This is a genomic window from Erythrobacter sp. WG, assembly GCF_026586795.1.
Taxonomy (GTDB): domain Bacteria; phylum Pseudomonadota; class Alphaproteobacteria; order Sphingomonadales; family Sphingomonadaceae; genus Erythrobacter.
On sequence record NZ_JAPFGY010000020.1, the window covers coordinates 1 to 56,744 of the forward strand.

The 56,744-nt window shown below is 68.4% G+C and carries 49 protein-coding genes, 3 tRNA genes and 1 pseudogene (1 of these 53 running past the window's edge); 38 read left to right on the forward strand and 15 right to left on the reverse strand.

From position 1 onward, the window contains the following. The 6 genes and pseudogenes from OPU67_RS10960 to OPU67_RS10985 all read left to right on the forward strand — a co-directional run. Positions 1 to 361: pseudogene (locus tag OPU67_RS10960) on the forward strand (type VI secretion protein); the annotation flags it as partial. Then, positions 358 to 1,179: a TrbG/VirB9 family P-type conjugative transfer protein gene (locus tag OPU67_RS10965; RefSeq protein WP_267619578.1), complete on the forward strand. Its 822-nt coding sequence runs from the start codon at positions 358 to 360 to the stop codon at positions 1,177 to 1,179. The pseudogene OPU67_RS10960 and the gene OPU67_RS10965, both read left to right, overlap by 4 nt. Positions 1,180 to 1,210: 31 nt before the next feature. After that, the gene (locus tag OPU67_RS10970) at positions 1,211 to 2,365 is read left to right on the forward strand and encodes a TrbI/VirB10 family protein (RefSeq protein ID WP_267619579.1); all 1,155 of its coding nucleotides are present in this window, start codon (positions 1,211 to 1,213) and stop codon (positions 2,363 to 2,365) included. Positions 2,366 to 2,372: 7 nt separating this feature from the next. Further along, positions 2,373 to 3,410, forward strand: coding sequence for a P-type DNA transfer ATPase VirB11 (gene virB11, locus OPU67_RS10975; protein ID WP_267619580.1), 1,038 nt, complete (start codon positions 2,373 to 2,375; stop codon positions 3,408 to 3,410). A gap of 157 nt (positions 3,411 to 3,567) precedes the next feature. Next, on the forward strand, positions 3,568 to 4,620 hold the full coding sequence (locus OPU67_RS10980) for a fatty acid desaturase (RefSeq protein WP_267619581.1): 1,053 nt from the start codon (positions 3,568 to 3,570) through the stop codon (positions 4,618 to 4,620). 77 nt (positions 4,621 to 4,697) lie between these two features. Then, positions 4,698 to 6,563, forward strand: coding sequence for an ABC-F family ATP-binding cassette domain-containing protein (locus tag OPU67_RS10985; RefSeq protein ID WP_267619582.1), 1,866 nt, complete (start codon positions 4,698 to 4,700; stop codon positions 6,561 to 6,563). 110 nt (positions 6,564 to 6,673) lie between these two features. Here OPU67_RS10985 and OPU67_RS10990 read toward each other — a convergent pair. Next, a tRNA-Pro gene (locus tag OPU67_RS10990) sits at positions 6,674 to 6,750 on the reverse strand. 111 nt (positions 6,751 to 6,861) lie between these two features. Here OPU67_RS10990 and thyA point away from each other — a divergent pair. From thyA to OPU67_RS11015, 5 genes are all read left to right on the forward strand, one after another. After that, positions 6,862 to 7,830 carry a thymidylate synthase gene (thyA, locus tag OPU67_RS10995; RefSeq protein WP_267619583.1) on the forward strand — a complete coding sequence of 323 codons (969 nt, stop codon included), beginning with the start codon at positions 6,862 to 6,864 and terminating at the stop codon, positions 7,828 to 7,830. 114 nt (positions 7,831 to 7,944) lie between these two features. After that, positions 7,945 to 9,240 carry a thiamine pyrophosphate-dependent enzyme gene (locus tag OPU67_RS11000; protein WP_267619584.1) on the forward strand — a complete coding sequence of 432 codons (1,296 nt, stop codon included), beginning with the start codon at positions 7,945 to 7,947 and terminating at the stop codon, positions 9,238 to 9,240. After that, complete coding sequence (locus OPU67_RS11005) at positions 9,237 to 10,292, forward strand: alpha-ketoacid dehydrogenase subunit beta (RefSeq protein ID WP_267619585.1); 1,056 nt, start codon at positions 9,237 to 9,239, stop codon at positions 10,290 to 10,292. Before OPU67_RS11000 ends, OPU67_RS11005 begins: the two co-directional genes overlap by 4 nt. A 7-nt stretch (positions 10,293 to 10,299) precedes the next feature. After that, positions 10,300 to 11,670, forward strand: coding sequence for a dihydrolipoamide acetyltransferase family protein (locus OPU67_RS11010; RefSeq protein ID WP_267619586.1), 1,371 nt, complete (start codon positions 10,300 to 10,302; stop codon positions 11,668 to 11,670). 118 nt (positions 11,671 to 11,788) lie between these two features. Beyond that, a tRNA-Asp gene (locus tag OPU67_RS11015) sits at positions 11,789 to 11,865 on the forward strand. A 46-nt stretch (positions 11,866 to 11,911) separates the two neighbouring features. On the opposite strand, the gene OPU67_RS11020 is transcribed toward OPU67_RS11015, so the two are convergent. From OPU67_RS11020 to OPU67_RS11035, 4 genes are all read right to left on the reverse strand, one after another. Beyond that, a complete protein-coding gene (locus tag OPU67_RS11020; RefSeq protein WP_267619587.1) occupies positions 11,912 to 12,163 on the reverse strand; it encodes a DUF2842 domain-containing protein in 252 nt (83 codons plus the stop codon). Then, positions 12,163 to 12,741 (reverse strand): 5-formyltetrahydrofolate cyclo-ligase, encoded by a 579-nt coding sequence (locus tag OPU67_RS11025; RefSeq protein ID WP_267619588.1) that lies wholly within the window; start codon positions 12,739 to 12,741, stop codon positions 12,163 to 12,165. The genes OPU67_RS11020 and OPU67_RS11025 overlap by 1 nt, the downstream gene beginning before the upstream one ends. A gap of 390 nt (positions 12,742 to 13,131) precedes the next feature. Next, positions 13,132 to 13,641 (reverse strand): cell division protein ZapA, encoded by a 510-nt coding sequence (locus OPU67_RS11030; protein ID WP_267619589.1) that lies wholly within the window; start codon positions 13,639 to 13,641, stop codon positions 13,132 to 13,134. Further along, positions 13,638 to 13,862, reverse strand: coding sequence for a hypothetical protein (locus OPU67_RS11035; RefSeq protein WP_267619590.1), 225 nt, complete (start codon positions 13,860 to 13,862; stop codon positions 13,638 to 13,640). Before OPU67_RS11035 ends, OPU67_RS11030 begins: the two co-directional genes overlap by 4 nt. Positions 13,863 to 14,117: 255 nt before the next feature. On the opposite strand from OPU67_RS11035, the gene tkt reads away from it, so the two are divergent. From tkt to OPU67_RS11065, 6 genes are all read left to right on the forward strand, one after another. After that, positions 14,118 to 16,064 (forward strand): transketolase, encoded by a 1,947-nt coding sequence (gene tkt / locus OPU67_RS11040; protein ID WP_267619632.1) that lies wholly within the window; start codon positions 14,118 to 14,120, stop codon positions 16,062 to 16,064. 15 nt (positions 16,065 to 16,079) lie between these two features. After that, a complete protein-coding gene (gap, locus tag OPU67_RS11045; RefSeq protein ID WP_267619591.1) occupies positions 16,080 to 17,087 on the forward strand; it encodes a type I glyceraldehyde-3-phosphate dehydrogenase in 1,008 nt (335 codons plus the stop codon). Between the two features lie 148 nt (positions 17,088 to 17,235). Beyond that, the gene (locus OPU67_RS11050) at positions 17,236 to 18,438 is read left to right on the forward strand and encodes a phosphoglycerate kinase (RefSeq protein WP_267619592.1); all 1,203 of its coding nucleotides are present in this window, start codon (positions 17,236 to 17,238) and stop codon (positions 18,436 to 18,438) included. Positions 18,439 to 18,443: 5 nt separating this feature from the next. Beyond that, positions 18,444 to 18,890 (forward strand): DUF4440 domain-containing protein, encoded by a 447-nt coding sequence (locus tag OPU67_RS11055; RefSeq protein WP_267619593.1) that lies wholly within the window; start codon positions 18,444 to 18,446, stop codon positions 18,888 to 18,890. Next, a complete protein-coding gene (locus OPU67_RS11060) occupies positions 18,887 to 19,339 on the forward strand; it encodes a PaaI family thioesterase (protein WP_267619594.1) in 453 nt (150 codons plus the stop codon). The genes OPU67_RS11055 and OPU67_RS11060 overlap by 4 nt, the downstream gene beginning before the upstream one ends. A 138-nt stretch (positions 19,340 to 19,477) precedes the next feature. Then, positions 19,478 to 20,362 (forward strand): fructose bisphosphate aldolase, encoded by an 885-nt coding sequence (locus OPU67_RS11065; RefSeq protein WP_267619595.1) that lies wholly within the window; start codon positions 19,478 to 19,480, stop codon positions 20,360 to 20,362. 4 nt (positions 20,363 to 20,366) lie between these two features. Here OPU67_RS11065 and OPU67_RS11070 read toward each other — a convergent pair whose 3' ends face one another. After that, entirely contained in the window at positions 20,367 to 20,771 is a 405-nt protein-coding gene (locus tag OPU67_RS11070; protein WP_267619596.1) for a hypothetical protein, read from the reverse strand. A 79-nt stretch (positions 20,772 to 20,850) separates the two neighbouring features. Between OPU67_RS11070 and thiE the strand changes: the two genes are divergently transcribed. Both thiE and OPU67_RS11080 read left to right on the forward strand, forming a co-directional pair. Continuing rightward, positions 20,851 to 21,492: a thiamine phosphate synthase gene (gene thiE, locus OPU67_RS11075; RefSeq protein WP_267619597.1), complete on the forward strand. Its 642-nt coding sequence runs from the start codon at positions 20,851 to 20,853 to the stop codon at positions 21,490 to 21,492. 91 nt (positions 21,493 to 21,583) lie between these two features. Next, on the forward strand, positions 21,584 to 22,537 hold the full coding sequence (locus tag OPU67_RS11080) for an NAD(P)/FAD-dependent oxidoreductase (RefSeq protein ID WP_267619598.1): 954 nt from the start codon (positions 21,584 to 21,586) through the stop codon (positions 22,535 to 22,537). Positions 22,538 to 22,559: 22 nt separating this feature from the next. Here OPU67_RS11080 and OPU67_RS11085 read toward each other — a convergent pair whose 3' ends face one another. Next, positions 22,560 to 22,985 (reverse strand): elongation factor P, encoded by a 426-nt coding sequence (locus OPU67_RS11085; protein WP_267619599.1) that lies wholly within the window; start codon positions 22,983 to 22,985, stop codon positions 22,560 to 22,562. A 174-nt stretch (positions 22,986 to 23,159) separates the two neighbouring features. Here OPU67_RS11085 and efp point away from each other — a divergent pair, with 174 nt between their 5' ends. From efp to OPU67_RS11110, 5 genes are all read left to right on the forward strand, one after another. Continuing rightward, positions 23,160 to 23,723 carry an elongation factor P gene (efp, locus tag OPU67_RS11090; RefSeq protein WP_073974936.1) on the forward strand — a complete coding sequence of 188 codons (564 nt, stop codon included), beginning with the start codon at positions 23,160 to 23,162 and terminating at the stop codon, positions 23,721 to 23,723. Between the two features lie 171 nt (positions 23,724 to 23,894). After that, positions 23,895 to 24,713, forward strand: coding sequence for an inositol monophosphatase family protein (locus OPU67_RS11095; RefSeq protein ID WP_267619600.1), 819 nt, complete (start codon positions 23,895 to 23,897; stop codon positions 24,711 to 24,713). 180 nt (positions 24,714 to 24,893) lie between these two features. After that, positions 24,894 to 24,978 (forward strand) — tRNA-Leu (locus tag OPU67_RS11100). A 207-nt stretch (positions 24,979 to 25,185) separates the two neighbouring features. Next, on the forward strand, positions 25,186 to 26,952 hold the full coding sequence (locus OPU67_RS11105) for an SLC13 family permease (protein WP_267619601.1): 1,767 nt from the start codon (positions 25,186 to 25,188) through the stop codon (positions 26,950 to 26,952). A gap of 205 nt (positions 26,953 to 27,157) precedes the next feature. Further along, complete coding sequence (locus tag OPU67_RS11110; RefSeq protein ID WP_267619602.1) at positions 27,158 to 28,480, forward strand: amidohydrolase; 1,323 nt, start codon at positions 27,158 to 27,160, stop codon at positions 28,478 to 28,480. Positions 28,481 to 28,614: 134 nt separating this feature from the next. Here the strand turns inward: OPU67_RS11110 and OPU67_RS11115 are convergent, their stop codons facing one another. Beyond that, positions 28,615 to 28,800 (reverse strand): hypothetical protein, encoded by a 186-nt coding sequence (locus OPU67_RS11115; protein ID WP_267619603.1) that lies wholly within the window; start codon positions 28,798 to 28,800, stop codon positions 28,615 to 28,617. A gap of 110 nt (positions 28,801 to 28,910) precedes the next feature. Beyond that, entirely contained in the window at positions 28,911 to 30,509 is a 1,599-nt protein-coding gene (locus tag OPU67_RS11120) for an isocitrate lyase (RefSeq protein WP_267619604.1), read from the reverse strand. A gap of 177 nt (positions 30,510 to 30,686) precedes the next feature. Here OPU67_RS11120 and OPU67_RS11125 point away from each other — a divergent pair, with 177 nt between their 5' ends. The 6 genes from OPU67_RS11125 (at position 30,687) to OPU67_RS11150 (ending at position 39,630) form a co-directional block, all read left to right on the forward strand. Further along, entirely contained in the window at positions 30,687 to 32,054 is a 1,368-nt protein-coding gene (locus OPU67_RS11125; protein ID WP_267619605.1) for a helix-turn-helix domain-containing protein, read from the forward strand. A gap of 194 nt (positions 32,055 to 32,248) precedes the next feature. Then, positions 32,249 to 33,634 carry a TIGR03013 family XrtA/PEP-CTERM system glycosyltransferase gene (locus OPU67_RS11130; RefSeq protein ID WP_267619606.1) on the forward strand — a complete coding sequence of 462 codons (1,386 nt, stop codon included), beginning with the start codon at positions 32,249 to 32,251 and terminating at the stop codon, positions 33,632 to 33,634. Further along, on the forward strand, positions 33,631 to 35,757 hold the full coding sequence (gene prsK, locus OPU67_RS11135; protein ID WP_267619607.1) for an XrtA/PEP-CTERM system histidine kinase PrsK: 2,127 nt from the start codon (positions 33,631 to 33,633) through the stop codon (positions 35,755 to 35,757). Before OPU67_RS11130 ends, prsK begins: the two co-directional genes overlap by 4 nt. Further along, positions 35,757 to 37,124 (forward strand): PEP-CTERM-box response regulator transcription factor, encoded by a 1,368-nt coding sequence (gene prsR / locus OPU67_RS11140; protein WP_267619608.1) that lies wholly within the window; start codon positions 35,757 to 35,759, stop codon positions 37,122 to 37,124. The genes prsK and prsR overlap by 1 nt, the downstream gene beginning before the upstream one ends. A gap of 97 nt (positions 37,125 to 37,221) precedes the next feature. Continuing rightward, a complete protein-coding gene (locus OPU67_RS11145) occupies positions 37,222 to 38,604 on the forward strand; it encodes a tetratricopeptide repeat protein (RefSeq protein WP_267619609.1) in 1,383 nt (460 codons plus the stop codon). Between the two features lie 45 nt (positions 38,605 to 38,649). Continuing rightward, complete coding sequence (locus OPU67_RS11150; RefSeq protein ID WP_267619610.1) at positions 38,650 to 39,630, forward strand: bile acid:sodium symporter family protein; 981 nt, start codon at positions 38,650 to 38,652, stop codon at positions 39,628 to 39,630. On the opposite strand, the gene panB is transcribed toward OPU67_RS11150, so the two are convergent. After that, positions 39,627 to 40,499 carry a 3-methyl-2-oxobutanoate hydroxymethyltransferase gene (panB, locus tag OPU67_RS11155; RefSeq protein ID WP_267619611.1) on the reverse strand — a complete coding sequence of 291 codons (873 nt, stop codon included), beginning with the start codon at positions 40,497 to 40,499 and terminating at the stop codon, positions 39,627 to 39,629. The two genes, OPU67_RS11150 and panB, sit on opposite strands and share 4 nt — an antisense overlap. 194 nt (positions 40,500 to 40,693) lie before the next feature. On the opposite strand from panB, the gene OPU67_RS11160 reads away from it, so the two are divergent. From OPU67_RS11160 to OPU67_RS11195, 8 genes are all read left to right on the forward strand, one after another. After that, positions 40,694 to 42,253: an amino acid permease gene (locus OPU67_RS11160; protein WP_267619612.1), complete on the forward strand. Its 1,560-nt coding sequence runs from the start codon at positions 40,694 to 40,696 to the stop codon at positions 42,251 to 42,253. Positions 42,254 to 42,354: 101 nt separating this feature from the next. Then, entirely contained in the window at positions 42,355 to 43,134 is a 780-nt protein-coding gene (locus OPU67_RS11165; protein ID WP_267619613.1) for a recA-like protein, read from the forward strand. Further along, positions 43,016 to 44,776 carry a DUF6504 family protein gene (locus tag OPU67_RS11170; protein ID WP_267619614.1) on the forward strand — a complete coding sequence of 587 codons (1,761 nt, stop codon included), beginning with the start codon at positions 43,016 to 43,018 and terminating at the stop codon, positions 44,774 to 44,776. Before OPU67_RS11165 ends, OPU67_RS11170 begins: the two co-directional genes overlap by 119 nt. A gap of 48 nt (positions 44,777 to 44,824) precedes the next feature. Continuing rightward, complete coding sequence (locus OPU67_RS11175) at positions 44,825 to 45,157, forward strand: PilZ domain-containing protein (protein ID WP_267619615.1); 333 nt, start codon at positions 44,825 to 44,827, stop codon at positions 45,155 to 45,157. A gap of 88 nt (positions 45,158 to 45,245) precedes the next feature. Continuing rightward, positions 45,246 to 46,484, forward strand: coding sequence for a putative DNA modification/repair radical SAM protein (locus OPU67_RS11180; protein ID WP_267619616.1), 1,239 nt, complete (start codon positions 45,246 to 45,248; stop codon positions 46,482 to 46,484). An 88-nt stretch (positions 46,485 to 46,572) separates the two neighbouring features. Further along, positions 46,573 to 48,021 carry a UdgX family uracil-DNA binding protein gene (locus OPU67_RS11185; RefSeq protein ID WP_267619617.1) on the forward strand — a complete coding sequence of 483 codons (1,449 nt, stop codon included), beginning with the start codon at positions 46,573 to 46,575 and terminating at the stop codon, positions 48,019 to 48,021. A 111-nt stretch (positions 48,022 to 48,132) separates the two neighbouring features. Continuing rightward, the gene (locus OPU67_RS11190) at positions 48,133 to 51,798 is read left to right on the forward strand and encodes an error-prone DNA polymerase (RefSeq protein WP_267619618.1); all 3,666 of its coding nucleotides are present in this window, start codon (positions 48,133 to 48,135) and stop codon (positions 51,796 to 51,798) included. Next, a complete protein-coding gene (locus OPU67_RS11195; RefSeq protein WP_267619619.1) occupies positions 51,798 to 52,523 on the forward strand; it encodes an extensin family protein in 726 nt (241 codons plus the stop codon). The genes OPU67_RS11190 and OPU67_RS11195 overlap by 1 nt, the downstream gene beginning before the upstream one ends. 28 nt (positions 52,524 to 52,551) lie before the next feature. Here the strand turns inward: OPU67_RS11195 and phoB are convergent, their stop codons facing one another. The 5 genes from phoB to pstC all read right to left on the reverse strand — a co-directional run. Then, the gene (gene phoB / locus OPU67_RS11200) at positions 52,552 to 53,241 is read right to left on the reverse strand and encodes a phosphate regulon transcriptional regulator PhoB (RefSeq protein WP_267619620.1); all 690 of its coding nucleotides are present in this window, start codon (positions 53,239 to 53,241) and stop codon (positions 52,552 to 52,554) included. A gap of 256 nt (positions 53,242 to 53,497) precedes the next feature. Next, positions 53,498 to 54,166: a phosphate signaling complex protein PhoU gene (gene phoU, locus OPU67_RS11205; protein ID WP_267619621.1), complete on the reverse strand. Its 669-nt coding sequence runs from the start codon at positions 54,164 to 54,166 to the stop codon at positions 53,498 to 53,500. Then, entirely contained in the window at positions 54,166 to 54,933 is a 768-nt protein-coding gene (pstB, locus tag OPU67_RS11210) for a phosphate ABC transporter ATP-binding protein PstB (RefSeq protein WP_267619633.1), read from the reverse strand. Before pstB ends, phoU begins: the two co-directional genes overlap by 1 nt. Positions 54,934 to 54,950: 17 nt before the next feature. Then, entirely contained in the window at positions 54,951 to 56,240 is a 1,290-nt protein-coding gene (pstA, locus tag OPU67_RS11215) for a phosphate ABC transporter permease PstA (RefSeq protein ID WP_267619622.1), read from the reverse strand. Continuing rightward, positions 56,237 to 56,744: the 3' portion of a phosphate ABC transporter permease subunit PstC gene (gene pstC / locus OPU67_RS11220; RefSeq protein ID WP_267619623.1), read on the reverse strand. Its footprint extends 878 nt past the window's final position; only the last 508 of its 1,386 coding nucleotides appear in the window; its start codon lies beyond the right edge, outside the window; its stop codon occupies positions 56,237 to 56,239. Before pstC ends, pstA begins: the two co-directional genes overlap by 4 nt.

Sequence of the window (56,744 nt, forward strand, 5' to 3'; positions counted from 1 at the left end):
GGCGGTGCCGGTGGCGGCGGCGGCGCCGGCGGCAGCACCGGTGCTGGCGGCGCGTGGGGGCCTCGAGGCCCCGTTTGGTCCGGCCTTGACCCCTCGCAGCCCCGGCGCAGCCCCGCTTCAGGGGGTGGTTGCGGCCAATGACACGGGGAGCGCGGGCAATGTTCCACGTGAAACACGCGTGATCCTGCGCGGGCTGCAAGGGGGCGCGGCGGGCCCGCTGGCCGGCCCCGCGGCCTCGCGCACCCGGGGCCTCGGCACCCGCTTCCGCAGCGCCTCTTCGGGTGCGTCTTCCTCCTCTTCCGCCGCCGCCGGGGCGGTGCCCGCAGCGCCCGCCGGGCCGCCTCCGGAGACCTATCGATGACCCGCGCCCTGTGGCTTGCCGGCCTTGCCCTGTGCCTCGCGCCTGTATCAGGAGCGGCGGACAACCGGTTGCAAACGCTCGCCTATGATGCGGGCGCGGTGGTCCGAGTGGAGGGCCGGGTGAAGGTCCAGACGACGATCATGTTCGGCCCTGACGAGGTGATCGAGAATGTCGCGATCGGCGACAGCGCGGCCTGGCAGGTGCAGCCCAACAAGGCGCAGACGATCCTCTTCGTGAAGCCGCTGGAGGTGGCGGCGCGGACCAACATGACGGTGGTGACCGACAAGCGCACCTATCTCTTCGATCTGGTGGCAAGCCCGAGGAATACGGCGCTGTACGTGCTCAAGTTCCGCTATCCCGAGCTCGAGAAGGCTGCCGAGGAGGCGCGCCTCGCGGCGCTCGCCGAGGCCGAGGCGCAGGCCGCGCGGGCGGCCGCCGGGTCGGCGGCGGGGGAGGGCGCGCCCGGTGCGTCGGGCGGTGCGGCGTCCGGCACCGATCCGGCCAAGCTCAACTTCGCCTGGGCGAGCGCGGGGACCGCCGACCTGTTGCCGGTGCGCGCCTATGACGACGGGCAGGCGGTGTTCCTGACCTGGCCCGAGGGGGTGGCGGTGCCGGCGATCCTGGTCACCAACGAGGATGGCGAGGAGGGGCCGGTGAACTTCACCGTGCGCGGGGAGACGATCGTGATCGAGGGGGTGCCGCCCAGGCTGATCCTGCGCTCGGGGCGGGCGACGGCGAGCCTCGTCAACACTGCGCTCGGGGCGCCCTCGCTGCACAGCGCAGGGCTTGCCGCGCCGCGCGGGAAGGGCCGGAAGTGATGCTGGGACAACGTCTTGTGGAGGAAAGCTGATGCGGCTCGCGATGCGCCTGCCGGCGAAGAAGGGTGAGGGCGGCGAGGCCGGTGAGGCCGGTGTCGACCCGCGCACGCGTGAGAGCGCGGAGATCATCGACCTGGCGAGCCGCGCCGCCTTCCCGGTGGTGACCGAGCGCCGGGCGCGGGGCGAGGGGCTGCAGCTCGCCGCCGGGGTGGCGGTGGTCGGCCTGCTCGGCGCGGTGACCTTCTGGGCGATGAACGCCGCGCGCGTGCCCGCGCCGCAGACGATCGGCAATCCGGCGGTGAGCGCGCCGCAGGCCGGGGCCGCCGTGCCGGTGCCGGCGGGGCCCGTGCCTGCGCCCGAGCCGACCGGCGTGCCCGTGCCGCTCGCGCCGCAGGCCGATCCGGCGCCCGCGGCGGTCTATGCGGTGAACCCTGGCAATGTGCCGGGCACGGCCGCCAATCCCTATGGCAGCCCGCAGTTGGTGTTCGATGCGAGCACCGCGCGCGGCATCCGCGCGGCCGAGGGTCCCGCGCCCGCGCCCGTGCCGGGTGCGCCGGGGGCGCCGGCCGGGAGCGGCGCGGCCGCGGCCTTCGCGAGCAGCATCGGCGGGGTCGGCGGCGCGCCCGCCCGGGCCCGCCCGATGCTCAATCCCGCCACCACCGTCACCGAGGGCACGCTGATCCCGGCGATCCTCGAGACCGCGATCAACACCGACGTGCCCGGGTATGTGCGCGCGGTGGTGAGCCAGGATGTCAGGAGCTTCGACGGCAAGCAGGTGCTGATCCCGCGCTCCTCGCGGCTCATCGGCCAGTACCAGGCGGGCGTGCAGCAGGGCCAGAAGCGCGCCTATGTGATCTGGACGCGGCTGATCCGCCCCGACGGCGTGTCGGTGGCGATCGCCTCGCCGGCGACCGCCTTCGACGGCACCACAGGGCTCGCGGGCGACGTGAACTCGCACTTCTTCCAGCGCTTCGGCTCGGGACTGCTGCTCTCGGTGGTGGGAGGGCTCGGGGCGGTGGCGACCGGCGGGATCGGCGGGGTGCTGGTCGCCGGCAGCGCGCAGAGCGCGGCCAATGCGGCGGTGCAGTCGAACGGCCAGATCAGCCCGACCATCCGGGTGCGCATGGGCGAGCCGATCCGGGTGTTCACCGCCCGCGACCTCGACTTCAGCGCGGCGGCGGGCTGAGCGGCGGATGAGCGCGGACATCCACCGCCTGGCGGCGGAGGAGGGCGGATCCGTGCCGCTCCCCTCCGAGCGCCCCGTGGAGCGTTCCGTCTATCTCGACGCCTACCTCGCGCCGTTCCGCCGCTGGCTCGAGCGCGACACGGTGACCGAGATCATGGTCAACCGCCCCGGCGAGGTGTGGATCGAGGATGCCGCCCAGCCGGGGATGCAGCGCATCCTCGCCCCCGAGATCGACGACCGCCTGGTGCAGCGCCTCGCCGAGCAGGTCGCACGGGTCAGCCACCAGGGCATCAACCGCGAACACCCGCTGCTCGGCGCGACGCTCCCCGATGCGGGCGGCAGCGGCACCGCGCGCGTGCAGTTCTGCGGCCCGCCCGCCGCGCGGCGGCACTGGGTGATGGCGATCCGCCGCCACCGCCGCCTCGACCTGCCGCTCGATGCCTACGACACCGGCCCGCTGGTCCCCGCCGCGCCGCTCGCCATGCCCGACCCGCACGAGGCGCCGATCGCCTTCCTGCGCGCCGCGATCCGCGCAAGGGCCACGATCCTCATCTCCGGCGGCACCAGCACCGGCAAGACCACCTTCTTGAATGCCATGCTCGGCGAGATCCCCGCCCACGAGCGCGTGGTGCTGGTCGAGGACACCCCCGAACTCAAGCTCCCCGGCGCCAACGGCCTCGGCCTCGTCGCGGTCAAGGGCGACCTGGGCGAGGCCCGGGTCACCGCCAACGAACTCCTCCAGGCCGCCCTGCGCCTGCGCCCCGACCGCATCGTATTGGGCGAACTGCGCGGAGCCGAAAGCGTCAGCTTCCTGCGCGCCATCAACACCGGTCACCCCGGCAGCTTCTCCACCATCCACGCCAACTCCCCCGAAAGCGCACTCGAACAACTCGCCCTCATGGTCATGCAAACCGGCATCGGCCTCACCAGACACGACACCATCCAATACGCCGCAAACGTCATCGACATCATCGTCCAACTCGGCCGAAACAACCAAGGACAACGATCCATCACCAACATCACTCAAACCAAAAATATCGCGTGAGACGAGCCAGGGCGACGTCGAGGCTCGGCCTGGTGCGGGACAACGCTGCCAAGGCCCGCAATCGGAGCAGGCTTTGCGCCGCCCCCTGCAATCGCAGGCTTGCGCTTTGCGGTGACACGTCAGATGCAGGCGCCATCTCCAACGGGAATCAGACAGTTTGACGATTCATGTAAGGCCTGACCGGCAGCGCGCCGCGGCTGCCGACGCTGCGGTGCTCGACCCGCGCAGCCTCGTGTCTGCGCTGCGTCCCTTCACCAAGGTGAACACCGGGAGAAGCATCGGCGAGCTGGCAGTGACGCTTGTCCCGTTCTTCGCGCTCGTCCTCGCGATGCTCGTTGCGGTCAGTTCGGGATACGTCCTTGCTCTGGTGCTCGTGCCGGTTGCCGGGCTGCTGTTGCTGCGGACCTTCATCATCCAGCACGATTGCGGTCACGGCGCGTTCCTTGGCACGCGCACCGGCAACGATGCGCTCGGCCGCGCTCTGGGTGTCCTGACTTTCACCCCCTACGACTGCTGGCGCCGATCGCATGCGCTGCATCATGCGACCACCGGCAATCTCGACGCACGCGGCTTCGGCGATGTCGACACCCTGACGGTCCGCGAGTTCCGATCGCGTGGGCCGGTGCGGCGCGTGCTGTACCGCATCTATCGCCACCCGATCTTCCTTTTCGGGTTCGGCCCAGCCTACCTGTTCGTGCTGCGGCACCGGCTGCCGATCGGGCTGATGCGCGAAGGCAAGCGCTACTGGATCAGCGCGCTGGCGACCAATCTGGCGACGGGCGGCGTCCTGGCCGGGCTGATGGTCCTGTTCGGCATCGCTGCCACTGTGCTGGTTGTCGTCCCCACCCTGCTGTTTGCGGCGACGACCGGGGTGTGGCTGTTCTACGTCCAGCACCAGTTCGAACGCGCCCATTGGAACGGCGGCGAGGAATGGTCGTTCCACGAGGCCGCCTTGCATGGCAGCTCGCACCTCGACCTGCCGCAACCGCTGCGCTGGTTCACCGGGAACATCGGCATCCACCATGTGCACCACCTCGCCAGCCGCATCCCGTTCTACCGCCTGCCGGATGTCCTGGCGGCCTACCCGCAGCTGCGCGATCTCAATCGCCTGACGATCGGCGCGACCTTCAAGCCGATGACCCTCGCCCTGTGGGACGAGGACCAGCGCAGGCTGGTCTCCTTCCGGAAGGCCATCGGCACGTCATCCTGACCCGGCCGCGGCTTCTTCGGCCCTGGGGGAAGGGATTTCCTTTGGGGACGAGGGCATAGGATGCTACGGGCGCGCCCATGCTCACCATCGACAACGTCACGGTCCGGCTCGGCGGCCGGCCCATCCTCGAGCGCGCCAGCGCGACCGTGCCGGTGGGCGCCCGCGTCGGCCTGATCGGCCGCAACGGCGCGGGCAAGTCGACGCTGATGAAGGCGCTGATCGGCGAGATCGAGCCCGACGACGGGGAGATTTCCAAGCCCTCGCGCGCGCGCATCGGCTATATCGCGCAGGAAGCCCCGCATGGCTCGATGACCCCCGAGGAGGTCGTGCTCGCCTCCGCGACCGAACGTGCGGCGCTGCTCGCGGAGCTCGAGACCTGCACCGACATGGACCGGATGGGCGACGTTCACGAGCGCCTGCTCGCGATCGACGCCTACTCCGCCCCGGCACGCGCGGCGAAGATCCTCTCCGGTCTCGGCTTCGACGAAGCCATGCAGCAGCGCCCCGTCGACAGCTTCTCGGGCGGATGGAAGATGCGCATCGCCCTGGCCGCCCTGCTGTTTTCCGAGCCCGACATCCTGCTGCTCGACGAGCCTTCGAACCACCTCGACCTCGAAGCGACGCTATGGCTCGAGAACTTCCTCAAGTCCTACCCCGCCACGCTGGTCGTCATCAGCCACGAACGCGATCTGCTCAACAAGGTGGTGGATCACATCCTGCACCTGCAGGGCGGGCAGCTGACGCTTTATCCGGGCGGCTACGATGCCTTCGAGAAGCAGCGTGCGGAACGTGCCGCGCAGCTGGCCGCGGCCAAGGCCTCGCAGGAGGCGCAGGCCGCGCGGCTCAGGGATTACATCGCCCGCAACTCCGCCCGCGCCTCGACCGCCAAGCAGGCGCAGTCGCGCGCCAAGATGCTCGCCAGGATGCAGCCGATCGCGGCGCTGATGGAAGACCCGTCGCTCAGCTTCGATTTCCCCGATCCGGCCGCGATGAAATCGCCGATGATCACGCTCGAACAGGCGGCGGTCGGTTATGGCGCGGCGCCGCCGATCCTCAAGCGGCTGAACTTCCGCATCGAGGCCGACGACCGCATCGCCTTGCTGGGGCGCAATGGCAACGGCAAGACCACGCTCGCCCGCCTCCTCGCTGCGCAACTCTCCCCCGCCGAGGGCGCGGTGAACGCGCCGGGCAAGCTGAAGGTCGGCTACTTTACCCAGTACCAGGTGGAGGAGCTGGCGGGGGAGGACACCCCGCTCGATCTCATGAACCGCGCGATGGAGGGGCTTTCGCAGAGTGCGGTGCGCGCGCAGCTGGGGCGCTTCGGCTTTTCGGGCCCGCGCGCCCAGCAGCGGGTCGACAAGCTGTCGGGCGGCGAGCGCGCGCGGCTCGCGCTGGCGCTCATCACCCGCGACGCGCCGCATCTCCTGATCCTCGACGAGCCGACCAACCACCTCGACGTCGACGCGCGCGAGGCGCTGATCCAGGCGCTCAACAGCTACACCGGGGCGGTGATCCTGATCAGCCACGATCGCCACATGGTCGAACTGACCGCGGACCGCCTGTTCCTCGTCGATGGCGGGACGGCGCGCGAATATGACGGCAGCATGGATGACTACATCGACTTCATTCTCGGGCGGAGCCCGTCGAAGGGCCAGCGCGGTGGCGATGCGCGAGGCGGCAGCAAGGCCGGTGCCGCTGGCGCTGGCGACTGGCGCGCAGCGCAGGCCGCTTTCGGCAAGGCGGAAAGCGCCATCGCCCGGCTGACGTCCGAACTGGAGCGTCTGGATCAGGCGATCCTCGCCTGCGGAAGCGCGGCGGGCGACAAGGGAACGAAGATGCAAAGCTTGCTTACCGAGCGCGCCGCGGCCGCTGCCGCCCTCGCCGAGGCGGAGGAGACGTGGCTCGCCGCCGGAGCGCTCCTGGAGGCCGAACAGGCCGCCTGAGCATGAAAGGCCCGGCATGGATGCCAGGTTCGTGCCGCAGTCGTCCGCAGATCAGTCTCCGTCCCGCCGGTCAGGACCGGAGAGGACGGCGCGGCGCCAAGAACCGAAATTGGTCGGGGAGAGAGGATTCGAACCTCCGGCCCCTGCCTCCCGAAGACAGTGCTCTACCAGGCTGAGCTACTCCCCGACCGTGTCGGCTCCGCGGGGTCAGATGTCCCTGCGGATCGAGGCAAGGCGCGCCCTATAGGCAGACCCGCAGCGGGTGGCAAGCGGGCAAATGCGCGCTATGGTCGAAGCCATGAACCCCCGCACGAATCCGCTTGCCGCCGCCACGCCTCCCCACCCCGAACAGCAATATCTCGACCTGATGCGGCAGGTCTGGGAGACGGGCTCCGAGCGGATCGACCGCACCGGCGTGGGCACGCGCTCGATCGCGGGCGCGATGCTGCGATTCGACCTTGGCGGCGGGGCCATGCCGCTGCTCACCACCAAGCGCGTCTACTGGAAGACCGCGACGCGCGAGCTGCTGTGGTTCCTGACCGGCGAGACCAATATCCGCCCGCTGGTGCTGCAGGGGGTGAAGATCTGGAACGAATGGCCCCACGCGCGCTACGTGCGCGAGACGAGCGATGCGATCAGCCTCGATGATTTCGTCGCCCGCATCGCCCAGGACGAAGCCTTCGCGCGGCGCTGGGGCGATCTGGGGCCGGTCTATGGCAAGCAGTGGACCAGCTGGCCGACCTACCGCTATCGCCCCGACGGGCTCTACGAGAAAGGCGAGGGGATCAACCAGGTCGCCGCTGTCGTTGAATCGCTGCGCACTAGCCCCGGCAGCCGCCGCCACATCATCGAGGGCTGGAATGTCGCCGAGCTCGACCGGATGGCCCTGCCGCCGTGCCACAAGACCTACCAGTTCCATGTCGCGGGCGAGGGTGAGGAGGCGCGCCTCAACTGCCTCCTCTACCAGCGCAGCTGCGACGTCGCGCTCGGCCTTCCGTTCAACCTGTGGTCGGCGGCGCTTCTCACCCGGATGATCGCGCAGCAGGTGGGGATGGAGCCGGGCGAGCTGGTGTGGATGGGCGGGGACGTCCACCTCTACCTCAACCATGCCCATCTGATCGAGGAACAGCTGCGCCGGCAGCCGCAGGGCCATCCGCGGCTCGCCATCACGAGGCTGCCCGAAACAATTTTCGGATATACGATCGAGGATTTCGTGGTGCATGATTACGCACCGCAGCCCCCGATCAGCGCCCCCGTTGCGGTATGATGGCTTGGCCCTCACCGTGCTTGACCGCTTTCGGGCGGTGAAATAAAAATACGTATACAAGCAATGATCGCACCCGCACCTCGCGGCCCTGCGAGCACGGGAGAGCGCGAGCCCATGGCCGATCCGGCACAACCGTCCGACAGCAACCGACCGGCGCTCGCGCTGCACGTGCCCGAGCCGAAATACCGGCCCGGCGACAAGGCCGACTTCTCGCATATCGATATCGGACAGCCCGGCGACCAGCCGCGACCCGACGAGGCGACGCACCCGAGCGCGATGGCGGACCTCGCTTACGGCCTCGTGCGGGTGCTCGGCGACGACAACCGGGCGCACGGCCCTTGGAACCCGCGCCTCTCGCCCGACACCCTGCGCGCGATGCTCGGCCACATGGCGATGGTGCGCGCCTTCGACGAACGGATGTTCCGCGGCCAGCGCCAGGGCAAGACCAGCTTCTACATGAAGTGCACCGGCGAGGAGGCAACCTCGATCGCGCCCGCCATGGCGCTCGCGCATGACGACATGATCTTCCCCTCCTACCGCCAGCAGGGGATCCTGATCGCGCGCGGCTATCCGCTGATCGAGATGATCAACCAGATCTATTCGAACAAGGCCGACAAGCTGAAGGGCCGCCAGCTGCCGATCATGTATTCGAGCCGCGAGCACTCCTTCTTCTCGATCTCGGGCAATCTCGCGACGCAGACCCCGCAGGCAGTGGGCTGGGCGATGGCGAGCGCGATTCGCGGCGACAGCCGGATCGCGGCGACCTGGGTGGGCGAGGGCTCGACCGCGGAGGGCGACTTCCACTCAGCCTGCACTTTCGCCGCGGTCTACAACGCGCCCGTCATCCTCAACGTCATCAACAACCAGTGGGCGATCTCGAGCTTCAGCGGCTTCGCGGGGGCCGAGCGCACGACCTTTGCGGCGCGCGGGCTCGGCTACGGGATCGCAGCGCTCAGGGTCGACGGCAACGATGCGCTCGCCTGCTATGCGGCGGCCGAATGGGCGGCGAACCGCGCGCGCGGCAACCACGGACCTAGCCTCATCGAATACTTCACCTACCGCGCGGAAGGCCACTCCACCTCGGACGATCCGAGCGGCTACCGCAGCGCGCAGGAGCGCGAGGAATGGCCGCTGGGCGATCCCGTGACGCGCCTCAAGAACCACCTCATCGCGATCGGCGAATGGGACGAGGAGCGCCACGCGGCGATGGACCTCAAGTGCGCCGAAGAGGTCAAGGCCACCACCAAGGAGGCCGAGAAGAACGGCATCCTCGGCCACGGCCTCCACCATCCCTTCCACACTATGTTCGAGGACGTCTACGAGGAGCTGCCCTGGCACCTCGAGGAGCAGGCCGCCCAGGCGATCCGCGAGCGCATCGCCAAGTTCGGCACCGAAAGGCCCTTCGGATGAGCGAGACCGTAGCAACCGTGGGCGAAGCCGTGCTCGCAGAACGCCGCCTCAACATGATCGAGGCGATCAACGAGGCGCTGGGCATCATGCTCGAGCGCGATCCTGACGTGATCATCATGGGCGAGGATGTGGGCTATTTCGGCGGCGTGTTCCGCGCGACCGCTGGCCTTCAGGCGAAATACGGCAAGACCCGAGTGTTCGATACGCCGATCAGCGAATGCGGGATCATCGGCGTGGCGGTGGGGATGGGCGCCTATGGCCTGCGCCCCGTGCCCGAAATCCAGTTCGCCGACTACATCTACCCCGGCCTCGACCAGCTGATCTCCGAGGCCGCGCGCCTGCGCTACCGGTCGGCGGGCGACTACATCGCGCCGCTCACCGTGCGCTCGCCCTTCGGCGGGGGCATCTTCGGCGGCCAGACCCACAGCCAGAGCCCGGAGGCGCTGTTCACCCACGTGGCGGGGCTGAAAACCGTGATCCCGGCGACTCCCCACGATGCCAAGGGCCTGCTGATCGCCGCCATCGAGGACAATGACCCCGTCATCTTCTTCGAGCCCAAGCGCATCTACAACGGGCCCTTTTCGGGCTTCTACGACAAGCCGGTCGAGCCGTGGAAGAAGCACCCCGATTCTGTCGTGCCCGAAGGCTACTACAAGATCCCGCTCGGCAAGGCGCGCACCGTGCGCGAGGGCGAGGCGCTGACCGTGCTTGCCTATGGCACGATGGTCCATGTCGCCGAGGCGGTGTGCCAGGCCAAGGGGGTCGATGCCGAGATCCTCGACCTGCGCACCCTCGTGCCGCTCGACATCGAAGCGATCGAGGCCTCGGTCGAGAAGACCGGCCGCTGCCTGATCGTCCACGAGGCGACCCGCACCTCCGGTTTCGGGGCGGAGCTTTCCGCGCTCGTCACCGAACGCTGCTTCTACCACCTCGAAGCGCCCGTGGAACGCGTCACCGGCTTCGACACGCCCTATCCCCACAGCCTCGAATGGGCCTATTTCCCCGGCCCGGTCCGCATCGGCGAGGCGATCGACAAGCTTCTGAAGGACTGACCTCACGATGGCCAAGTTCACATTCAACATGCCCGACGTGGGCGAGGGCGTCGCCGAGGCGGAGGTCGTCGAGTGGCACGTCAAGGTTGGCGACCGCGTGGAGGAGGACCAGCACCTCGTCGACGTGATGACCGACAAGGCGACGATCGATATCGAGAGCCCGGTTTCCGGCACCGTCACCGCGCTGGCCGGCGAGGTGGGCGACACCATCGCGATCGGCGCGATGCTGCTGGTGATCGAGACCGAGGGCGAGGTGTCCGGAGCGGAAGCCGAAGCCGCGGCCGAGCAGGTCGAGGACGAGATGTCGGATGCGCCCGTTCCTGCGGAGGTGGCCGAGCGGATCGAGGTGGAGACTTCGGACGCGGGCGACCAGGAAGATGCAGCGGCGCTGGTCCCATCAACCCCCGTTCGCCCTGAGCCTGTCGGAAGCGAAGCTGACCCGCAGGGGCAACGGCCGTCTTTCACTTCTGAAGAAAAGAACGGTGCATCGACTGGCTCGCCACGAACGGAAGTGAAGGTGCTGGCGAGCCCCGCCGTCCGCCAGCGCGCCAAGGACCTCGGCATCGACCTTGCCCAAGTGAAGCCCGCCGCCGACGGGCGCGTGCGTCATGCGGACCTCGACGCCTTCCTCGCCTACAACGGCGGCTTCGGGGCTGCGGGCGTGAGCCGCGCCGACGAGGCGATCAAGGTCATCGGCCTGAGGAAGCGCATCGCCCAGAACATGGCCGCGGCCAAGCGCCACATCCCGCACTTCACCTATGTCGAGGAGTGCGACGTCACCGACCTCGAAACCCTGCGCGCGCAGCTGAACGAGGGCAGGGGGGACCGGCCCAAGCTCACCATGCTGCCGCTGCTGATCACCGCGATCTGCAAGACCATCCCGCAGTTCCCGATGATCAATGCGCGCTACGATGACGAAGCGAATGTCGTCACCCGCTACGGCAGCGTGCATCTCGGCATGGCCGCGCAGACCGATGCGGGCCTGATGGTCCCGGTGATCCGCGACGCGCAGGGAAAGAACCTGTGGCAGCTCGCCCGCGAGATCGGCCGCCTCGCCGAGGCCGCGCGCAGCGGCAAGGCGACATCGGAGGAGCTGTCGGGCTCGACGCTCACGATCACCTCATTGGGCCCCCTCGGCGGGGTCGCGACCACGCCGGTCATCAACCGCCCCGAGGTCGCGATCATCGGCCCCAACCGCATCGTCGAGCGCCCGATGTTCGTCGCCGACGGCATGGGCGGCGAGCGCATCGCCAAGCGCAAGCTCATGAACATCTCGATCTCCTGCGACCACCGCGTGGTCGACGGACACGATGCGGCGAGCTTCATCCAGGCCGTCAAGACGCTCATCGAGACGCCGGCGTTGCTGTTGGTTGGTTGATGGGAAAATATCCGCCGAGGGCGGTGCGAGGGGCGTTGACAGTCCTCACACCCGGCCCTAATGGCGGCGCTCCACGAGCGGGACGGGATCGCCGGATCGCTCGGAAAGGACAAGATGCGCGGGTGTAGCTCAGTCGGTTAGAGCGCCGGCCTGTCACGCCGGAGGTCGCGGGTTCGAGCCCCGTCACTCGCGCCACTTGTTCCCTGAGGGAAGGCCTTGAAGGCCGGTAAAAGGCGGGCGTTCAGTCCGCCTTTTTCTTTGCCTGGGCCCCCGCAGGCGCGCTCCAGCGGCCGGTCTCCATCCAGATCAGGAAGCGCTTGAGCGGCAGCAGCCACACGAGGCCGAGCACCACGTAGACGGCCGTCTGCGCAAGCCCGCTCCAGCCCCCGATCAGCCCGGGCGCATAGCGCGCGATCACCACGCCATAGACCATGAGGCCGATGAAGAGGGCGATGATGCCGAAGGGGATTCGCCAGGTCGGGGTCTCGCGCATCAGAGGCTTCCGTAGATCCGGGTGGGGGTGACGACCGCGTCGAGGGGCACGTCGTGCGGCTCGGTGGGAAGCGTCTCGCAGGCCTGCGCGTCCCATGCGAGGCCAACGGCGAGCGCGGGGCGTTGTTCCGCAAGCCAGCGGTCATAATGCCCGCCGCCCTGCCCGAGCCGCGCACCATCGGCGGTGAAGCCGACGAGCGGCACGAACAGCACGTCGGGCACCAGCGCCTCGGCATCGGCGGAGGGCTGGAGGATGCCGAAAGGGCCGACCTCGAGATCGTCCTGAGCGTAAGGGTCGGTGTGGTGGCGGAAGGTCATGCCTGCGTCGCGGGCGGCGAAGTGGGGAAGGGCGATGGTGTGCCCGGCATCGCGGAAGAAGCGCGCATAGGCCGCCGCGGGCGCCTCGAAGGGTCCGGCTTGGTAGAGGCCGATCACCGCTTCGGCGGGGATCCGCGCGAGCAGCGGGGCGGGCGGGCGGTGGAACATCAGCGCGCGCAGGTTGTTTGGTAGCGCATCGACGTGCGCCTTGCGCAAGGCACGCAGGTGCTTGCGCAAGGCGGCTTTGGTGAGGTCGGTCATGGGGTTTCGGGTAGCCCCCCGCTGCCGATGCGGCAAGCATGACCGCCGCTCGCCCCTCCACCATCCTGCCGATGGTCCCCCTCCCCCGAAGGGGAGGACTGAATCGGGCCAAAGGCCCGCAAGGCCGAACGGCCGCCCGCAGGGGTGGCCCGAAGGGCCGGGCCCCCGGAGGAACCGCATCGCGGAGGCGTTGCGGAAATCAAGGAAGTGGCGGAACCACCATGGGTCGTTTGCACTCGAAATCCTCTGACGCCTAACGTCAGGTGGGCGCCGTGTACCCGAGCCTCCCGGACGAACCGACAGACAGGGGCAGGGACAACTCCCATGGATTGCTTATAGCCTCAGGGATATTCAATCGGCTCGTGCCGGGCAGTCCCGCCGCCGATCAATCTAGGCGCTTGGCAGCGCCGCTTCAAGCGCGGCCGCGCTCGCCTCGGCCTGCGCGGCGAGGGCTTCGAGCCGGGCGGCGAGGTCCTCGTCCTCGGTAGCGGTGGCAGGCGGTCCGCCAAACAGGTCGAATTGCGGCGTGATCGGCGCGAGCGGCGGGGGGGGCGCGGCGCGGGCCGCAGCCACCGCTGCCGCGTCCCTAGCCTCGGCCGCCTCCTCCCGCGCTGCCGCCAACTCCGCCTCGAGCCGGGCGATGCCAGCGCGCAGGGCATCGGCCTCGCTGGTGTCGGGCTCGGCGAAGGCGGCGACGCGCTTCCTTGCCTGGTCGAGCTCGTCGGCCATGAACAGCGCGGCGAACAGCAGGTTCTGCGCCTCGAGCGGCGCGCGCGATTGGCCGAGCTGGGCATATTTGTCGGCGATCATCGCGCCCAGCGCGCGGATATGCGCCTCCTGCCCGTCGGCGCAGGCCACGGTGTAGGTCTTGGGGCCGATGCTGAGCGTGACGGTGCTCATCCCTCGTGGCCCTCCAGCTGCTCGAGGAGATCGTCGAGTTCGCGTAGACTTTCAGCGACTTGCTCGCGAAGTTTCTCATGCACGTTGACGAGTTCGACGACCTTGCCCGATCCCCCGCCGCTGCGCAGCTCGGTGCCGCCAGCGCCCGCGCGCGCGGCGTCGATGCGCGCCATGGCGCTCTCGATACGGGCCAGGGCGGCAGCGATGCGGTCGGCGGTCATGCGCGCAGGAATACCAACAGAAAAGTGGCCGCGCAAAGGCTTGGCGGGGGCTGTTGATAAGTGGCTCGGCGCGGCGGGCGCCGTCCCTTCCGGGGAGACCCTGCTGCGCGTGGTTGACCTCCCACGAAGCCTCGGCAATGGCACGGCGCACCGCGGCAGGGGTCGAATCGCCTGGACTGGCCCAGATCAGAGGCTTCCGCCGCGAGCAGGAGATCATCCGTGCCGACGAGCATCGACGCCGCCCGCCTCCAGCCGATGGCCAATGCCATCCGCGCGCTCGCGATGGATGCGGTGGAGGCGGCCAATTCGGGCCATCCCGGAATGCCGATGGGCATGGCCGACGTGGCGACGGTGCTGTTCACCGGCCACCTCAAGTTCGATCCTGCCGCGCCCAAGTGGGCCGACCGCGACCGCTTTGTGCTGTCGGCGGGGCACGGCTCCATGCTGATCTACAGCCTCTTGTACCTCACCGGCTACGCCGCGCCGACGATCGAGGACATCAAGGGCTTCCGCAAGCTGACCTCGCCGTGCGCGGGTCACCCTGAGAACTTCCTTCTCGACGGCGTCGAATGCACCACCGGGCCGCTGGGGCAGGGCCTCGCGATGGCGGTGGGCATGGCGATGGCCGAGCGGCACCTAAATGCGGTCTATGGCGATGATCTCGTCAATCACCGCACCTGGGTGATCGCCGGCGACGGGTGCCTGATGGAAGGCATCAACCACGAGGCGATCGGGCTCGCCGGGCACCTCGGCCTCGGGCACCTCAACGTGCTGTGGGACGACAACCGCATCACCATCGACGGGGCGACGGACCTGTCGACCTCCGAGGACATCAAGGCCCGCTATGCCGCGACCGGGTGGCACGTCACGGAGTGCGACGGCCATGACTTTGCGGATATCGAGCGCGCGCTCATGGAAGCGAAGGCCGATCCGCGCCCTTCGCTGGTCGCCTGCCGCACGGTGATCGGCAAGGGCGCTCCCAACAAGCAGGGCACCAGCGCGACCCACGGCGCGGCGCTTGGCGCGGCGGAAGTCGCCGCGGCGCGCGAGACGCTGGGCTGGACGTCCGAGCCCTTCGTGATCCCGAGCGAGATCCTCGCCGACTGGCACGCCGCCGCCGAGCCGGGCCGTGCGGCGCACGGGGCCTGGGCGGGCAGGCTTGAAGCCTCACAGCACAAGGCGGAGTTCGAGCGGCGCATGGCGGGCGACCTGCCGGAGGACTTCAGCCTCGACGCGCACATCGCATCGCTGATCGCAAGCCCGCAGAAGATCGCCACCCGCAAGGCTTCGGAAATCGCCCTGGGCGCGATCAACCCGCAGCTTCCCGACACGATCGGCGGCAGCGCCGACCTCACCGGCTCGAACAACACGTTGGCGGGCGGGATCGGCACCTTCTCCAAGGACGATTATGCGGGCCGCTACGTCTACTACGGTATCCGCGAGTTCGGCATGGCCGCGGCGATGAACGGCATGGCGCTGCATGGCGGGGTGATCCCCTATGGCGGCACCTTCCTCGTCTTCACCGACTATGCCCGCGGCGCGATCCGCCTCTCGGCGCTCCAGCGCGCGCGGGTGATCTACGTGATGACCCATGATTCGATCGGGCTGGGCGAGGACGGGCCCACGCACCAGCCGATCGAGCACCTCGCATCGCTTAGGGCGATGCCGAACCTCCTCGTGATGCGCCCCGCCGATGCCGTCGAGACCGCCGAGTGCTGGGACCTCGCGCTGAGGCAGAAGGATCGGCCGAGCGTGCTGGCGCTGACCCGCCAGAACCTGCCGCAGCTGCGCACCGAGGCTTCCGAGAACCTCTCGGCCAAGGGCGGCTACCGCCTCAAGGGTGCCGAAGCGGCGCGCAAGGTCGTGATCCTCGCCACCGGTTCGGAGGTCGAGCTGGCGTTGGCCTGCGCCGCCCAGCTCGAAGGGCAGGGCGTGGGCGCGGACGTCGTCTCGATGGTCTCGACCGAGCTCTTCGACGAGCAGCCGGACGCCTACCGCGCCGAACTCCTGCCCGAAGGCGCGCTGATCGTTGCGATCGAGGCGGCGAGCACCTTCGGGTGGCAGCGCTACACCGGCACGCAGGGCCTCGCCATCGGCCTCGACCGTTTCGGCGCCTCGGCCCCGGCGGGCGATCTGTTCGCCCATTTCGGCTTCACCGCGGACAAGATCGTGCCGCAGATCCTGAACAAACTGAACAATTAAGCAGGAGAACCTCCCATGGCTACCAAAGTCGCCATCAACGGCTTCGGCCGTATCGGCCGTCTCGTCGCCCGCGCCATCCTCGAGCGCACGGACCACGATCTCGACCTCGTCGCGATCAACGACCTCGCGGACGCCAAGGCCAATGCGCTGCTGTTTGCCTTCGATTCAGTCCATGGCCGCTTCAACGGCGAAGTAACTGCCGATGGCGACGCAATCATCGTCAATGGCAAGCGCATCGCGGTGACCAAGGAGCGCGATCCCGCCAACCTGCCGCACGCCGCCATGGGCGTCGACATCGTGCTCGAGTGCACCGGCTTCTTCCAGTCGGACGAGGCCTCGCGCCCGCACCTTGCCGCCGGGGCCAAGCGCGTGGTGATCTCCGCGCCCGCGACGGGCGTGTCCAAGACCATCGTCTATGGCGTGAACCATGAAACGCTGACCGCCGAGGACGTGATCATCTCCAACGCGAGCTGCACCACCAACTGCCTGGCGCCGGTCGCCAAGGTGCTGAACGACGCGATCGGGATCGAGCGCGGTTTCATGACCACGATCCACTCCTACACCAACGACCAGCGGATGCTCGACCAGATCCACTCGGACCTGCGCCGCGCCCGTGCGGGTGCGCAGAACATGATCCCGACCACCACCGGCGCCGCCCGCGCGGTCGGCCTGGTTCTGCCCGAACTGAAGGGCAAGCTCGACGGCTCCTCGGTGCGCGTGCCGACCCCGAACGTGTCGATGGTCGACCTCGTCTTCGTCCCCTCGCGCGACACCACCGCCGAGGAGATCAACGCGGCGCTCAAGGCGGCGGCCGAGGGCCCGATGAAGGGCGTGCTCGACTACACCGACCAACCGCTCGTCAGCTCGGACTTCAACCACTACCCCGCCTCCTCGACGGTCGACAGCCTCGAGACCTCGGTGATGGAAGGCAAGCTCGCCCGCGTCGTCAGCTGGTACGACAACGAGTGGGGCTTCTCGAACCGCATGATCGACACCGCCGGGGTGGTGGCGAAGTTCCTGTAAGCTCATCCTCCCCTCCAGGGGAGGGGGACCATCCGCAGGATGGTGGAGGGGCACCCGCCACTGTTCGGATCATTCGAGGGTGCCCCTCCACCCCGCGCGTCCCGCGCGCGGTCCCCCTCCCCCGGTGGGGGAGGAACGGAAGTGAGCGATGCCGAAGTTCAAGACCCTCGATGATCTCCCCGCCGATCTCACCGGCGAGGTCGCGCTTGTCCGCGTCGATCTGAACCTGCCGATGAAGGACGGCTCGGCGACCGACGTGACCCGGGTCGAGGCGGTCAAGCCCACCATCCTCGAACTCGCCGGGCGCGGGGCCAAGGTTCTGCTGCTCGCGCATTTCGGCCGGCCCGGCGGGCAGCGTTCCTCCACCCTTTCCACCAGCATGGTGGTGGGCGACGTCGAGCGCGTGCTGGGCGAGGAGATCATGTTCATCCCCGAGATCGCCGGCCCCGTCGTCGCGCAGTCGGTCGGCATCCTCGGTCCGGGCGATATCGGCCTCCTCGACAACACCCGCTTCTGGCCGGGCGAGGAGGCGAACGATCCCAACCTTGCCCAGGCGATCGCCGCGCACGGGACGCTCTACGTCAACGACGCCTTCAGCGCCGCGCACCGCGCCCATGCGACCACGGAAGGCCTCGCGCACTTCCTGCCGGCCTATGCCGGGCGCGCGATGGAGGCCGAACTGAAGGCATTGGATGCCGCCCTCGGCTCGCCGCAGACGCCGGTCGCCGCCGTGGTCGGGGGCGCCAAGGTCTCGACCAAGCTCGCCGTGCTCGAACATCTGGTCGGCAAGGTCCAGCACCTCATCATCGGCGGCGGCATGGCCAACACCTTCCTTGCCGCGCGCGGGGTGAATGTCGGCAAGAGCCTGTGCGAGCACGATCTTGCCCCCACCGTCGCCCGCATCATGGACGAGGCCGATGCGAAGGGCTGCACCGTCCACCTCCCCTATGACGTGGTGGTCGCCAAGGAATTTGCCGCGAATCCGCCGTCCCTCAGGGTCTGCAACGTCCACGAGGTGGCCGAGGACGAGATGATCCTCGACGTGGGCCCGACGGCAGTCGAGGCGCTCGCCGACGTGCTCAAGACCTGCCGCACTTTGGTGTGGAACGGGCCGCTCGGCGCCTTCGAGACGCCGCCCTTCGACGCTGCCACCGTGGCGCTGGCGCGCACCGCGGCGGCGCTGACTCTGGAGGGCTCGCTGATCAGCGTCGCGGGCGGCGGGGACACCGTCGCCGCGCTCGCGCAGGCGGGGGTGACGGACGACGTCACCTATGTCTCGACCGCGGGCGGCGCCTTCCTCGAATGGATGGAAGGCCGCGTTCTGCCCGGCGTCGCCGCGCTCGAGGCCTGATCGGCATGGCGGTGAGCGAAGCCGAGATCGAGGCGCTGGCACTGGGCGCGATGCGCGCCTGGGTGGCGGGCGACGAGAAGGCGATGAAGAAGCTCACCAAGCGCGACTTCATGTGCATGGTCGGCACCCGTCCGCCGCAGCTGCTCGACCGCCCGAGCTTCCTTGCCGCGATGGCCGAAGGCTTCGCCTGCCGGTCCTTTACCTTCCGCGAGGTGCTGGTGCGCACCCACGGCACTTCGGCGTGGTTCGTCGCCGCCGCCGAACTGAAGCTGGGGCTGGGCCGCGAGGAATGGGCGGGGCAGTTCCTCGTCAGCGACCTGTGGAAGCTGGGCAGCTGGGGCGGCAAGCACAAGCTCGCCGAGCGCAGCATCGCGGTGCTCGATCCGGACGAGGACCGCGCGCGCGCGATCCAGCGGCTTCAGCTGTGGAACAAGGGGGGCAAGCGCCGATGAGCGAGGCGGTCGAGACCAGCTACGGGATGCTCTCCGTCATGCAGGAGGGCGAGTTCGCCGGGTGGCGTTACTGGCAGGGCGACCCTTACGAGACGCGCTCGGGACCCTTCTACTATCGCCGCGAAGATGACGGCTCTTACACCAGCGCCTTCCGTGCGGAAGACCGCCACATGAACGGCGGCGGCTTCATGCACGGCGGCTGCCTGATGACCTTCGCCGACTTCGCGCTCTTCGCCATCGCGACCGATGTGTTGAATGGCGACCACGCGGTGACGCTCAACCTGTCGGGCGATTTCCTCGGCTCGGTCCCGCCCGGAGCGCTGGTCGAAGCGCGCGGTGAAGTCACGCGCGGCGGGGGCAAGACGATCTTCGTGCGCGGGTTGGTGACAGGCGACGGGCAGCCGGCGCTGAGTTTCACCGGGATCATCCGGCGCCTGTCGAAGCGCTGATATCTCGCGCCGGAATCTCGCAGTTGCAGCATCCGCAACGGCTCGCTAAGGCCCGCTCCGAAGCTGCTGTGCATACCTATGCATAGAGGGCGAGGGGCCGCACCTCACATCACATTCGCGACTTGGAGAACGCTTGCCATGAACACCCAGGAAATGACGACCCGCATCGCCACCGGCCAGGGGTTCATCGCCGCGCTCGACCAGTCGGGCGGCTCGACCCCCAAGGCGCTGCGCGGCTACGGGGTGGAGGATTCCGAGTGGTCGGGTGACGAGGAAATGTTCGCCCAGATCCACGCGATGCGCGCCCGCGTCATCACCGCGCCCTCCTTCGCCAGCGGCAAGGTGATCGGCGCGATCCTGTTCGAGAAGACGATGGACGGAATGGTCGACGGCAAGACCACCGGCGATGCGCTGAAGGCGCGCGGGATCGTGCCCTTCATCAAGGTCGACGAGGGGCTGGCCGACGAGGCGGACGGCGTGCAGCTGATGAAGCCGATGGTGAAGCTCGCCGCGCTACTCGAGAAGTCGGTGGCGGCGGGGATGTTCGGCACCAAGATGCGCTCGGTCATCAAGAGCGCGAACCCCGCCGGGATCGCCGCCGTGGTGGCGCAGCAGTTCGAGGTGGGCGCCGAGATCATCGCCGCCGGGCTCATGCCGATCATCGAGCCCGAATACGACATCACCGCCGAAGACCGGGCCGAGGGTGAAGAGATCCTCCTCGCCGAGATCCTGAAGCATCTCGACGCTCTGCCCGAGGGCCAGCAGGTGATGCTCAAGCTTTCGATCCCCGCGAAGGCCGGTCTCTACACTCCGCTGGTCAGCCACCCCAAGGTGCTGCGCGTCGTGGCGCTGTCGGGCGGCTTCTCGACCGACGAGGCCTGCGAGCGTCTTGCCCAGAACCCCGGCATGATCGCGAGCTTCAGCCGCGGGCTCTTGCAGGACCTACGCAAGCAGCAGGACGACGCCGAGTTCGACGCGGTGCTCGGCAAGGCGATCGACCAGATCGCCTGCGCGAGCGTGTAACGTCTCAGCGCGGCTCGTAGACGAAGCGGTAGGCCTCCCTCGGCGTCGGCGTGCCCGCTTCGGGCGAGGGGTTGCCGGCGACGAGGGCGAACGTGCCGCCGCGGGTGGGGTAGGGCTCGCCTAGGACGAGGTCGCTCGTCTGGTTCCAGCCCTGACCCTCGATCCGCGTGCGCACCACCAGCCGCCCGGCCCAAACGCACCGCGCGTTGACGGGGCAGCGGCTGTCCTCGACCACCTCGAGCGGCGTCGCCACGAGGCTGCAGACCGTCACCGGCTGCCCCAGGGCGACCGCGCTGCCGGGTGGCGGGACCGCTGCGCTCTCAGGGCGCGCGGGATCGGGGATGATCGTGCAGGCCCCCAGCAGGGCGGCGAGCACGGTGGGGGCGAAAAGGCGGGCGTGCTTGGTCATGCCCCGCTTTGGCGGCCCCGCGCCTGAGTGCCGCCTGAACAGGTGACAGGCGTGCGACAAGCCACTAGCGAGACGCGCCATGACCCAGACCCAGCTCTACCTCATCTCGCCCCTCGACGTGGGCGGCGACTTCCCCCGGCGGCTCGAGCGCGCGCTCGCGGCAGGGGCGCGGCGGCACGGCGATCTCGTCACCGCCTTTCAGTTCCGGGTGAAGAACCTCGACCAGCACGAGGCCGCGCGGCTCGCCGAGCCCCTGCAGGCGATCTGCGCGGCGCACGACGTCGCCTTCATCGTCAACGATTCGATGGCGCTGGCGAAGCGCCTCAAGGCCGACGGGGTGCATCTCGGGCAGGAGGACGGCTCGCCCAAGGAGGCGCGCGAGGCACTGGGGCGCGAGGCGCAGATCGGCGTCACCTGCCACGCCAGCCGCCACTTGGCGATGGAAGCGGGCGAGGCCGGGGCGGATTACGTCGCCTTCGGGGCGTTCTTCCCCTCCGCCACCAAGGACAAGGGCCCGGATGCCGAGCGCCCGCTGCCCGAGCTGCTCGCGTGGTGGACTCAGCTCTTCGAGATCCCCTGTGTCGCGATCGGCGGCATCACCCCGCACAACTGCACGCCGCTGGTCGAGGCTGGCGCGGATTTCCTCGCGGTCAGCCATGCCGTGTGGGGCGGGGACGAGGTCGCCGCGATCGAGGCCTTCGCCGAGGTCATGCGCGGGTGACCCCCCTCCGCGCGCGCGCGGCCAACCTCGGTTAGAGCGCGGCAAGCGGCAAGCGCGGATGCCACCGGCTCCCATCCCTTGCGAGACACGCGTGATCCACGACATCATCATCGTCGGCGCCGGCCCCGCCGGCCTCACCGCCGCGCTCTATGCCGCGCGCTTCCTGCGCACGACGCTCGTCATCCACGACAGTTCGGCGCGCGCCGCGCAGATCCCGCTGACCCGCAACGTGCCCGGCCACGAGGGCGGCATCGCCGGGCCCGAACTGCTCGAGCGCATGACCCGTCATGCCGCGACCTACGGGGCGCGCTTCCTCGAGGCGCGCGTCACCGGGGCGGCGCGCGAGGGCGGGCTGTTCCGCCTCGCCGATGCAAGTGGCACCATCCACACCGCGCGCGCGGTGATCCTTGCCACCGGGGTCCGGCACAACCAGCCGCCGCTGCCCGAGGACCTCCACCAGGCCGCAGTCGAGGCTGGCGTGCTGCGCTACTGTCCGATCTGCGACGGCTTCGAGCACCGGGACGAGCGCATCGCCGTGCTCGGCTGCGACGTGTCCGGCGCGGCTGAGGCGCTGTTCCTCGCGGGCTATTCGGACGACGTGACTTTGCTGCCGCGCCGCGACGTGGCGCTCAACCCCGAGGAGGAAGCCGATCTCGAACGGGCGGGCATCCATGTGCTGCACGATCCGGTCACGCGCTTCGAGCCGAGGGAGCGCGAGATCCTGCTCCATTGCGAGGGCCGCGAGGCGCCGCTCGCCTTCGACGTGCTCTACCCCGCGCTCGGCTCCACCCCGAGGAGCGATCTGGCCGGAGCGCTCGGTCTGGAGCTGACAGGGGAGGGCAAGGCGCCCGGCAATGGCCCTTTCGGCACCGAGGTTCCGGGGCTCTACGTCGCGGGCGATCTCGTCGAGGGGCTCGACCAGATCAGCGTCGCGATGGGCCACGGCGCCATCGCCGCGACGCGGGCGCACAACTGGCTGCGCGAACGGGACGGCGAGACGGTCGAGGAGGTGCTCGGCGACGACATCCGCCGCGCCCGGTCCTGAACGGCCCTGCGCGGCGCGCAGGTCAGCCGATATTGCCGATCCGCGTGCAGACCAGCTTGCTGTCGGTCCCGTCGGGGTTGAGCTTCTGCAAGGTGTTCTCTCCGCGCACCCGGAAGCGCTGGTCCTTCTTGGGGCCGCGGGTGAAGACCACCTCGGTGCCGCGCAAAAGGTAGATACCGCGCCCGCCGCCGGGGCTGCGGTAGCTCGAGGCGGTGCTGATCAGGAAGCCTTCCTCCTCGATCGGCTCGAAGGCCGGGCCCCCCGCGTCGCCGGGCAGGGCGCATTCCCAGGTGCCGTGCGGCAGGATGCCCAGCGTCCCCCCGGTCGGCGCGCCGGGGCGCGGCTGCGGGCGCGAGGCCTTGCGGTCCTGCGCGTGGCTCTCACCCGGCGCGGCGGCGGCGATCCCGGCGGCAAGGGCGAGGAGGAGGAGCACGGTGCGGGTTCTCATGGGCGAATCGATACCAGCCCCGGGCCTGCCTTGCCATGGAATTAACCCTGTTCCTGCCCCCGCTTGCCGCGCGGGGCGGGCTCGGCTATGGGCGCGCATCATTTGCGGGCGCACCCCTTGCTGGCGGCGCGCCCTTCCACGCTCTTTCCACTCCCGAAGAAGGCCCATCGCCCCATGAAGATCAGCGGCGTCGATATCCGCCCCGGCAACATTCTCGAATATGAAGGCGGCATCTGGAAGGTCGCCAAGATCCAGCACACCCAGCCGGGCAAGGGCGGGGCCTATATGCAGGTCGAGATGAAGAACCTGCAGGACGGCCGCAAGACCAACGTGCGCTTCCGCAGCGCCGACACGGTTGAGCGCGTGCGGCTCGACACCAAGGACTTCCAGTTCCTCTATGCCGAAGGGGACGATCTCGTCTTCATGGACAACGACACCTACGAGCAGATCACCCTGCCGGGCGACCTTCTGGGCGATGCACGCCCCTTCCTCCAGGACGGGATGCAGGTGGCGCTGGAACTGTGGGACGAGAAGCCCATCAGCGTCGAACTGCCCGCGCAGGTCGAGGCCACCATCGTCGAGGCCGATGCCGTGGTGAAGGGACAAACCGCCTCGTCGAGCTACAAGCCCGCGATCCTCGACAACGGCGTGCGCATCATGGTCCCGCCGCACATCGGCAGCGGCACACGCATCATCGTCGACGTCTACGAGCAGGCCTATATCGGCAAGGCCGGCTGAGCGCCAAGCTCCGATCGTGTCGAGCGAAGTCGAGACACACGGCACCAGCAAGCGCCCAACCGCGTTCGTGCCGAGCCCCTACCCCGTTCGTGTCGAGCGTAGTCGAGACACAATAGCGCCGTGACACCGCCTCTCGACTGCGCTCGAGGCGAACGGCAGAGAGTTGAAACAATGGCAGCCATATCCGGCCTCATCCGCGTCATGGAGCGCGCCGCGCGCAAGGCGGGCGGGCGTCTGCGGCGCGATTTCGGCGAAGTCGAGCACCTGCAGGTCTCCCGCAAGGGCCCGGCCGATTTCGTCAGCAAGGCCGATATGCGCGCCGAGCGCACGATCTATGACGAACTTTCCGCCGCCCGTCCGGGCTGGGGCTTCGTCATGGAGGAGGCGGGCGTGATCGAGGGCGATCCGGGGATGCCGCGCTGGATCGTCGACCCGCTCGACGGCACCAGCAACTTCCTCCACGGCATCCCGCACTTCGCCATCTCGATCGCCGCGCAGGAACCGCGCCCTGACGGCAAGGGCTGGGGCGATGTCGTCGCCGGGGTCGTGTATCAGCCGATCACCGACCAGACCTTCTGGGCGGAGAAATCGCGCGGGGCTTGGCTCCACGATGCGCGCCTGCGCGTCTCGGGCCGCTCGCGGCTCGGCGAGGCGCTGGTCGCGACTGGCATTCCCTTCGCGGGCCACGGCGATTTTGCGGAGTGGACGCGGATCTTCGGCGCGATCGGCCCCGAGGTCGCGGGTATTCGCCGCTTCGGTTCGGCGGCGCTCGATCTCGCCTATGTGGCGCAGGGGCGCTTCGACGGCTTCTGGGAAAGCGGCCTTTCCGATTGGGACACGGCGGCCGGCTGCCTGCTGGTGCGCGAGGCGGGCGGCTTCGTCACCGACTTTCGCGGCCGCTCGGAAGCGATCCACTCGCAGCAACTGCTGGCGGCGAATGACGCGCTGCATTCCAAGCTCCACAAGCTGCTGGCGGGCGCGCTGCGCTAGGCCGGGGAAGGGTGGGCTTCTTCCTGCGCAAAGTGGTCGCCAGACCTCGGCTTGCCCCCCTCCAGACCCCCTCCAGGCCCCCTCTAGACCCCCTTCAGGCAGCGCCAAATCGATGTTTCACGTGAAACATCGTTGAAGCGCGGCGGCGACCCGGCTAACAGCGCCCGGCCTGCACCCTGTGCCCCTGTGGTGGAATTGGTAGACGCGACCGACTCAAAATCGGTTATCGAAAGATGTGCCAGTTCGAGTCTGGCCAGGGGCACCACCTTCCTCTGAAATCGCGATTTTTCGCTTCCGGCGCGGCGTGCGCTGGAACAGTGAGCGGCGCTCGCGGATTAATGGCTTGCGCCGTTGGCCAATCCGGGATCGTCATGCGATGACAGCACCGGCCGACAAACACGGCTGTTGGCACGAAGGGGACGCGCCCTTCGGGCCATTGTAAACGCGATCCAAGAAGGATTGACCGACCGTAATGACGCTCCCCCAATGGCTGTCGATCGCGATCTTGACGGGGATGATGGTGCTCTTCGTGTGGGGACGGTTCCGCTACGATGTCACCGCGGTGATCGCGTTGCTGGCTGCGCTGGCGGTGGGGATCGTCTCGCCCGAGGAAGCCTTTACCGGGATGTCGGATGACATCGTGGTGATCGTCGGATCGGCGCTGGTCGTTTCGGCCGCGATCCAGCGGTCGGGCGTGGTCGAGGCGCTGCTTGCCAGAGTTGCGCAATTCACCCGCACCGTGCCCTCGCAGCTGACCTTGCTGATTACCTCGGTCGGCGTGCTGTCGGGCATGATCAAGAACGTGGGCGCGCTGGCGATGATGATGCCGGCGGCATTCCAGCTTGCCAAGAAGAGCGAGACCAGCCCTTCGGTTTACCTCATGCCCATGTCCTTCGCCTCGCTGCTGGGCGGCCTGACCACGCTGGTCGGCACGTCGCCCAACATCATCGTCAGCCGGGTGCGCGAGGACATGACGGGGCAGCCTTTCGGGATGTTCGATTATCTTCCCACCGGCCTCGGCCTGCTGGTGATCGGACTGGTCTTCCTGCGCCTCACCTACCGTTTGCTGCCCGCCGATCGCAAGCCGGCGGCCTTGCTGGGCGAGGCGCTCGACATCTCCGATTACGTGACCGAGGCCTCCGTGTCCGAAGGCTCGCAGGCGATCGGCGAGACGATCGCCGAATTTGTTGCGCGCCACGAAGATACGGTGGAAATCACCGGCCTTCTGCGCGGCGGTGTCCCGGTCGAGGTGACACCCGGTGGCGCAATTGAACCGAACGACCTGTTGATCCTTGGCGGTGACCCGGATGCGCTGGAGCGTGTGATTGCGGGCGATCGCCTGATTCTGACCGGTGCAGGAACGCCCGGGCTGGAAAAGGGCGACGGGGTCGGCGTGCTCGAAGCGGTGATCAAGCCGGATTCGGCGCTCGTAGGCCGGACGGCGGGGCGGCTGCAACTGCGCGAACGCTTCGGCATCAATCTCATCGCTGTCTCGCGTGCGGGCGAAAACCTGTCGCGGCGGATCGGCCAGACGGTGCTGCAACCCGGCGACGTGATAGTGTTGCAGGGATTGACGGCGCAACTGCCCGATCGTCTGGCCAAGCTCGGCGCGCTGCCGCTGGCGCAGCGCGACATCCGCCTTGGCGCATCGCGCCGCGGCCTGCTGCCGGTCGCCATTCTCGCCGCCGCGATCATCTCGACCGCGAGCGGACTCGTTCCGGTTGCGATCGCCTTTTTCGCGGCCGCCGCGCTGATGGTGATCACCGGCACCTTGCCGATCGACGAGGCCTACGAATCGATCGAATGGCCGATCCTCATCATGCTCGCTGCGCTGATCCCGGTCAGCGCCTCGCTGCAATCGACCGGCGCGGCCGACATCATCGCCAAAGAACTCGCCGCGATCGCAACCCAGCTACCGCCGTGGGGTGCCGTCGCCCTGATCCTGATTGCCGCGATGGCGGTGACGCCCTTCCTCAACAACGCCGCCACGGTGCTGGTGATGGCACCGATCGCCGTGGTGTTCTCGCAGGAGCTCGGGTTCCGGCCCGAACCGTTCCTGATCGCGATTGCGGTGGGGGCCGGGTGCGACTTTCTCACGCCGATCGGGCACCAGTGCAATACGCTGGTGTTCGGGGCGGGCGGTTACAAGTTCGGCGATTATGCGCGGCTCGGCGCGCCGCTTTCGCTGCTAGTGATCCTGGTCGGCACGCCGCTCATTCTGTGGTCCTGGCCGCTTTGACGGCAAGATCGATTTCCTACGCCATGCTGGCTGTGCCATCATAGGCGGATGATCGTGCAAAGGCTCCTTCCTGTTCATTGCGCCCTCTTGCGCCACGTGGAGGGCGCGGGGGTCGCAGGGGGCAGTGCAGTTTTCGCTTTCAGGACAGTGTCTCAAGTGTCTCATCATTCAGGGATGGGTGCGCCAAGGTGAAGGGAGTGATGCAATGCGGATGATGGGCAGGCTGGCGGCGGCGAGCGTGCTGGCGCTGGGGATGGCGGCACCGGCGGCCGCGGACGAACTGCGCGATGCGGTGGCGGCGCAGATGCCCGATCTCAATGCGCTCTACCGCGATCTGCACGCCCACCCCGAACTGAGTTTTCAGGAGGTCGAAACCGCCAAGAAACTCGCCGCCCGGGCGCGGGCGATGGGCTTCAAGGTGACCGAGGGCGTCGGCAAGACCGGCGTGGTTGCGGTGATGGAGAACGGCCCCGGCCCGGTGCTGCTGCTGCGCGCCGACATGGACGGATTGCCAGTGGTCGAACAGACCGGGCTGCCCTTCGCCTCTAAGGTCCGCGCCGTCGCCCAGAACGGCACCGAAACGGGCGTGATGCATGCCTGCGGGCACGACACCCACATGACTGCATGGATCGGCACCGCCAAGCTGCTGAGCGAGCGCAAGGCCGAATGGTCGGGCACGCTGGTGATGATCCTCCAGCCCGCCGAGGAGATCGGACTGGGCGCCAAGGCGATGATCGACGACGGGCTCTACACGCGCTTTCCCAAGCCCGACTATGTGCTCGCCTTTCACGACGCGGCTCAATATCCCGCCGGGCAGATTGGCTACACCAAGGGCTTCGCGCTCGCCAATGTCGATAGCGTCGATGTGACCGTGCCGGGGGTGGGCGGCCACGGCGCCTATCCGCACACGACGAAGGACCCGGTGGTGATCGCGTCCTCGATCGTCATGCGGCTGCAGACGCTGGTGAGCCGCGAGCTCAACCCCAACGATCCGGCGGTGGTGACCGTGGGCAGCTTCCAGGCCGGGGCCAAGCACAACATCATCCCCGACGAGGCGCGGCTCCAGATCACGGTGAGGAGCTACAGCGACGAGACGCGGAAGCACCTGCTCGACGGCATTGCCCGGATCGCGCGCGGCGAGGCGATTGCGGCCGGGATGCCGGAGGACAAGCTGCCGCGCGTGGCGGTGCAGGAACCCTATACGCCCGCGACCTACAACACGCCCGAGTTCACCGACCGGGTCGCCGCCGGGCTTAAAGCGCGCTTCGGCGAACGGGTCGCGGAGGTGCCGAGCGTGATGGGCGGGGAGGACTTCAGCCAGTTCTACAGGGCCGACAAGGCGAATGTGCAGTCGCTCATTTTCTGGGTCGGCGGGGTGCCGCAGAGCCAGTGGGAACGCGCGCAGAAGGGGGAAATCGAACTGCCCTCGCTGCACTCGCCGTTCTGGGCGCCCGATGCGCCGGTGGTGATCGCCACGGCCACCGAGGCGATGACCTCCGCGGCGCTCGGGATCATGGCGAAGAAGTAGGACTGCCCTCCGGCAGCCTGAGCAAGGCCGGGAGCGGAGGAAAACAATTCGGCCGCCGGATCGCACCCGATCAGGCAACGTTCCGGCGGCCGTTTCTCCTCCCCAGGAGAACTGTGAAACGGGTTTCCCGCGCCTCAGGTGCCCGAGGGCACGTAGGTGCCAAGGCGGTGGTGGAGCGCGTTGATCTTGGCCAGCTCTTCGCGGTCCTCGGTGTTGCGGGCGTGGCTCTCGAGTGCGCGGCGCAGGAGCTTCATGTCGGCGGTCGAGAGCAGCGCACGGGCGCGGGCGGGCTCGGTCTTGGGGGTGTCGGTATCGGTCATGTCACTCTCCCTGGGTGGTGTCACCCGCCGTCCTTAGGCGGTTCGGGCGGCTCCCGGAAGGCCGGATTGTCCGGTCCTCCCGGGATTCTCTCCCAACCCTCGCGAGGCGCTTACGCGGCCTCGAACTGGTTCATCGTGTTGTGGATGCCGCCCGCTTTGAGCGCGGCTTCGCCGGCGAAATACTCCTTGTGATCGTCACCGATGTCGGAGCCCGACATGTTCTGGTGCTTCACGCAGGCGATGCCCTGACGGATCTCCTCGCGCTGCACGTTCTTGACGTAGCCGAGCATCCCCGCCTCGCCAAAATACTCGCGGGCAAGGTTGTCGGTGCTGAGGGCTGCGGTGTGGTAGGTCGGCAGGGTGATGAGGTGGTGGAAGATGCCCGCCCGCGCAGCGGCGTCGCGCTGGAAGGTGCGGATCTTCTCGTCGGCCTCGTCCGACAGTTCGGTGCCGTCGTAGTCGACGCTCATGAGCTTCGCGCGGTCATAGGCCGACACGTCCTTGCCCGCCGCTTCCCAGGCGTCGAACACCTGCTGGCGGAAGTTCAGCGTCCAGTTGAAGCTGGGCGAGTTGTTGTAGACGAGCTTGGCGTTCGGCACGACTTCGCGGATGCGGTCGACCATGCCGGCGATCTGTTCGACGTGGGGCTTCTCGGTCTCGATCCAGAGCAGGTCGGCCCCGTTCTGGAGCGAGGTGATGCAATCGAGCACCACGCGGTCCTCGCCCGTGCCGGGGCGGAACTGGTAGAGGTTCGAAGGCAGACGCTTGGGGGCGAGCAGCTTGCCGTCGCGGCTGATGAAGACCTGGCCATTGGTGATGTTGGCCGGATCGACTTCATCGGCATCGAGGAAGCTGTTGTACTGGTCGCCCAGATCGCCCGGCTCCTTCGAGAAAGCGATCTGCTTGGTCAGGCCGGCGCCGAGCGAGTCGGTGCGGGCGACGATGATGCCGTTGTCGATGCCGAGTTCGAGGAAGGCATGGCGGCAGGCGCGGATCTTCTGGAGGAAGTCCTCGTGCGGCACGGTGACCTTGCCGTCCTGGTGGCCGCATTGCTTTTCGTCCGAAACCTGGTTCTCAATCTGGAGCGCGCAGGCGCCCGCCTCGATCATCTTCTTGGCGAGGAGGTAGGTCGCCTCGGCATTGCCGAAGCCCGCATCGATGTCGGCGATGATCGGCACCACGTGGGTTTCGTAATTGTCGATCGCGTTCTCGAGGCGCTTGGCTTCGACCGCGTCACCAGCCTTGCGAGCGGCGTCGAGCGCGCGGAACATCATGCCCAGCTCGCGGGCGTCGGCCTGCTTCAGGAAGGTGTAGAGCTCCTCGATCAGCGCGGGCACCGAGGTCTTCTCGTGCATCGACTGGTCGGGCAGCGGGCCGAATTCGCTGCGCAGCGCGGCGACCATCCAGCCCGAGAGGTAGAGGTAGCGGCGCTTGGTCGAGCCGAAGTGCTTCTTGATCGCGATCAGCTTCTGTTGCGCGATGAAGCCGTGCCAGCAGCCCAGCGACTGGGTGTACTGCGCGGGGTCGGCGTCATAGGCGGCCATGTCGGCGCGCATGATCTTGGCGGTGTACTTGGCGATGTCGAGGCCGGTGGCGAAGCGGTTCTGGATCGCCATGCGCGCGGCGCTCTCGGGATCGATCGCGGCCCAGCTCGGCCCGTTGGCGGTGACGATCTCGCGCATCCGGGCGATGGTGTTCTGGTAGGTCATGTGCTTCTCCTGTCCATCCTGGGGAGGGTGAGTCCGATCCCGTGACTCGCCACTGGATATGTCGCGATGTGCCGTGGTGCGGCGCAGCATGACAGGGAAACTTACAGAAAATCGTGTCGCTATACGGACAATTGCCCGCGATCTTGTGTCAATCTGTAATTAAGTTTACAAGGTCGCATGAGCGACACCCTCCTTGCCGGACCTGCCCTGCGCCGCCTGCGCAAGCGTGAAAGCCTCACCCAGGCGGCGATGGCCAGCCTGCTGGGCATCTCGCCCTCCTACCTTAACCTCATCGAGCGTAACCAGCGCCCCTTGTCTGCGCGTGTGCTGGTGCAGGTGATCGAGCGCTTCGACTTCGACCCGCGATCCCTGCGCGAGGACGATGCGATCGGCGGACTCGACGGCATGGTGCGCCGCCTCGCCGACAAGCGCTTCGGCGACCTCGGGATCGATCGGGAGGAGGTGCAGGAGTTTCTCGCAGCGGCCCCGCAGATCGCGGCTGCCTTCGCGCGCCTTTACGACAAAGGCGGCGGTGCAGGCGGCGGCGAGCGACTTGTCCTCGAAGATGCCGAGGTGGCCGTGCGCCGTGCGGTCGAGCGTTGGCAGAATCACTTTGCCGATCTCGATCATGCTGCCGAACACCTTGCCGACGAGCTGCGCCTGTCGCGCGGGGAGATCAGCGCGGCGCTTTCCGAGCGCCTGCGCGAGAAGCACCAGCTCTCGGTCCGCGTGCTGCCAGCCGAGGTCATGCCCGGGCAGGTTCATCGGCTTGATCTGCACGCGCGCCAGCTCCAGCTCTCCGAGATGCTGCCCGGCGCTGCGCGGCGGTTCCAGATCGCGCGTCAGGTCGGCATTCTGGAAATGCGCGAGGGGATCGAGACGATTGTCGCGGGCGCGAACCTCGCCGCCGCCGAGGCGCGCGATGCCTTGCGCGAACACATTGCTGATTACCTCGCCGGCGCGCTGCTGCTGCCCTACCGCCGCTTCCTGCGCGCCTGCGAGGCGACCGGATACGACCTTGCGGTCCTCCAGCGCCGCTTCGCGGTCAGCTTCGATCAGGTTGCCGAGCGGCTGACAACGCTCGGGCGGGTCGGCGAGCGGGGCCTGCCCTTCTTCATGGCGGTGATCGACCGGGCCGGGCGGATGACCCGCTTCACCGCCGGCGGAAGCGGCGCGCTCTACCCTCTGGAGGGGGCGCGCTGGCCGGCCTGGGTGCCCTACGCCGCGTTCGAGCGGCCGGGCACGGTGCTGACCCAGGCGGTGACCTTCGGCGAGGGGGAGGGGGCGGCGCGGCACTGGTTCACCATCACCCGCACCGTAGATGGCGACGGTGTGATGTGCGCAGGTCGCCGTGCGGTGGTGCTGGGGCTCGAGGCGCGGTTTGCGGGCGATCTCGCTCACGCGCGAGGCGTCTCGCTCGACCGGGCCGATGCGGTGCCGCTTGGCACACCTTGCCTCAGGTGCGGGAGGTCGGAATGTCTGACCCCAGCACCGGCGCGGCTCGCCGGGACGCTCCCGCGCCTGCGACCCGCTTCCGAACGGTGAAGACGTATCCGTCAGAATTTCCGCGTGTTCGTAACTCGATGCAGCAAGAACGCACGGGCATGAGCGGGCACTGATGCCGCCCATGACGTCGACCACGGGACGGCCTGCCGGCGGGTTAGTGTAAAGTTTACCGACATTTCACCTCTCGCGGGTAATCCGATGACCTTGCAAGGTTGACCGGACACCCCGCGCATATGATCCGCCTGTTCAAGCACTACATCCCGCACGCCGTGCTGCTGCTCGGCTTGCTCGACCTGTGCCTGCTGGTCCTGGCGGTCGAGACCGCCTGGCAATGGCGCATCCATCAGATCGGCATGGGGCCGACGCCGGTTGCCGAGCGGGCCTTCGCCCTGTTCGGCACGGCAGGGGTGATCTGGCTCGCGATGATCGCGGTCGGTGTCTACGGTCCCAACGCGCTGAGGTCCCTGCGATTTGCCGGTGCGCGGGTGCTGGTGGCGATCAGCCTCGGCATCATCGCTCTGGCGTTCATCGATTTCGTCATCCCCAGCGACTGGTTCTGGCGCTCGACCCTGCTCTACACCATGGGTCTGGCGATCCTGGTGCTGATTGCAGACCGCCTGCTGCTCAATTCCTTCCTCGGCTCCTCCGCCTTTCGTCGCCGCGTGATGGTTCTGGGCGCGGGGGACCGGGCGCAGCGCTTGCGCGAACTGGGCGAGAAGCCGGAGAGCGGCTTTGCCATCGTCGCCTATATCGCCATGAGCGAGGACCAGCGGCGGGTGGAGGAGGCGATCCCGCGCGCGGCGATCCACGATCTCGGCCGCTTCGTCGAAAACCTCGGCGTCTCCGAGGTGGTACTCGCGCTTCAGGAGCGCCGCAACGCGCTGCCGCTGAAGGATCTGCTGCGGATTAAGACCAAGGGCGTCCACGTCAACGACTTCTCGAGCTTCATCGAGCGTGAGACGGGCAAGATCGACCTCGACACGGTCAATCCTTCGTGGCTGATCTTCTCGGACGGCTTTTCCAGCAGTCGGATGTTCTCAAGCGCGGTCAAGCGCATATTCGACATCACCGCGAGCCTCGTCCTGCTCACGCTGACGCTGCCGATCATCGTCCTCTTCGCGCTGCTCGTGAAGCTGGACAGCAAGGGACCGGCCTTCTTCCGCCAACAGCGGATCGGGCTCTATGGCGAGCCCTTCACGATCGTGAAGCTGCGCTCGATGCGCACCGATGCCGAGAAGGACGGTGCCAAGTGGGCCGAGAAGGACGATCCGCGCGTCACCCGCCTCGGACGCTTCATCCGCAAGGTCCGCATCGACGAACTGCCCCAGACCTGGAGCGTCCTGAAGGGCGAGATGAGCTTCGTCGGCCCGCGACCCGAGGTGCCGTCCTTCGTCGAGAGCCTCGAAGAGGAGATCCCCTTCTACGGCGAGCGGCACATGGTGAAGCCGGGGATCACCGGATGGGCGCAGATCAACTATCCCTATGGCGCTTCGGTCGAGGACAGCCGCTGCAAGCTCGAATATGATCTCTACTACGCCAAGAACTACACGCCCTTCCTCGATTTCGTGATCCTGCTCCAGACCTTGCGGGTGATCCTCTGGCCTGAGGGGGCGCGGTGACCACGGCGCAGACGCTTGCCGCGCTGCTGGGCCTGTTCGCCTGGGCGGCAGGGGCGTGCCTCAGCACCCTCGCGCTCGCCTGGCTGTGGCGTTACGGCGAGCGCAGCCGGCCGGATCGCACGGGGCTCATGGTTGCCGCTGCGGCAAGCGGCGCCTGGTGTGCTCTTTCGGCAGCGCTCGGCCCGGATCACGACGCGGCGAGCATCGCGGCGGTGGTCCGCAACCTGGCACTCGTCGCCACGATCTTCAGCCTGTTCGCCGCCGACGGCCGTAGCGAGAGCCTGCTTCCGGTGCGGCCCGTCATCATCGCGATCGTGATGGTGCAGCTCTTCCAGCCGGTGGTGCTGTTCGCCGGGCATCGCTTTGCCGGCAATCCCGATGTCGCAGAGGCGGTGTTCACCGCGCGATTGCTGATCGATATGCCGGTGGCGATCGGTGCGCTGATGCTGCTTCACAATCTCTATGCCGGCGCCGACAATGCGCTGCGCCCGGTGCTGCGCTGGACCGGCGTGGCGCTGGCCGGGATCTTCGCCTACGATCTCAACCTCCACGCTCTTTCCTACCTCGGCGGCGAGGTGCCGACGGCGCTGCGCGACCTGCGCGGCTTGTTCGCCGGTGTCATGACCTTCCTCTCTGCGCTCGGGATGAATGCTGCGGGCCCGCGCGTGCAGTTCAGCCCGTCGCGCGCGGTCACCTTCCGTACGCTCTCGCTGCTGCTGATCGGAGCCTATCTTTCTGCCTTGCTGCTGGTGACCAAGGCGATCGATCTGATCGGCGGCGATGCGACGCGTGGCGGTCAGGCGGTCTTCGCCGCGGTCGGTATCCTTGCCGCCGCGCTCGCCTTGCCTTCACCGCGCGTGAGGGGCTGGCTGCGGGTCACGGCGTCCAAGCACCTGTTCCAGCACCGCTACGACTACCGGCAGGAATGGCTGCGGTTCACCCGCACCATCGGGCGTGCCGGATCCGGCAATGCGAGCCTCGAGGAGCGCGCCGTCCAGGCGCTTGCCGACATCACCGAAAGCCCGGCGGGCCTGCTGCTGATGCCGAGCGAGGAAGCCCGGCTCGAACTCGTCGCCCGCTGGAACTGGCCGACCATCGCCGTCCCGGCCATCGCCGGGGAGTACCGCCTTTCGAGCCTGATGGAGCAACACAATTTCGTTCTTGCCTTGGACGAGGTGAGGCGCGGCGTCGACCACCACGGCGAGACATCCGAGGTGCCGGCCTGGCTCGCCGAGGCCGAGGACGCCTGGGCGCTTGTGCCGCTGATCCATTTCGATCGGCTCGTCGGCGTGATCGTTCTCGCGCGCCCGCGCACCGCCCGTCAGCTCGATTGGGAGGACTTCGACCTGCTGCGCGTCGCCGGCCAGCAGCTCGCCAGCTACCTTGCCGAACAGGCCGGGCAACAGGCGCTGATGGATGCGAGCCGCTTCGACGAATTCAACCGCCGAATGGCCTTCGTGATGCATGACATCAAGAACCTCGTCAGCCAGCTCTCGCTGCTCGCCGCCAATGCCGAGAAGCACGCCGACAATCCGGCGTTCCGCGCCGATATGCTGGTGACGCTGCGCAATTCGGCCGACAAGCTCTCCGCGCTTCTGGCCCGGCTGGGGCGGTATGGTGCGGGCCAGGTGAGCGATTTTGCGCCGATCGAGCTGGTGTCGCTTGCCCGGGACGTGGCTGCGCGCTTCGCCGGGGTTCACCCGGTGGCGCTGACCCGCGATGCGCCGGTCACTGTGATGGGCAACCGCGACGGACTGGAACAGGCCCTGATCCACCTCGTCCAGAACGCCATCGACGCAAGCGCGCCTGCCATGCCGGTGTTCCTCGACGTGACCGTGGAGGGGCTGCATGGCGCGATTGAGGTGGTCGATTCGGGCAAGGGCATGAGCCCCGAGTTCATCCGCACCGGCCTGTTCAAACCCTTTGTGTCATCGAAGAACGGCGGGTTCGGGATCGGTGCCTTCGAGGCGCGCGAACTGATCCGAGCGATGGGCGGACGTCTGACGGTGGAGAGCCGCGAGGGGCTCGGAACGCGATTCGCCGTGGTCTTGCCGATCACCGAGGCGGCCCGTCTGCTCGCGACACGCGGACCGGACGAAATTGCAGCGCAGGAGATGGCGTGATGGCTGCCGACAGAAGACCCGTCCTGCTGGTGATCGAGGATGATCCGGGTCTTCAGGCCCAGCTCAAATGGGCTTACGACGATTTCGAGGTGGTGATCGCCAGCGACCGCGACAGCGCGATTGCCGCGCTGCGCGCCGAGGCGCCGGGCGTGGTCACGCTCGATCTCGGCCTGCCGCCCGATCCGGACGGAACCACCGAGGGATTCGCCGTGCTCGATGCGATCATGGCCTTGAAGCCCGACACCAAGGTGATCGTCGCCAGCGGTCATGGCGCGCGCGAAAGCGCGCTCGCGGCCATCGCGCGAGGGGCCTACGACTTCTACCAGAAGCCGATCGATATCGACGCGCTCGGCCTGATCGTGCGCCGCGCCTTCAATCTTCGCGCCATCGAGGAAGAGAACCGCCGCCTCGTCGCCTCCTCCAGCGCCGACAAGACCGTGCTCGGCCGGATGATCACCGGGGCCCCCGAAATGGTCAAGGTCGCACGCACCATCGAGCGCGTGGCGCGCACCAGTGTCTCGGTCATGCTGCTCGGTGCGAGCGGGACGGGGAAGGAGTTGCTCGCCCGCGGGCTCCACGAGGCGAGCGACCGGGCGGGCGGACCTTTCGTCGCGATCAACTGCGCCGCGATCCCCGAGACCCTGCTGGAAAGCGAACTGTTCGGGCACGAGAAAGGCGCCTTCACCGGGGCGGTCAAGACCACCGAAGGCAAGATCGAGAGCGCTGACGGGGGCACGCTGTTCCTAGACGAGGTGGGTGACATCCCCCTGCCGCTCCAGGTCAAGCTGCTTCGTTTCCTTCAGGAGCGCACCATCGAACGGGTCGGCGGCCGCAGGGCGATCGCCGTCAACACGCGCATCGTGTGCGCCACGCACCAGGATCTCGAGAGCATGATCGGCGCGGGCGCCTTCCGCGAAGATTTGTTCTACCGCCTCGCGGAGATCGTTGTCCGCATCCCCGGCCTTGCCGAGCGCCACGGCGATCCGGTGCTGCTCGCCAAGGCCTTCCTCAAGCGTTTCGCCGCCGAGATGAATCCCACCGTCACCGGCTTTGCGCCCGATGCGCTGGCCGCGATCGACGCGCATGACTGGCCGGGCAATGTGCGCGAGCTGGAGAACCGCGTGAAGCGGGCCGTCATAATGGCGGACGGCAAGCTGGTCAGCGCGGAGGATCTGGACCTTGATGCGAAGGAGGAGGAGCACGCCGACGTCCTCAACCTCAAGGCCGCGCGCGAGGCTGCCGATCGCCGGGTGATCCGCCACGCGCTGTCTCGCAGCGAGGGCAACATCTCGAGCACCGCCAAGCTGCTCGGGATCAGCCGCCCGACGCTGTATGACCTTTTGAAGCAGTATGACTTGCAGACCTAGGAGCCTCGCCGGACTGGCGGCGTCGGCACTTGTGCTGTTGGCAGGCCTGACCGGCTGCTCGAACTCGCCGGACAATCCCGCGCACAGGGATGCCGCCATGCGCCCCGCAAGTCTTGGCAAACTGCTCGAGGATTCCGATGCGGCCTTGGTACGTGGCGACCTTGCCGATGCCGGGCGCACGCTCGATACCGCGCGCAGCCTCGCGCCCGAAAACCCTGACCTGTGGCTTGCGATCGCCCGCTTGCGGCTGCGCGGCGGCGAGCATCTGACCGCGCTCGAGGCGGCCGACCGTGCGCTTGCCCTCGGTCCCGATCACGGTCCTGCCTTACTGCTGCGCGCCTTGATGGTCCGCGACGCGCACGGGTTCGCCGAGGCACGCCGCTGGTTCGAGGCGGCGGTCGAGGCCGATCCGCAAAACCCCGACATCCGGGCAGAATACGCTGCCGCCCTCGGCGATGCTGGCGAAGCCCAAGCGATGCTAGCGGCGGTGCGCGAGCTCGCGGACCTCGCTCCGGAAGATCCGCGCGTTTTCTATCTCCAGGCTGTCCTCGCAGAACGCGGCGGCAGGGACACGCTCGCCCGCAGCCTGCTGGCACGCAGCGGCATGGCGACGCGCGGGGTGCCGGCGGCCCTGCTCCTCGATGCGCTCATCGACCTGAGACAAGGCAACGCCGAAAGCGCCGCCGCAACCCTCGATGGCCTCGCTGGCCGCCAGCCCGGCAATACGCGGGTGCGCGAGCTGCTCGCGCACGCCTTGCTTGCCGGCGGTCATCCCGATGCGGTGATCGCGCGGTTTGGCGAGGATGCAGGACGGCCCGAGGCGTCCCCCTATCTCGTGATGCTGGTGGCCCGTGCGCATGAAAAGATCGGGGATCGCGCCGCTGCCGCTCCGCTTCTGGCGAAGGCTTACGGAGCGCTGCGCACCGCCCCTGCCGTGCTGGCCCCGCGCAGCGGCTTGCCCTTGCCGAGCATGGAAGCACGGCAGGCGCTGATCGCAAACGACTTTGCCGGAGCGCGCAGCCGGGCCGAGGCGCTGCGCGCGCGGTTGCCCGCTTCGGCCGATGTTGCGAGTCTGACCGGAGACGTGCTCCTCGGCACGGGCGACGTGCGCGCAGCGCTCGGCGCCTATGCGCGTGCATCGGAGGCACGGCGTCCCTGGCCGCTGACCCGCAAGCTTGTGTGGGCCCATACCCGCATGGGCGATGACGTTACAGCGGGTTCACTGCTCGCCGAGCACGCCGCCGGCGAGCCCGAGACGGCGAGCGCGCTAATTGCACTCGCAAGGCGCCAGGCGGAGCGCCGCGACTGGCGCAGTGCGGCGCTGCTGCTCGATCATGCCGTGGCGCTCGGCGCGGGACATGATCCGGCGCTGCTCGCATCGAGGCTGCGCGCGGCACGGGCGCTCCGCGATGCGACGGCGGCCAGCCGCTTCGCCGCGCTTCTAGCCGAGGCGCGTCCACACCCGCTCGCCGCGCCATAAACCACGCCTCTCGACAAGCATGGCCGGGGCGGGCAGGGCCGGGCGATGTCCCAGCCCGCCGCCGCATCGCGCTTTCCCATCCTCCGCGACCCGATGATCGCCGTGCTGGTGGTTGCGACGGCGCTCGCGCTCGTCCTGCCCGCAGCCGGCGAGGCGCGGGCGACGGCGACGAATGTCTCGAACGGGGGCATCTTCATCCTCTTCCTGGTCAACGGGATACGCATCCGCCGCAGCGAGATTGCCCGTGGGCTCGCCAACTGGCGCTATTTCGGGCCGCTGACCCTGTTCGTCTTCGGCGGCATGACCCTCATTGGCCTCGGCTTTGCGAGGCTCGCCGCGCCGATCCTGCCGCCGCTCGTCGCGGTCGGTTTCATCTATCTCGGCAGCCTGCCATCGACGGTGCAATCGGCGACATCCTATACCAGCCTTGCGCGCGGTAATGTCGCGCTCGCGGTCGTAGGGGCGGCGCTCATCAACATCACGGGCGTATTCGTGAGCGCCCCGATCTTCGCTGCGGTCGGCGGCGGCGCGGCGGGCGAGATCGGCAGCGATGCCATCGTCCGTATCGGCCTCATCCTCATCCTGCCCTTCGTTCTCGGACAGGTCCTCCAGGACCGGGTGATCGACCGGCTTGCTGCGCATCGCGAGTCGATCGCCTGGCTCGATCGCGCCATCATCGGCATCGCGGTCTATGTCGCCTTTTCCGGCGCGGTCGAGCAGGGTCTGGCGACGATGTTCGCGCCCCAAGACTGGCTCGCGCTGATCGGGCTGGTGCTGGCGATGCTGGGAGTGGCGGTGGCATGCGCCTGGGGTCTCGCCGGGATCATCGGCCTGCCGCGCCCCGACCGCATCGCCTTCCTTTTCGCCGGCTCGCAGAAGAGCGTCGCCACCGGCGCCCCGCTTGCCGCGATCCTGTTCGGCGCGACGAACGCGGGCTTCGTCATCGCCCCGCTGCTGCTCTACCACCTCGCGCAGCTGGTGCTCGCCGCGCCGCTCGCGCAGCGCCTCGCCAGCGGCACGGACTAGGCCTTGGGCTGATAGGTCTGGTCGGCGGTCGGGAAGCTGCGCGCGCGCACTTCCTCGGCGTAGCGCGCGACGGTTCGGTCGATCACGCCCGCGATATCCTCGTAGCGCTTCACGAAGCGCGGGACCCGCTCGAACATGCCGAGCATGTCCTCGGTGACGAGCACCTGCCCGTCGCAGCGGGCCGAGGCGCCGATGCCGATGGTCGGGCAAGAGACCGCCTGCGTGGCGGCGATGGCGATCGGTTCGACGACGCCCTCGATCACGATCGCGAAGGCCCCCGCCTCGTCCAGCGCCCTTGCGTCGGAGACGATCTTCTCCGCCTCGGCGTCCGAGCGGCCCCGCGCACCATAGCCGCCGAGCACGTTGACCGCCTGCGGGGTGAGGCCGACATGGCCCATCACCGGGATGCCGCGCTGCGCAAGGAAGGCGACCGTCGGCGCCATCGCCGCGCCGCCCTCGAGCTTCACGGCGGCCGCGCCGGTCTGCTTCAAGAGATAAGCGGCGCTCTCGAAGGCCTGTTCGGACGAGGCTTCATAGGAGCCGAAAGGCATATCGACCACGACCACCGAGTGGTAGCTCCCACGCACCACCGCCGCCCCGTGGTTCGCCATCATCTCGAGCGTGACGGGGACGGTCGAAGGCAGGCCATAGATTACCTGACCGAGCGAGTCCCCGACCAGCAGCAGGTCACAATGCGCATCCAGAAGCTGCGCCTGACGGGCGGTGTAGGCGGTGAGCATCACCAGCGGCTCCCCTGTCTCGCCGTCGGTCTTGCGGGCACGGATCGCCGGGACCGTCAGCCGCCGCATCGGCTGCGGGGTGGGGTTGGCACGGCTCGTGCTGGTATCGAGCTGGAAGGTCGTGGACATGGCACGGGGGTCTAGCGCCTGCGAGCCTTGGGGGAAAGCCCGCGCATTGCCGCTTGTCTTGCGAGCATATGACGCTAGCGTTGCGCCCGTTCGATCGCACGGGGGAGATACCATGCGATCCATGGGAGACCAATTCAGATGTTTCTTGATCCGGTAAAGCCGCGCGCCGCGACGGCGTGCAGGGGGACTTGCTGATGGCCACAAGACCGAACCGCTCGATCGCCGAGCGGATGTTCGCGCGCAAATCCATCGCCCAGGTCCAGCGCGAGACCGAGACGAGCGAATTGAAGCGCACGCTGGGCAAGTGGAACCTCCTGCTGCTGGGCGTGGGCTGCATCATCGGGGCGGGCATCTTCGTGCGCACCGGCAGTGCCGCGGCGCTTCACGCAGGGCCGGCGGTTCTGCTGAGCTTCGTGGTTGCCGGGATCGTGTGCGCCTTTGCCGGCCTGTGCTATGCCGAGCTGTCCTCGACCCTTCCGGTGTCCGGCTCGGCCTACACCTACGGCTACACCACGCTGGGCGAGTTCGTCGCCTGGACGATGGGCGTGCTGCTGCTGCTCGAATACGGGATTGCGGCGGCGGTCGTCGCGGTGGGCTGGGGCGGCTATGTCGTCAGTCTGCTCGCGGATTTCGGCTTGCAGATACCAGCCGTCTTGACGGGACCCACCGGTCACCAATTGCTGCGCGACGGCGTGCCGGTGCTGGTTGACGGTCAGCCGGTGGTGACGATCTTCAACCTCCCCGCGTTCCTGATCTGCATCGCGCTGTCGCTGCTGCTGGTGGTGGGCGTGTCGGAAAGCGCCAAGGTCAACAACATTATCGTCGCCATCAAGGTGAGCGTGCTCGCCGCCTTCATCGGGGTCGGCGGGATGATCGTGCTCGCCAATCTGCCCGAGCTCGTCTCGACCAACTGGACGCCGTTCATCCCGGAAAATACGGGCGACGGAGAGTTCGGAGTCAGCGGGATCATGCGCGCGGCCTCGATCGTGTTCTTCGCCTATATCGGGTTCGAGGCGGTGTCGACCGCTGGGCAGGAGGCCAAGGATCCGGCCAAGGATATGCCCTTCGGCATCATCGGCAGCCTCGTGGTCTGCACGGTGATCTATATGCTGGTCGCCGCGATCATGACGCTGCTGGTGCCCTACAACACCTTGAACGTGCCCGATCCGGTCGCGGTCGTGGTCGACGCCTTCGGCCCGCAGTGGGGCTGGCTCGCCAAGATCATCAAGATCGGCGCGATCATCGGCCTCACGTCGGTGGTGCTGGTGTTGATGTACGGCCAGACCCGCATCTTCTACACCATGGCGCGCGACGGGTTGCTGCCGCGGGTCTTTTCCAAGGTGCACCCCAAGTACCAGACGCCGTGGATCAACACCCTGCTGGTCGGGCTGATCACCGCGCTGGCGGCGGGCTTTCTCGACATCAACCTGCTAGGCGATGCGACGTCGGTCGGCACGCTTGCGGCCTTCGCGATCGTCTGCCTTTCGGTGATCTACCTGCGCCGCGCCGCGCCGGAACTGCCGCGCGGGTTCAAGGTGCCTTTCTACCCGGTGCTCCCGGTGCTCGGCATCCTGTCCTGCGCATATCTGATCACCACGGTGCCGGGCCACGTGCTGGTCGCGTTCCTCGCCTATCTGGCGATCGGTCTGGTGATCTACTTCGCCTATGGCATTCACACTTCGAACCTTCAGACCGGACGGGACCAGGACGAGGCGCCGGACATGGGCGAGTTCCCCGGGCCGGTCGTAGATTGACCTGAAGCAAGGGGCGCTGCGTTTCGTGGGCGCGGGGAGCGACAGCTTCCCGCGCCCTTTGCATTTGTCATGCGCGCGATGTTGGAACATAATGCGAACAAATGAGTCGTTCGCCCATGCCTTCCTCGTCCTTCAGACCCTCGCCCGCGCGCGTCCTGGCTCGCTCCCTGCCCGAGGCGCGTTGGCGGCCGGGCCTTGCCGCGCAGCCCTTCCACTCCGAGATTTTCGCCCCCGCCACCGAGGCGAGCGGGGCGGGGCTGGCGCTGGCACTGGCGCGTGACGCCTTGACGTCATCGGCAGAAAGCGGAGCGGTGGAGGATACCCGCCAGATCCTCTGGGTGCAGGACAGGCAGGCGATCAAGCGCGGCGGCCGGCCCTGTCTTGCCGGGCTCCCGCGCGAGTGGCGTCACCGGGTGATCCACGTCGCCGCCGCCACGCCCGAGGACGCGCTCTTTGCGCTGGAAGAGGGCGTGCGCTGTCGTGACCTCGCCTGCGTGATCGGCGAGATCGCGGGCAACCCCAAAGCGCTGTCCTTCACCGCCTCGCGCCGCCTCAGTCTCGCGGCCGAGCGGCACGGGGTCAGGCTGTGGCTGGTGCGATTGGATGCCGAGCCCGACCTCTCCTCGGCGCGAATGCGTTGGCGAGCCCGCGCCGCGCCGTCGCCGCCGCCGCGCTGGAACGCGGCCGCTCCCGGCAACGCCACCTGGCATGGCGAACTGTTTCGTGCCCGTGCCCACGCGCCGGGCGAATGGACGCTGAGCGATGACCACACACACCTTGCCATCGCCCGCGATACCGACGGCGATTTTGCCGCGCCGGATTCTGTCCGTCTGGCTCGCGCGACTGTCGGTCGATCGCTGGCGGCTGTCGCACGCGCCTGAAGATCGCCCCGCTGCCGAGGCAGCGCCTACCGCGCTGATCCTCGAGACGGCGCATGGCCCGCGCATAACCGCCGCCAACGACGCCGGACTTGCCGCGGGTGCGCGGGCAGGGATGCTGCTCGCCGATGCGCGCGCGCTGTGCCCCGAACTCGCCGCCGTGCCGGGCGATCCGGCGGGCGATCTCGCGGCGATCGAGAAGCTCGCCGTGTGGGCGCAGCGCTGGGGGCCGTGGAGCGCGCTCGATCCGCCCGACGGCGTGCTGGTCGACGTCACCGGCGCCGCGCACCTCTTCGGCGGCGAGGAGACGCTCCTCGCCGATGTCGTGCGCGCCTTCGCCGCCCGCGGCCTCACCGTGCGCGCCGCCCTCGCGCCCACCGCCGGAGCGGCTTGGGCGCTGGCGCATTACGGTCGGGGCGCGGCGATTATTCCTCCCCTTCAAGGGAGGGGGACCACCGAAGGTGGTGGAGGGGCGGGCGACCGCGATCCGAAAGCTGGGGCATCGGGGCAACGCCGCACGCCCCTCCACCATGCTGCGCATGGTCCCCCTCCCCCGACGGGGGAGGATGATATGCTCCGCCTCCTTGCTGATCTGCCGGTGGCCGCCTTGCGCCTCGACGACGACGTGCTGACCGTGCTGCGCCGCCTCGGGATCAAGCGCCTCGGCGAACTCGCGGGGGTGACCGGGGCGGGGGAGGACGACCTTGCCCGGGAGGCCGCCGCGCGCGATGCGCTGCGCCGCCGCTTCCGCAATCGCTCCTCGCCCGCTGCCAATCCGCTGCTGCGCCTCGACCAGCTGCTGGGCAAGGTGCCCGAACCGCTGCTGCCGGTCGTCGCCCGCCCCATGCCGATGGTCCAGCGCCGGCTCGCCGAGCCGCTGCGCCATCGCGCGCCGCTGGATCACGTGGTCGAGGACCTCGCCGGCGACATGGGGCGTGCGCTCGAGGCGCGGGGCGAGGGGGCGCGGCGGCTCGAACTGGCGCTGTGGCGCGTGGATGGCGAGGTGCTGATGCGCCGCATCGAGCTTGCTGCCGCGACCCGTGAGGCTGCTCACATCACCCGCCTCTTCGCCAAGCGGCTCGACGATATCGATGCGGGCTTCGGGATCGAGACCGTCCAGCTGCGCGCCAGCTGGAGCGAGCCGCTGGCCCTCACCCAGGCCGATCTCGACGCGGCGGCCGAGGAGCACGGCACCGCGCTTGCTGCCTGCATCGACCGGCTGACCGTGCGCCTCGGCCCACGCGCGGTGACCCGCCCCGTCGCCCGCGCCAGCCATCTGCCCGAGCGCGCGCAGGCCTGGCAGCCGCCGCTCGATCCCGTGCCGCCCCAACAAGGCGCGCTCGCCTTCCACACCCGCCCGCTGAAGCTGCTCGACCGGCCCGAACCGATTGCGGTGCTCTATGCCTCGCCGGACGGCTTCCCCCAGCGCTTCCGCTGGCGGGGAACGGTGCGCGAGGTGGTGCGGGTCGAGGGGCCGGAGCGGATCGCGCCCGAATGGTGGCGCGAACGCTCGACCACGCGGCTGCGCGACTATTACCGCATCGAGGACCAAGCGGGCGCGCGCTACTGGATCTATCGCCGTGGCATCGCCGGCGACGGGCGGGGCGGGGTGCCCGACTGGTTCCTGCAGGGCCTGTTCGCCTGAGGGTCTTGCTCAGCATTCATTTACCCAGTTTGTGCAATAACTCGCAATATGAACCTCGATTCCATCCCGCGCTCCTCCGAAAGGCGGCCGCTGAGCATGACGGTGAAGAGTCGTGTCAGCTCGCGGGTGGTCTATGTGGATCTCGTCGACATCTCGGAAGGCGGCTGCAAGCTGCGCGGAAAGCTCGGCTTTGCCGAAATGGGCGATCGGGTGGCCATGAAGGTGGGCGGGATCAATGCCCCGCTCGGGATCATCGCGTGGGTGGACGGAAATTACGCCGGCGTGGCCTTCGAAGGCGCGATGCATCCGGCGGTGCTCGACTTCCTGTGCGAGAACCGCGGGGCCGGACCCGACAGCCCGCAGCTGCGCCGCATCATCTGATCGCACCGGCGGTGCGGCTTGCACGCTTTGCATTTGGCAGGCAGAGCGTGAGAACATATATGGAACGCGAAAGGCGTTTCCGGTTCCCATGGTCCAGCACACTCTCCGCCAGAAGCTTGCGATCCTCGCCGACGCGGCGAAGTACGACGCCTCCTGCGCCTCCTCGGGAACGGCGAAGAAGAACTCGCTCGGCGGGAAGGGCATCGGCTCGACCGAGGGCATGGGCATCTGCCACGCCTATGCGCCGGATGGGCGCTGCATTTCGCTCCTGAAGATCCTGCTAACCAACCACTGCATCTTCGATTGCCACTATTGCATCAACCGCAAGAGCTCGAACGTCGCCCGCGCGCGCTTCACGCCGCAGGAAGTGGTCGATCTCACGCTGAACTTCTATCGTCGCAATTACATCGAGGGGCTGTTCCTCTCCTCGGGCATCGTCAAGAGCGCGAACCACACGATGGAGCAGCTCGTCGAGGTCGCCCGGATCCTGCGCGAGGAGCACGACTTTCGCGGCTACATTCACTTGAAGACCATTCCCGAGGCCGATGCGGAGATCATCCATCAGGCCGGGCTCTATGCCGACCGCGTGTCGATCAATGTCGAGCTGCCGACCGATACCGGGCTGACGCGGCTCGCCCCGGACAAGAATGCAGGGCAGATCGAAGGCGCTATGGGGCGTACGAAGGAACGCATCCTCACCGCCAAGGACGAGAGGAAGAAGTTCCGCCACGCCCCCCGCTTCGCGCCTGCGGGCCAGTCGACCCAGATGATCGTCGGCGCCGACGATGCCAATGACGCGGCGATCATCGGCAAGGCGAGCCGGCTTTATGACAGCTTCGGCCTGAGGCGCGTCTACTACAGCGCCTTCTCGCCGATCCCCGATGCGTCCGCCGTGCTGCCCTTGAAGAGCCCGCCGCTGCTGCGCGAGCACCGGCTGTATCAGTCGGACTGGCTGATGCGCTTCTACGGCTTCGCGCCCGGGGAGGTGGCGGACGCGGCCGAGGCGGACGGCAACCTGCCGCTCGATATTGACCCCAAGCTGGCCTGGGCGCTGAAGTTCCGCGCAAGCTTCCCGGTCGACGTCAACCGCGCGCCCCGCGAGCTGCTGCTGCGCGTGCCGGGGCTCGGCACCAAGGCAGTCGCGCGCATCCTTGCCGTACGGCGGCACCGCAGCTTGCGATTGGAGGATGTCGCACGGCTGACGGCTTCGGTCGCCAAGGTGCGGCCCTTCATCTGCACCGTCGACTGGCGCCCGACGCTACTGACCGACCGCGCCGATCTGAAGGGGCTTGTCGCCCCGAAGGTCGAGCAGCTGGAGCTGTTCTGATGATTGCCTCCATCCGTTCGTGTCGAGCGAAGTCGAGACACGCTGGGCCACAGCCTCTCGACTTCGCTCGAGGCGAACGGAGGGCGAGGTGACCGCGATGCAGAACGTCGCCATCGCCTCGCACTACGCCGTCCATCTGCCGGCGCCCGACGACTTCGCGGCGTGGCGCGAGCGGGCGCGGGGGCTTGTCCAGTGCGATGTGCCGCCCGATCGCGTCTCGTGGATCGAGCCTGGCGGCACGGGCGACCTCTTCGCCGTCGAGGGCCCCGCGCGCCGCGAGAAGCGGCTGCCGGTCCCCCCCGCCGACGCTCCGTCGGTGCGCGCCAGCAAGCGCTTCCTCGAGGTCGCCAAGAGCGCCGCGCTCCACTCGGACCCGGCGCGCTTCGGCCTCCTCTACCGCGTGCTGTGGCGGCTCCAGCGGTTCCCGCGCCTGATGGAGGACAAGGCCGACCCCGACGTTCGCCGCCTGGAGGAGCTCGCCAAGGCGGTGCGCCGCGACGCGCACAAGATGCACGCCTTCGTGCGCTTCCGCGAGGTCGAGGAGGAAGACGGCACCCCGCACTTCGTCGCCTGGTTCGAGCCCGATCACCACATCATCCGCGCCGAGGCGGCCTTCTTCATGCGCCGCTTCGCCAATATGCGCTGGTCGATCCTCACCCCGCGCGGCAGCATCCACTGGGACGGTGAGACCATGCGCGAGGGTCCTCCCGCCCGGCGTTCCGACGCGCCGTCGGGTGACCCGGTCGAAGACCTGTGGCGCTCCTACTATGCGGCTATATTCAATCCCGCGCGATTGAAGGTGGCCGCGATGCTGTCGGAGATGCCGAAGAAGTATTGGAAGAACCTGCCCGAGGCCGAGCTCATCCCGCAGCTGATCGCCGGGGCGCAGGCGCGGGAGGCGCAGATGGTGTCATCGGGGAGCCTCGACAGGGGCGAGCGGCCCGCCACGCTGGAGGGCATCGACACGGCGATCCACGCCTGCCGGATGTGCCCGATCGGCGAACTCGACAACCGCGCGGTGATGGGCGAGGGCGCTCTCGGCGCGCCGCTGATGATCGTCGGCGAGCAGCCGGGCGACCATGAGGATCGGGCCGGGCGGCCCTTCGTCGGGCCGGCGGGGCAGCTCCTCGGCGAATATCTCGAGCGCGCCGGGATCGACCGCAGCCAGGCCTACGTCACCAATGCGGTCAAGCACTTCAAGTTCGTGTGGAAGGGCAAGCGCCGGCTGCACCAGTCGCCGGGCGCCAAGGAGATCGACACCTGCCGCTGGTGGCTCGAGGCCGAGCGCAATCTGGTCCAGCCCCGCCTCGTGCTGGCGCTCGGCGCCTCGGCCGCACGCGGCCTGCTCGGCAAGACGGTGAGCATCACCAAGGCGCGGGGGCAGCCCATGCGCCTCGAGGACGGCACCGAGCTGTGGATCACCGCCCACCCCTCCTACCTGCTGCGCCTCGAAGGCGAGGCGCGCGAGGAACAGGCGCGCCTCTTCGCCGCCGACCTCGCGGCGGTGAGGGAGCGACTCCGGGAGCTGGCGCGATGATCCTCCCCCACCGGGGGAGGGGGACCATGCGAAGCATGGTGGAGGGGCGGACGCGGCTCGTCTCTCCACCACCCTTCGGGTGGTTCCACTCCCCTGAAGGAGAGGATTGAGGTGCCCGACGCCCCGCTCACCCCCGACAAGCGCACGCTCCGGATCGACCCGGAGGACGTCACCCCGCCCGAGCGCGCGCCCTTCGTCGAGCTGGGCCTCGCGAGCTGTTTCAGTTTCCTGCGCGGCGCCTCGGACGCGGTCGACCTGGTGCTGGCGGCGCACGCGTTGGGCTACGACGCGATTGCGATCGCCGACGTCAACTCGATGGCGGGCGTGGTGCGCGTCCACACCGAGGCGAAGACGCTGAAGATGCGCCCGGTGATCGGCTGCCGGATCGAGACGGTCGAGGGCCTCGCGTTTCTCGCCTACCCCGAGGACCGCGCCGCCTATGGCCGCCTGTGCCGCTTGATCAGCGCCGGGCGGATGCAGACCCTCTCGGGCGAATGGCAGGACAAGGGGGCGTGCGAGATCGATCTTGCGATGCTCGCCGCGCATTGCGAGGGAGTCCAACTGATCCTGCTACCGCCCGATGACCTGAATGGCGTGTTCACCATCGCGGTGCCGAGCAACGTCATCCCCCTCCCGCTTGCGGGAGGGGTTCGGGGTGGGAGCGAGCGCAGCGAGCCTGAAGACAGGCCCACCCCCGACCCCTCCCGCAAGCGAGAGGGGAGGCATATCCCCAGCCCCTTCGGCCCCACCGACTTAACCGTCCATTTCGCAGATCTTCTCCCCCATCTGACCCGCCAACTGCCGACCCTGCGCCACCTCGCCGCCGCCTATCTCTATCGCGGCGACGACATCGCGCGGATCGAGCGATTGGACGCTCTCGCTCGGGCGAACGGCCTTGGCCTGCTCGCCACCAACGACGTCCATTACCATGCGCCCGAGCGCCGCGCGCTCCAGGACGTGATGACCGCGATCCGGCACAAGACCACCGTCGCCAAGGCCGGCCACCTGCTCCACCCCAATGCCGAGCGGCACTTGAAGAGCCCTCAGCAGATGCAGCGCCTCTTCGCCCGCTGGCCCCACGCGATCCGCGCCGCCCGCGAGGTGGCGGATCGCTGCCGCTTCAGCTTGGACGAGCTGCGCTACGAATACCCGGAGGAGATCTACCCCAACGGCCAATCCCCGCAGGCCTACCTTGAGAGCGAGGTCTGGGCCGGGGCCGCACGGCGCTACCCCCACGGCCTCCCCGACACCGTGCGCCAGACGCTCGAGCGCGAGCTCGCCCTGATCGCCAAGCTCGACCTTGCCCGCTACTTCCTCACCATCAAGGACATCGTCGATTTCGCGCGGGGCTGCGATCCGCCGATCCTGTGCCAGGGGCGGGGGAGCGCCGCCAACTCGGCGGTCTGCTACGTCCTCGGCATCACCTCGGTCGACCCTGCCAAGCACCAGCTGCTGTTCGATCGCTTCATTTCGGAAGAACGCAAGGAGCCGCCCGACATCGACGTCGATTTCGAGCACGAGCGGCGCGAGGAGGTGATCCAGTACATCTACCGCAAATATGGCCGCCACCGCGCGGGGCTGTGCGCGACGGTGATCCACTACCGCCCGCGCATGGCGATCCGCGAGGTAGGGAAGGCCATGGGCCTCTCCGAGGACGTCACCGCCGCGCTCGCGCGGACCGTGTGGGGCGGGTGGGGCAACGAGCTCACCGAGAAGCACGCCGCCGAAACCGGCATGGACGTGACCGACCCGCACTTGCGCCGCGTCCTCAAGCTTACCGAGCAGATGATCGGAATGCCCCGCCATCTCGGCCAGCACGTCGGCGGCTTCATCCTCACCGAGAGCCCGCTGATCGAGACGGTGCCGGTCGGCAACGGGGCGATGCCCGAGCGAAGCTTCATCGAGTGGGACAAGGACGACATCGACGCGCTCGGCATCCTCAAGGTCGACGTGCTGGCGCTGGGGATGCTGACCTGCATCCGCAAGTGCCTCGACCTCCTGGGCGCGCACCACGACCGGCCGCTGACCCTCGCCACCGTGCCGCGCGAGGACCCGGAGACCTACGCGATGCTCAGGAAGGGCGACTCGCTCGGGGTCTTCCAGGTCGAAAGCCGGGCGCAGATGAATATGCTGCCGCGCCTGCGCCCGCGCGAGTTCTACGACCTCGTTATCCAGGTCGCGATCGTGCGGCCGGGTCCGATCCAGGGCGACATGGTGCACCCCTACCTGAAGCGCCGCCGCGGTGCCGAGCCGGTGCAGATCCCCGCTCCCGCGCCCGAGCACGGTCCCCCCGACGAGCTCACCAGCATCCTCGGGCGCACCTTGGGCGTGCCGATCTTCCAGGAACAGGCGATGAAGATCGCGCTGGATGCCGCGAAGTTCTCCAGCCTCGAGGCCAACCGGCTGAGGAAGGCAATGGCGACCTTCCGCAGCCGCGGGATGGTCGACGAGCTTCAGGACATGATGGTCGAACGCATGGTCGCGCGCGGCTACGACCGCGACTTCGCGCAGCGCTGCTTCAACCAGATCAGGGGCTTTGGCGAATACGGCTTTCCCGAAAGCCACGCGGCGAGCTTCGCGCAGCTCGTCTACGTCTCGAGCTGGCTCAAGTGCCACTATCCGGCGGCCTTTGCTGCCGCGCTCCTCAATTCGCAGCCGATGGGCTTCTATGCGCCCGCGCAGATCGTGCGCGATGCGCGGGAGCACGGGGTGGCGGTGCTGCCGGTGGACGTGAACGCGAGTCTCTGGGACTGTACCTTGGAGCGCAATCCTCCCCCAATGGGGGAGGAGGACCATGCGCAGCATGGTGGAGGGGCGGGCGGCGGCTCGCCCCTCCACCACCCTTCGGGTGGTCCCCCTCCCCGTACCGGGGAGGATCGCTCACACGCCCTGCGCCTCGGCTTGCGCCAAGTCGACGGTCTGCCCGAACACGTCGCCGCCGCGCTGGTGGCCGAGCGCGAGGAGCGCGGGCCCTACCGCGACGTCGCGGACCTGCGCGAGCGGGCGCGCCTCTCGCCGGCGCATATCGAGCGGCTCGCCAGCGCCGATGCCTTCACCTCATTGGGCCTCTCGCGGCGGCAGGCGCTGTGGAATGCGCGCAGCCTCGTGTCCATGCCCGATCTCCCGCTGTTCCGCGCCGCCGGGGTGCGCGAGGAGGGGAGCGAGCGTGCTGCCATTCGGCTTCCCGCCATGCCGCTCTCCGAGGAGGTGGTGGCCGATTACCAGACCACCCGCCTCAGCCTGAAGGCGCACCCGATGGCCTTCCTGCGCGCCGATCTCGGGGCACGCGGCTTCGTGCGCGCCTGCGACCTCAGGGCGCGCAAGTTCCGCTCGATGGTGCAGGTCGCGGGCGTGGTGCTGATCCGCCAGCGACCGGGGAGCGCCAAGGGGGTGTGCTTCATCACTCTCGAGGACGAGACCGGGGTCATCAACCTCGTCGTCTGGCCCGACCTGAAGGAGAAGCAGCGCCGCGTGGTGATGGGTGCACGGCTGATGGAGGTGCGGGGGCGCGTCGAATATGACGACGAGGTAATCCATGTGATCGCGCAGCACATGACCGACGCCACACACCGGCTGCATATGCTCTCCGACGACCTGCTTTCCGCGCCGCTCGCCCGCGCCGACCATGTCAATGCGCCGCTCTCGGGCCGCAAGCCCCCGCAGGACCGCGAGGCGCTGCGCCCGCGCGACCTGATCGACGAACTGATCCCACCGCACAACGTCACCGGCCACCCGCGCGATCACCGTATCCTGCCGAAATCGCGCGATTTCCACTGATGCCGGGTCCCACGCGCTCATCCCGGCGGCCTCTCGCCGCCCTTCGCGGGCCGCTGTTTGCGCTGGCCCTGCTGGTCGCGGGCATCCTCGCCTGGCAGTGGCTGCTCGAGCATCCGCAGCACAACCCCTGGGCGCCGCTCGACCTCAACGATCCGCCGGGCCTGGCGACCCGGGCGAAATTCGCGCAGCTAAAGAATGACTTGGCCGAGTGCCGCGCGGTGCTCGCGCGCAGCGAGATCGCCTTTGCCGCCCTGCCGGCGGCGGGGGAGGGGGAGTGCGCAAGGCCCGATCGCACTCGGCTCGGCGATTTTCCGCTCGCGCCCGACACGCCGCCCGTCACCTGCCCGGTGGCGATCGCGCTCGAGCTGTGGCGGCGCGACAGCGTTGCACCGGCGGCGCGGGAGATCCTGGGCAGCGACCTTGCCCGGATCGAGCATCTCGGCGCCTACTCCTGCCGCCGCATCTACGGCCGCGGGGAGGGCAACTGGAGCGAGCACGCCACCGGCAATGCCATCGACATTGCCGGCTTCGTGCTGGAAAATGGCAAGCGGATCAGCGTCTTGCGCGACTGGCCGGGCGATGGACCCGAGGCCCGCTTCCTGCGCGCGGTGCGCGATGGGGCCTGCGCCAGCTTCGCGACGGTGCTCTCTCCCGATTACAACGCCGCCCACGCCGATCACTTCCATCTCGACCAGGACGCGCGCTGGTCGGGCGTGTGCCGCTAGCGAAAAGCGCCGCCAAGTCAGCGGCTTGTCAAGCGGCCTCGAGCGCGTAGCCGGCCGAGCGGACGGTGCGGATCGGGTCCCTTGCGCCCTCGACGGTGATCGCCTTCCTCAACCTGCGGATGTGGACGTCGACGGTGCGCAGTTCGATGTCGGAGCCGGTGCCCCACACCCCGTCGAGGAGCTGGCCCCGGCTGAACACCCGGCCGGGGCTTTCCATGAAGAACTTCAAAAGCCGGTATTCGGTCGGCCCCAACTGCAGCGGACGGCCGCGGCGCTGGACCTTGTGGGCAACCGGATCGAGCTTCAGATCGCCTACCTCGATCGTTTCGCCCGCTAGCGCCGGGCGGATGCGGCGCATCACGGCCGCGACGCGCGCCAGCAACTCCCTGGGAGAGAAGGGTTTTGTGAGGTAATCATCGGCGCCGGTCTCGAGCCCGCGGACCCGGTCGTCCTCGGCCTCGCGGGCGGTCAGCATGATGATCGGCACGTGTGCGGTCTCCTTGTCGCGGCGTAAGCGGCGGCACACCTCGATCCCGCTGGTGCCCTCGATCATCCAGTCGAGGATGATGAGATCGGGCGTCTCCTCCGCAGCGAGCACCAGCGCCTCGTCCCCGTCGCCGGTGCAGCGGACCGAATATCCTTCGTTCTGAAAGCGATATTCGAGCAGTTCCGACAGGGCGGGATCGTCTTCGACGAGCAGCAGTTTGGCGGCGGACATAGGTGGATGCTCTCCTTGGCCCGGCACGCGCGGGCGGTGCTGCGGCCTATGTGTCACTCGCGCGACAGTTTGATGAAACGCCGCGCGCGAGCTTTACAACAGCCCCGACCGCACCGCCATGTTTCACGTGAAACACCGCAGGAACGGCCCGCAAGGGCGGGTCTGGGCGGGGGCAAAGGCGGGCTGGCGGGGGTCTGGGCGGGGTCTGGCCCGCCGCAAGGCCGGGCCAGACACCCCCCTGCCGCGCATCGCCCCTTCAGCGGTCGCCTTCGGGCGGATAGACCCCGGTGGCGGCGAAGTGGACCATCTCGGCGACGTTGGTCGCATGGTCGCCGATCCGCTCGATGTTGCGGGCCACGAACAGGAGTTGCGCCGCGCTCGAGATGGTCGAGGGGTTCTCGACCATGTAGCTGACGAGGTTGCGGAAGATCGAGTTGTAGAACCCGTCGACCTTGACGTCCGTGGCAATCACCTCTCGCGCCATGTCGGGGTCGCGTGCGGCATAGGCGGTGAGCACGTCGTGGACCATCTCGCCCGCCAGTTCGCCCATCGCCGGTAGCAGCGTCAGCGGCTCGAACCGGGCGCGGCCCTCGATCATGTTGGTGCGCTTGGCGATGTTCTTCGAATAGTCCCCGATCCGCTCGAGCACGCCGCCGATCTTGAGCGCGGCGATCACCTCGCGCAGATCGTCCGCCATCGGCGCGCGCAGGGCGATGATCCGCACCGCGAGCTTGTCGACCTCGACCTCGAGCGCGTCGATGCGCTTGTCGCGGGCGACCACCTGCTCGGCCAGCGTCTCGTCGCCGCGAACGAGCGCGTCGAGGGATTCCGCGATCGCCACCTCGGCGAGGCCCCCCATCTCGGCGATCAGCCCGCGCAGGCGGGTGATGTCTTCGTCGAATGCCTTGACGGTGTGTTCAGCCATCAGCCGTAACGTCCTGTGATATAGTCCTTCGTCCGCTCCTCGATGGGATTGGTGAAGATTTCCGAGGTGGGACCATACTCGACCATCTTGCCGAGGTGGAAGAATGCGGTGCGCTGGCTGACGCGTGCGGCCTGCTGCATCGAGTGGGTGACGATCACGATCGCGTAGCGGCCGGACAGCTCGTCGATCAGCTCCTCGATCTTGGCAGTCGCGATGGGATCGAGGGCGCTGGCCGGCTCGTCCATCAGGATCACCTCGGGATCGACCGCGATGGCGCGGGCGATGCACAGGCGCTGCTGCTGCCCGCCCGAGAGCGCGGTGCCCGAATCCTCGAGCCGGTCCTTGACCTCGTCCCACAGCCCCGCGCGGGTCAGCGAGCGTTCGACGATCACGTCGAGATCTGCCTTCTTTTCGGCAAGGCCGTGGATCTTGGGCCCGTAGGCGATGTTCTCGTAGATCGACTTGGGGAAGGGGTTGGGCTTCTGGAACACCATGCCGACGCGCGCGCGCAGCTGGACCACGTCCATCCGGCTCCCGTGGATGTCCTCGCCGTCCAATTCGATGAGGCCCGTCACCTTGGCCGCGCCGATCGTGTCGTTCATGCGGTTGAAGCACCGCAGGAAGGTGGACTTGCCGCAGCCCGAGGGGCCGATGAAGGCGGTCACGTAGTCGGGCGAGATGTCGATCGACACGTGGTCGATGGCGCGCTTTTCGCCGTAATAGACGCAGACGTCGCGCGCGCGGATCTTCGCGCCTTCGTCAGCCATGTCGGGATGGATCACAGTCACCAGCGTTTCTCGAACTTGTTGCGAAGGTAGATGGCAAGGCCGTTCATGGCGAGCAGGAACACCAGCAGCACGATGATCGCCGCGCTGGTGCGCTCCACGAAGCCGCGGTCGATCTCGTCCGACCACAGGAAGATCTGCATCGGCAGCACCGTGGCGGGTGAGGTGAAGCCGTCGGGCGGGGTAGCGACGAAGGCGCGCATCCCGATCAGCAGCAGCGGCGCGGTCTCGCCCAGCGCGCGGGCCATGCCGATGATGGTGCCGGTCAGCATCCCCGGCAGCGCGAGCGGCAGGACGTGGTGGAACACCACCTGCACCGGCGAGGCGCCGATCGCCAGCGCGCCGTCGCGGATCGAGGGCGGGACCGCCTTGATCGCGTTCCTCCCGGAAATGACGATCACCGGCATGGTCATCAGTGCCAGCGTCATCCCGCCGATGATCGGCGCCGAGCGCAGGTTGGGGAAGACCGACAGGAACACCGCAAGGCCCAGCAGGCCGAAGATGATCGAGGGCACCGCGGCGAGATTGTTGATCGACACCTCGATGATGTCGGTCCAGCGGTTCCTCGGCGCATATTCCTCGAGATAGAGCGCCGAGAGCACACCGACCGGGAAGGCCAGCACCAGCGTCACCAGCATGGTGAGGATCGAGCCCTTGAGCGCGCCCCAGATGCCGACCGCCTGCGGGCTGGTGGCGTCCGAGCGCGAGAGGAAGCCCCAGTCCCAGTTGCGCGCGAGCTTGCCGGCATCGGCGAGGCGCTTGGCCAGCGCCTGCATCTCGGCGGCGCCTTCGCCCTGAAGGCCCGAGGCGAGGGCGGAACTGGTCGGAAGGTGGAAGACCCGGGTGCGCTGGATGAGCGAGGGATCGGCGGCGAGCGCCGCGGCGACGTCGCGCCAGGCCTCGGGGGAAAGCTGCGCGGCGGCATCGGCCCCGAGCTGCTCCTCGGCAAGGCCGAAGACGATCTCGGGCAGGCCTTGCATCTCCAGCGTCTGCATCGCCGTGGGCGCGGTCAATGAGGTAGCATCGCCGCTGATGCCAGTCGCCGGAAAATCGACGCTGACGGCGAGCTCGGCGCGCTGGAAGCCGCCGATGCCGTTCAGCAGCATCGTGCCGAGCAGGAACACCAGCACCGCGACCGAGAAGATGACCGCAGACAGGCCGATCAGGCGGAAATTGCGTTCCTGCCGGTAGCGCTTGGCGAGCCGCGCCTCGAAGGCGGCGGTGCGTGTCGGGCCAAGCGACTGCGGCGCGGCGGGGACCGGGGCGGTGTCCATTGGAACGCTGCTCATTCGTAGGCCTCCCGGAAGCGCTTGACCACGCGCAGGGCGATGAAGTTGAGAGCGAGCGTCACCATGAACAGCACGAAGCCCAGGGCAAAGGCGCTGAGGGTGGCGGGGTGATCGGTGCTCTGCTCGCCGGTGAGGAGCTTGACGATCTGGACCGTGACGGTCGACATCGGCTCCAGCGGATTGACGGTGAGATTGGCGGCGGGCGAGGCGGCCATGACCACGATCATCGTCTCGCCGATCGCGCGGCTGACCGCGAGCATGATCCCGGCGACGATGCCGGGCAGGGCCGCCGGGAACAGCACGCGGCGGATCGTCTCGGACTTGGTGGCGCCCATCGCCAGGCTCCCGTCGCGCATCGCGCCCGGCACGGCGGCCATCGAATCGTCCGCCATCGACGAGACGAAGGGGATGATCATCACCCCCATGACGAGCCCCGCGGCAAGCGCGCTCTCGGTCGAGGCGCTGGTGATGCCGACGGCGACGGCGGCGTTGCGGATCAGCGGG

Excerpts from the sequence above, each read along its gene's own strand:
- OPU67_RS10965 (WP_267619578.1), top strand. The coding sequence starts at position 358 with ATGACCCGCGCCCTGTGGCTTGCCGGCCTTGCCCTGTGCCTCGCGCCT.
- OPU67_RS10970 (WP_267619579.1), top strand. The coding sequence starts at position 1,211 with ATGCGGCTCGCGATGCGCCTGCCGGCGAAGAAGGGTGAGGGCGGCGAG.
- virB11 (WP_267619580.1), top strand. The coding sequence starts at position 2,373 with ATGAGCGCGGACATCCACCGCCTGGCGGCGGAGGAGGGCGGATCCGTG.
- OPU67_RS10985 (WP_267619582.1), top strand. The coding sequence starts at position 4,698 with ATGCTCACCATCGACAACGTCACGGTCCGGCTCGGCGGCCGGCCCATC.
- thyA (WP_267619583.1), top strand. The coding sequence starts at position 6,862 with ATGAACCCCCGCACGAATCCGCTTGCCGCCGCCACGCCTCCCCACCCC.
- OPU67_RS11000 (WP_267619584.1), top strand. The coding sequence starts at position 7,945 with ATGGCCGATCCGGCACAACCGTCCGACAGCAACCGACCGGCGCTCGCG.
- OPU67_RS11005 (WP_267619585.1), top strand. The coding sequence starts at position 9,237 with ATGAGCGAGACCGTAGCAACCGTGGGCGAAGCCGTGCTCGCAGAACGC.
- OPU67_RS11010 (WP_267619586.1), top strand. The coding sequence starts at position 10,300 with ATGGCCAAGTTCACATTCAACATGCCCGACGTGGGCGAGGGCGTCGCC.
- OPU67_RS11020 (WP_267619587.1), bottom strand. The coding sequence starts at position 12,163 with ATGCGCGAGACCCCGACCTGGCGAATCCCCTTCGGCATCATCGCCCTC.
- OPU67_RS11025 (WP_267619588.1), bottom strand. The coding sequence starts at position 12,741 with ATGACCGACCTCACCAAAGCCGCCTTGCGCAAGCACCTGCGTGCCTTG.
- OPU67_RS11030 (WP_267619589.1), bottom strand. The coding sequence starts at position 13,641 with ATGAGCACCGTCACGCTCAGCATCGGCCCCAAGACCTACACCGTGGCC.
- OPU67_RS11035 (WP_267619590.1), bottom strand. The coding sequence starts at position 13,862 with ATGACCGCCGACCGCATCGCTGCCGCCCTGGCCCGTATCGAGAGCGCC.
- tkt (WP_267619632.1), top strand. The coding sequence starts at position 14,118 with ATGGCCAATGCCATCCGCGCGCTCGCGATGGATGCGGTGGAGGCGGCC.
- gap (WP_267619591.1), top strand. The coding sequence starts at position 16,080 with ATGGCTACCAAAGTCGCCATCAACGGCTTCGGCCGTATCGGCCGTCTC.
- OPU67_RS11050 (WP_267619592.1), top strand. The coding sequence starts at position 17,236 with ATGCCGAAGTTCAAGACCCTCGATGATCTCCCCGCCGATCTCACCGGC.
- OPU67_RS11055 (WP_267619593.1), top strand. The coding sequence starts at position 18,444 with ATGGCGGTGAGCGAAGCCGAGATCGAGGCGCTGGCACTGGGCGCGATG.
- OPU67_RS11060 (WP_267619594.1), top strand. The coding sequence starts at position 18,887 with ATGAGCGAGGCGGTCGAGACCAGCTACGGGATGCTCTCCGTCATGCAG.
- OPU67_RS11065 (WP_267619595.1), top strand. The coding sequence starts at position 19,478 with ATGAACACCCAGGAAATGACGACCCGCATCGCCACCGGCCAGGGGTTC.
- OPU67_RS11070 (WP_267619596.1), bottom strand. The coding sequence starts at position 20,771 with ATGACCAAGCACGCCCGCCTTTTCGCCCCCACCGTGCTCGCCGCCCTG.
- thiE (WP_267619597.1), top strand. The coding sequence starts at position 20,851 with ATGACCCAGACCCAGCTCTACCTCATCTCGCCCCTCGACGTGGGCGGC.
- OPU67_RS11085 (WP_267619599.1), bottom strand. The coding sequence starts at position 22,985 with ATGAGAACCCGCACCGTGCTCCTCCTCCTCGCCCTTGCCGCCGGGATC.
- efp (WP_073974936.1), top strand. The coding sequence starts at position 23,160 with ATGAAGATCAGCGGCGTCGATATCCGCCCCGGCAACATTCTCGAATAT.
- OPU67_RS11095 (WP_267619600.1), top strand. The coding sequence starts at position 23,895 with ATGGCAGCCATATCCGGCCTCATCCGCGTCATGGAGCGCGCCGCGCGC.
- OPU67_RS11105 (WP_267619601.1), top strand. The coding sequence starts at position 25,186 with ATGACGCTCCCCCAATGGCTGTCGATCGCGATCTTGACGGGGATGATG.
- OPU67_RS11110 (WP_267619602.1), top strand. The coding sequence starts at position 27,158 with ATGCGGATGATGGGCAGGCTGGCGGCGGCGAGCGTGCTGGCGCTGGGG.
- OPU67_RS11115 (WP_267619603.1), bottom strand. The coding sequence starts at position 28,800 with ATGACCGATACCGACACCCCCAAGACCGAGCCCGCCCGCGCCCGTGCG.
- OPU67_RS11120 (WP_267619604.1), bottom strand. The coding sequence starts at position 30,509 with ATGACCTACCAGAACACCATCGCCCGGATGCGCGAGATCGTCACCGCC.
- OPU67_RS11125 (WP_267619605.1), top strand. The coding sequence starts at position 30,687 with ATGAGCGACACCCTCCTTGCCGGACCTGCCCTGCGCCGCCTGCGCAAG.
- OPU67_RS11130 (WP_267619606.1), top strand. The coding sequence starts at position 32,249 with ATGATCCGCCTGTTCAAGCACTACATCCCGCACGCCGTGCTGCTGCTC.
- prsR (WP_267619608.1), top strand. The coding sequence starts at position 35,757 with ATGGCTGCCGACAGAAGACCCGTCCTGCTGGTGATCGAGGATGATCCG.
- OPU67_RS11145 (WP_267619609.1), top strand. The coding sequence starts at position 37,222 with ATGCGCCCCGCAAGTCTTGGCAAACTGCTCGAGGATTCCGATGCGGCC.
- OPU67_RS11150 (WP_267619610.1), top strand. The coding sequence starts at position 38,650 with ATGTCCCAGCCCGCCGCCGCATCGCGCTTTCCCATCCTCCGCGACCCG.
- panB (WP_267619611.1), bottom strand. The coding sequence starts at position 40,499 with ATGTCCACGACCTTCCAGCTCGATACCAGCACGAGCCGTGCCAACCCC.
- OPU67_RS11160 (WP_267619612.1), top strand. The coding sequence starts at position 40,694 with ATGGCCACAAGACCGAACCGCTCGATCGCCGAGCGGATGTTCGCGCGC.
- OPU67_RS11165 (WP_267619613.1), top strand. The coding sequence starts at position 42,355 with ATGAGTCGTTCGCCCATGCCTTCCTCGTCCTTCAGACCCTCGCCCGCG.
- OPU67_RS11170 (WP_267619614.1), top strand. The coding sequence starts at position 43,016 with ATGACCACACACACCTTGCCATCGCCCGCGATACCGACGGCGATTTTG.
- OPU67_RS11175 (WP_267619615.1), top strand. The coding sequence starts at position 44,825 with ATGAACCTCGATTCCATCCCGCGCTCCTCCGAAAGGCGGCCGCTGAGC.
- OPU67_RS11180 (WP_267619616.1), top strand. The coding sequence starts at position 45,246 with ATGGTCCAGCACACTCTCCGCCAGAAGCTTGCGATCCTCGCCGACGCG.
- OPU67_RS11195 (WP_267619619.1), top strand. The coding sequence starts at position 51,798 with ATGCCGGGTCCCACGCGCTCATCCCGGCGGCCTCTCGCCGCCCTTCGC.
- phoB (WP_267619620.1), bottom strand. The coding sequence starts at position 53,241 with ATGTCCGCCGCCAAACTGCTGCTCGTCGAAGACGATCCCGCCCTGTCG.
- phoU (WP_267619621.1), bottom strand. The coding sequence starts at position 54,166 with ATGGCTGAACACACCGTCAAGGCATTCGACGAAGACATCACCCGCCTG.
- pstB (WP_267619633.1), bottom strand. The coding sequence starts at position 54,933 with ATGGCTGACGAAGGCGCGAAGATCCGCGCGCGCGACGTCTGCGTCTAT.
- pstA (WP_267619622.1), bottom strand. The coding sequence starts at position 56,240 with ATGAGCAGCGTTCCAATGGACACCGCCCCGGTCCCCGCCGCGCCGCAG.